The organism is Citrobacter sp. Ce006 (assembly GCF_030336535.1).
GTDB classification, from domain to species: Bacteria; Pseudomonadota; Gammaproteobacteria; order Enterobacterales; family Enterobacteriaceae; genus Citrobacter; species Citrobacter europaeus.
In genome coordinates this window covers 57,672-114,628 of record NZ_JAOWDO010000029.1, presented here as the reverse complement: position 1 = coordinate 114,628, position 56,957 = coordinate 57,672, and the positions used below count along the sequence as shown (strand labels likewise).

Sequence of the window (56,957 nt, the reverse complement as noted above, 5' to 3'; positions counted from 1 at the left end):
TAGGCGCATCCACGGTAATTTCTCCGCCCTGAGAAGTTTCCCCAGTCCAGACGTTTACCCAGCTATCCTCCGGCAGATACAGCGTCCAGTTTTGCTGACCTTGTTCGTGAACCGGCGCAACCAGCAAATCCTGCCCCAGCAGGTACTGATATTTCAGGGTATAGGTCCGCGCATCGTCTTCGTAATGCAGGAACAGCGGGCGCATCACCGGCAGACCAGTAGCGCTGTTTTGCGCGACCGCCTGTTTGAGATACGGTTTCAGGGTGGTAAAGACGGTGGTCATACGGGCAAAGTGGGCGATGGTTTCTGCATCACCATCAAACTGCCAGTTATCGCCAGGGCGGTTACCTTCGTGGGTGCGCATCATTGGCGTGAAGGCGCTAAAATCACACCAGCGCAGCAGTAGCTCTTTGCTGCGTTTCATGTCAAACAGGGTGGTGTAACCGCCGATATCGCTGTGGTGCAGACCGTGGCCGGTCATCGCCAGCGACAGCGCCGCAGGAACGACGGAAGCCAGACCATCGTCGAGGCTCCAGTCAACGTTCTGATCGCCTGCCCACATCATGGTGGAGAATTTCTGGCTGCCGGTGTAGCCCGCACGCATAAAGAACAGGATCTCGCCGAGTTTGCCGGTCTCCTGTAACGCTTCGTAGTTACATTTCGACCACAACGCGGGCCAGGCGTTATGCATAATTTCAGCGCTGACGCCGTTGTGCAGATACGTATCGGTCGGCAGGTATTCGCCAAAGTCGGCCATCCAACCGCCGCAGCCCAGTTCAATCATGTTCTTTTTGATGACTTCTTTGAACCAGGTGTAGGCTTCGGGGTTGGTCAGATCGACCACGCCGCCGTAAAATTCACCAAACTCAACCAGATAGTCAGCGCCAGAGGCGTCTTTCGCCAGATAGCCATGTGCAGCGGCTTCGGCACAGAGATCTTTATCGCTGGCGACGTACGGGTTGATGTAGGAGAGAAACTGCACGCCTTCTTCTTTCCACTGCTTAATACGGCTATCCAACTGCGGATAGTTGTCGCTGTTCCACTTCCAGTTCCACATCACGCGCTTGCCAAAAGAAGTCATGCGGATCCCGGACCAATCCTGCGCCCAGATGCCGTTTACTTTCACGCCTGCGTTACGCATAGTGTCCAGTTTGTTCTGGCAAATCTCAGTACCGCCCTGAATACCTAGCGTGACGCCATCGTAGATCCAGTCCGGTAGCTCTGGCTGGCGTCCTAGCAGTGCAGTCAGTTTTTCCAGCAAAGAGATATAGGTGTCTGCGCATTCAAAGCGAAGAGTGGTTTTATCCTCCCACAATGCCAGTTCGTGGTACTCCGGCGCGCTGAAGTCGAAATTCATATAGCAGCTGTTATCCACGTGGCAGTAGTATTTCTGCGTACTGACAAAGGTCGGCTGCGGGAAGAAGGTCCAGTAGTAGTCACCGCCGGCATTTTCTTTACAGTCTGCCTGCCAGGTGACATAGCTGTTTTTGTTACGGCCCACGCCCTGTTCGCTGGTCCACAGTGGAAATGGCTTTCCGCGCAAATCGAAGTAAGAGAATTGTTCGCCGCAGCCGTAAATATGATCGTCCGCCCTGGCGGCCAGGCGCAGCCAGATACGGTTATGGCTGAGATCCTCGTTGTGCAGATCCAGCTTCAGGCGTCCCTGTTCATCGGTGGAGATGTGCAGCGTGGCGTTGATGGTATTACCGCGGCTGAAATCTACCCGCCAGCCTTCAGGCGACTCGCTTACCGTGGCGTCGGTCAGAGCAATCTTCTCATTGAGCTTGTCTTTAATGCTGAAGTTGCCGCGAAACATGTCAATGTCGGCAACGCCAGCGCCGATCCACAGGCAGGGGAGTTCTGTGCTGTGACGCAAAATCAGGCGCTGGTGGTATGTCAGCGTAAAACCATCAATATTCTTTTCTATCAGGACTGAGGATAAATGCTTACTTTGCGTGCTCATAAAATATTCTCCATGAAATTGAGGAACGCGAGCATACTGATTGTTTATGATTTGCTATTATTCATTAGCCTTAAATAGTTATGCGCTACCCTTGAAGTAGCGCCTGAACAAGAAAAGCTTTTATTATTTGCTAGCATCCACTTTACGAATCTCAGCGATTTTTTTACCTAAAAGTATTTGTAATGCCGCCAACAGTGCAAATGGTGGTAGAAGAGCAGTGATTGCTGAAATACCCAATGCACCTTTTATTAACATTGCCCCCGAAGCGATTAATAACAAAAAGACTAAAACACGGAATACTTTTACCGAAATACGCTTATGTACATATTGCCCGACTAAGGAACCGAGTATCATGGTAGGAATACAGAAAATAACCAGTTTAAATGTTGATACTGTTAATATTCCACTGGTTGCTAGACCGCCGACAACTGCAATGTTGTTTGCCGTAAAGAACGCATTTAGCGTACCGCGAAAAGCGGCTGGGCCCAGGTTACGCAGCATTCCATACATTACAACTGGTGGTCCATTTGTGGAAAAGGCCGCTCCTAGTGCACCAGCTATTGCCCCTAACGGCGCAGCTATCCAACGTCTGTCATAGATGGGGAGGCGGGGAATAAACATACTGTAGAATGAGTAGAGAATAAGAAAACCACCCAATCCTATTTTCATGATGTGATCAGGCAGATATGACAGTGCATATAAACCTACCGGAATGCCAAGAAAAGAGAAACCGATAAGAACGGCAGCCGATCGCCAGTCCGTTTCTTTACGAGATAACCACGTGGCATAAATGGCGGTCGCTGTTCCGACAATAACAGAAAGTGGAGTTGCCATTTTTACAGGAAGCATCAGGGTGATGAGCGGCATGGTTGTCAATCCACCACCAAAGCCAGCACATATTCCTACAAATGTATAAAGAAACATTAAGGCGATAACAGTATATATAACATTTGGCTCCAACATCACGCCATCAGGTGTAAATAAATTAAAGAAATCCATTATAATTCCTTCATTATCAAATTCTAAAATATTACCTTGGCTGTTTTAAGTCATGGTAATGGGTATCCTGCACAAATAAACACTTGCACTATATGCATTCACCGCGAATATTAAAAAATAATGTATGCTGCTGTTTTGGTTTAAGTAATAGTAAGTCGATCCCAGAGTTAAAGGCATCCGGTGGACAACTCATCGGTTCGATAGCCAACCCCCGGCGATTCAACTTTTCGCCACTATAGACCTGAAGCCACGGTTGATCGGAACACAAACTAACAGCAAGCTGCTGTTGTTCGTTAATAATTTTCGTCTCCCACCGCTCGCCGCAAGTTTTGAAAGTATGATCAATCCGTTTATCACCGATTTTCTGTTGGATGGAATAATCCAAATTCAGCTCATCGACGTGAAGTAACGTTGTTGAGTTAGACTGTGTATCGGAAGCAAAAACCTCATTTGCAGGAAGTTGCAGCGTACAGTCATCAACAGGTGCTAAATCGCAAGTTAAGTAAGGGTGAACACCGACGCCATAAGGTGCTGGTTTATCGCCGATATTTTGGCTAATTATTTCAACGGACAGCCCCGTTGTAGCGTCCAGTGAGTAAATAACCTGCGAAATCAATGCGAATGGGTAGCCATAACTTGGCGGTAAAAATATGGAGAACGAAGCTTTTGCGGCTGTTAATTCACTAACTTGCCAGTCTCTCCATGCAAGTAAGCCGTGAATAGCGGCGTTAGAGCCATGTTCATTAATCGGCAGCAGATACTCATGCCCATCATGCTGATAGATGCCATTGGCAATACGATTTGGCCAAGGGATTAATACCTTACCCAGATGAGCAAGAGGCATCTCTTCTGGTTTATGAGGTATAACCAGATGCTTGCCCTGCCAGGTTAATTCGGCAAGACCGGCACCAACTGAAACTATTTGCGCCCGGTAATCACCTGCAGCGAGTAATATCGTATTCCCACCACTATGCATACATATCACCTTAATATTAGATATCCTTACTAAACAACGGCATATGCAACATTCATTTGCTGATATGCCGTCTTTACCAGGCTTATTTATTTTGCATTGATATCTAACAAACCTGCTGCTACGGCTGGTGCCAGCCCTGGAGCGAGCGGGATGCGTGGGATTACCAGACAGTGCAGAAGATGGTATATATCCTGCTTACCGTCCCAGACTTTAGTGGTCACCTTGTTGTCAGCATCCAATTCTTGCCACCATGAACCATTTTCATAGTCCATCAGGTATTTAATGCAGTAATCCCACCATGTCTGATACCAGGTTTCATATTGACGATCCCCTGTTACGGTATAGAGGGCATAGGCTGTCCCCATCGCTTCGACAATTGGCCAGCGTACACGCTCACGTACAACGGGTTTCCCTTCCCAGTCAACGGTATACACAATGCCGTCAGCTCCATCTGGAGCCCATGCATCACGTACTGTCGCGTGGAACAAACCTTTAGCGTCTTCCAGCAGCCATGCTGGGGGTTGTTCGCATCTGGCTTCCAGCGCTGCGTGGATATGCAGCATTAAACGACCCCATTCGATCCAATGACCTGGAGTACCGCCAAATGCACGGAAACGGTGTGCTGGATTTTCTTTGTTATAGTCGCGGATAGGATTCCATTGAGTATCAAAGTGTTCATTAACACGGTAATGATTGTTTCTGGCCACATCATGAATGATGACTGATGCGATTCTGATAGCGCGATCCAGCCATTTTTTGTCATGGGTAACATCATAAACGATCAGGAAAGCCTCAACAGCGTGCATGTTGGCGTTACCGCCACGGTAATCTTCCGTCTGGCTGAAGGCCTCGTCCCAGGACTCAAGGCACATCTGCTCTTCTTCACTCCAAAAATATTTCTCAATCACTTCTATGGTGTAATCCAGCAATTTCCTGGCTTCAGGATGCCCGGTTGTTACTGCGCTGGCTGCGCCCAGCAGTGCAAAAAAGTGTTGATACCCTTGCTTGGAGGCATCCATCACGCCTTCGTCATTTACGCATGCATACCAACCACCGTATTTTTTATCTAGCAATGCGCCATTCATAGCCTTGATGCCGTGATCGACCAGGTCATATGCCCCAGGTCTGCCCATGGCTGCAGCTACAGAGTAAACGTGTAACATACGGGCAGTAATCCACAGATGAGTCCCCATCTCTTCTTTAATTTGCCCCTTGTTACCCAGCCAGCCAAATCCAGTAGGAACAGCAGCATTTTTACCAAAATTAAAGATGCGGTCTGTTTCCTGCTCCAGCCAACGGTTGTGGCTCAATGTGTTAAACCATTTCATTCTTTGATCCTCGTATTAGCGGCGACGGGCCATCATTTCATCGACAATGTCACCTAAACGTTGCAATTTAGGCGCGGAAACATCACGCAGCATCAGTTCGGTATCTGGCAGGCCAACAACCGATGACCAGACCGCACGTCCGGCCAGGAAGCCAGATGCGCCTGCGGTCATTGCTACGCTGACTGCGCGCGGGAACAGTTTTTCATCCACACCAGAGGAGAGAATGACCCACGGCATGTTGATGTTTTCATTCAGGCGCTGAGAGGCGCTTAGTAGTTCTTGTTGAGTACCTTTGCCGTACAGCGGCATTTCGACCTTGTAGAGATCGGCACCGCTATCACCCAGTTCTTTTGCGGCATCGATAATGGCCTGTTCGCGATCGAACTTATCGCCACGACGCGGTGGGCGAACAACCGGCTCGATGATGCTAAGCAGGCCATTGGAATGGCATAGCTCATTGAATTCTTTCACCATATCAAGACGCTGCTGAGCATCTTCATCGCTACGCCACAGCACCAGCAGTTTGAGAGCCTTAGCACCATCTTGCTTCACGGCTTGCGGGTTGATTTTTTTATCAATCACCACGCTATCGACCGGAATACCGTTACCCGGAATGAACTCATCAGCGGCCACAATCATGGCGCAGCTTTTGGCGACCGCGTTTTGCTCTACAACCTGGCGGTAGCAGAACTGCTGGTCGACCAAAATGGCGGAGGCATAGGGGGACAGGATCTTTGCCGCATTGACCTTGAAATCGGTCAGCACGCTGTCATTGACCGGGGATTTTGCACCCGCTGCGGCAAACATTAAGCGCATGGCTTCGCGCTGATCGACCGCCAGCATGGCAAAACCGCCAGAAGCTCGGGTGATATCTTTCAGGGTGTACTTCGTCATTGTTCAGTCCTTACTTATCTGTGTGTTTATTTAGCCCGGCGGATGCGCGAACCTGTTCGAGAATTGCCGTCCAGTCTTCCCGGCCACGGCCAGCGGCGCGTGCCTGGTTATAGACTTCGCGGGAGGCGGCGCCGAGCGGCATCGGCACATGCAGTTGGTTGGCAACGTCCAGGGCGATGCCAAGATCCTTGTGAGCTAAATCGATCATAAAGGCCGGGGAAAGATCGCCTTTCAGCACTTTGTTTGGCCAGGAGGTGGTGAAGTGACCTTTTCCGGCAGGCGTTCCGCTCATCACTTTTAAGGCCACATCGAAGGAGAGGCCGAGCGCTTCGCACAGCACGGCGGCTTCAGCAGACAGGGCATTTAGCGCAATACTCATGTAGTTGTTGATGAGCTTCACGCGGATCCCCATGCCGGGACCCCCTGCATTGATCAATTCATTACCCATCGCCATCAGAACTGATGTGGCGTGTTCTACCTGCTGTGCCGTTCCACCTGCCAGCAGCAACAGCGTTCCCGCGATAGCGTGATCGGAGGTGCGTCCAACCGGGCAATCCATCATGTCGAAACCTTTGGCACGCATATCGGCGATCAACTTGTCGGTTTGCAGTGGGTGAATAGTCGACATATCAATCACTAACGCCTGCGGGGAGAGGCTTTCGCAGATACCCTGCTCCCCGAACAGTACGCTACGCACCAGATCGCCGTTTGGCAGCATGGTGATGACAAATTCTGCCCCCTTTGCCGCCTGGGCCGGGTTGTTGGCAGGCTGTGCTCCTTTTTCCACCAGGCGCTGAACGGCATCCGGGTTAACGTCAAAGACGCTGAGTTGATGACCCTGCTTCAGCAAGTTGCTCGCCATGGGTGAACCCATCTGACCTAATCCGATAAATGCTATAACTGCCATAACGTTCTCCTGAGACGTGGATGTCATTTTTTGTCATTTAAGGTCGTTTGTTTTTGTCTGTTTTTGATCGTATTTGTAATTTATGGTCAAAAAATTGACAGCCGTCACTTTTTAAACATTTTGTGAAATTAAAATGATCCCATCTTGAAACGCCTAAGGAATGACCATGATTCGTATTGCTTGTGTAGGTATTGCCGTGATGGATCGCATCTATTACGTGGAAGGTTTACCGACTGAAGGAGGTAAGTATGTGGCGAAGCGTTATACGGAAGTGGGCGGTGGGCCTGCTGCAACGGCTGCAGTGGCTGCAGCGAAGCTGGGCGCACAGGTGGACTTTATTGGCCGTGTGGGCGATGACGACACCGGAAATAGCCTGCTGGCGGAGCTGGAATCCCTGGGGGTAAACACCCGCTACACCCGGCGCTACGTGGGGGCAAAGTCTTCGCAATCGGCGATTATGGTTGATGCGCAAGGTGAACGGATTATCGTTAACTATCCCAGCCCGGATTTACTGCCGGAAGCTGATTGGCTCAATGAGATCGATTTTTCCCAGTGGGATGTGGTGTTGGCGGATGTTCGCTGGCACGAAGGGGCCAGGCAGGCGTTCACGCTGGCGCGTCAGGCGGGAGTGATGACGGTTTTGGATGGCGATGTAACGCCACAGGGTATTAGTGAACTGGTGGCGTTAAGCGATCATGCTGCATTCTCTGAACCTGGTCTGGCGCGTTTAACCGGAATAAGCGATCCTGTCGCTGGACTGAAACAAGCACAAACGCTCACAAATGGTCATGTCTATGTGACACGAGGGAGCGAAGGCTGTGACTGGATAAAAAATAATACGTTGCAGCATCAATCTGGATTTAAAGTCGACGTCGTTGACACAACGGGGGCGGGGGATGTTTTCCACGGTGCGCTCGCATTCAGCCTGGCTGACGGCGATGCTCCGGAAGGGGCTGTCAGGTTCGCCAGCGGGGTTGCTGCGCTAAAATGTACACGTCCGGGAGGAAGAGCCGGAATCCCTGACTGTGATCAAACCCGATCTTTTCTGTCACTTTTTGTATAAAATGCCAGGGCAATGGTTTTTCGAGGAAATTTCATGAGTCTTACCGAACTGACCGGTAACCCGCGACACGATCAACTGCTGATGCTGATTAGCGAGCGCGGTTATATGAACATCGACGAGCTCGCCAGCCTGCTGGACGTGTCCACGCAAACCGTGCGTCGTGATATTCGTAAACTCAGCGAGCAGGGATTAATTACCCGTCATCATGGTGGCGCGGGTAGAGCTTCCAGCGTGGTGAATACGGCGTTTGAGCAGCGTGAAGTCTCCTGGACGGAAGAGAAAAAAGCCATCGCGGAAGCGGTGGCTGATTACATTCCTGATGGGTCAACGGTGTTTATTACCATTGGCACCACCGTTGAGCAGGTGGCGCGCGCACTGTTAAACCATAATCATTTGCGTATTATCACCAACAGCCTGCGTGTGGCGCACATTCTGTATAACAACCCACGTTTTGAAGTCATGGTGCCGGGGGGAACGTTACGTCCGCATAACAGTGGCATCATTGGCCCTTCTGCCTCGGCATTTGTCGCTGATTTTCGGGCCGACTACCTGGTTACCAGCGTTGGCGCGATTGAAAGTGATGGCGCGCTACTGGAGTTTGATGTCAATGAAGCCAGCGTAGTGAAAACGATGATGTCCCATTCAAGACACATTCTGCTGGCTGCGGATCATACGAAATATACGGCTTCTGCCGCGGTAGAAATTGGTAACGTGTCTCAGGTGACCGCGTTGTTTACCGATGAATACCCAGGTCCCTCATTGCATAATTTACTCCAGTCACAGCAGGTGGAAATTGTGCAAGTGAGTCCTTCACAGGACGATGCTCTGGCCGTGTAATTCTCTCCAGTGATGGCTCGATAAGTTCGTAGTCATCACTCTCACATAGTCAAACTTCTCCTTTCCCGCTACAGTTATTCATCCACGGCGAATAAGGAGAAGGGCATGCTCTATATCTTTGATTTGGGTAATGTGATTGTCGATATCGACTTCAATCGCGTGTTAGGCACATGGAGCGATTTGAGCCGTGTACCGCTGGCCTCGTTAAAGCAAAGTTTCACCATGGGGGAGGCTTTTCACCAGCACGAGCGAGGTGAAATAACGGATGAAGCTTTTGCGGAGGCGCTATGCCATGACATGGCGTTGCCGCTCAGTTACGAGCAGTTCTCTCACGGTTGGCAGGCCGTTTTTGTCGCCTTGCGCCCTGAGGTTATCGACATCATGCATAAGCTGCGTGAGCAGGGGCATCGGGTGGTCGTCTTGTCGAATACTAACCGTTTGCACACGACGTTTTGGCCAGATGAATACCCTGAGATCCGTCAGGCTGCTGACCATATTTATCTTTCCCAGGACCTGGGCATGCGTAAACCGGAAGCGCGGATTTACCAGCACGTCCTGCAGTCTGAAGGTTTTTCTGCGCAAGATGCGATCTTTTTTGACGACAACGCCGATAATATTGAAGGGGCCAATCGGTTAGGGATTACCAGTATCCAGGTCGTCGATAAAACGACCATTCCTGACTATTTCGCGAAGTTGTTATGCTAAAAAATGTTCAGCAACAAGCCAGGCACCATACGCGTCCTGTACGGGCCTGGCTGAAGCTACTATGGCAGCGGATTGATGAAGACAACATGACGACGCTGGCAGGGAATCTTGCCTACGTTTCATTGCTCTCATTAGTGCCGCTTATTGCCGTTGTGTTTGCTCTTTTCGCCGCCTTTCCGATGTTTTCTGACGTTAGTGTCCAGCTGCGGCATTTTATTTTCGCAAACTTTATCCCAGCGACGGGTGACGTTATCCAGCGTTATATCGAACAGTTTGTCGCCAACTCGAACAAAATGACCGCCGTTGGAGCATGTGGGCTGATTGTTACGGCGTTATTATTGATGTATGCCATTGATAATGCGCTGAATACTATCTGGCGCAGTAAACGCACTCGCCCTAAAGTTTACTCTTTCGCCGTTTACTGGATGATTTTAACGCTGGGGCCGCTGCTGGCGGGGGCCAGTCTGGCGATCAGCTCTTATCTATTGTCATTGCGTTGGGCCAGCGATCTCAACACGGTGATTGATAACGTTCTGCGTATTTTCCCGCTGGTGCTTTCCTGGCTCTCGTTCTGGCTGCTTTACAGCATTGTACCGACAACCCGTGTACCCAATCGTGATGCGGTTATTGGCGCTTTTGTGGCCGCCGTGTTGTTCGAAGCCGGAAAGAAAGGATTTGCGCTCTACATCACGATGTTCCCGTCGTATCAGCTCATTTACGGTGTCCTGGCGGTGATCCCCATTTTATTTGTCTGGGTATACTGGACGTGGTGTATCGTCTTGCTAGGCGCGGAAATAACTGTCACTCTCGGGGAATACCGCAAACTTAAACAAGCCGCAGAACAAGAAGAAGCAGAGCAACCATGATTGCATTAATTCAGCGCGTAACCCGTGCCAGCGTCACCGTGGAGGGCGAGGTGACGGGTGAAATTGGCCCAGGACTTTTAGTCCTGTTAGGTGTCGAAAGGGATGATGACGAACAAAAAGCGAACCGCCTGTGCGAACGCGTACTCGGCTATCGAATCTTTAGCGATGCCGAAGGCAAAATGAACCTGAATGTGCAGCAGTCAGGCGGCAGCGTGCTGGTGGTCTCGCAATTTACGTTGGCGGCAGATACTGAGCGCGGCATGCGTCCGGGCTTTTCAAAAGGCGCAGCGCCCGAGCGGGCAGAAGCCCTGTATGAGTACTTTGTTGAGCGTTGCCGCCAACAGGAAATGAATACGCAAACCGGTCGTTTCGCTGCGGATATGCAGGTTTCACTGGTTAATGATGGTCCCGTGACGTTCTGGTTACAAGTATGAACCAGCTACCGGTGTGGCCGCGGGCAACAAGAGAGAATACGACTATGTATCACCTTCGAGTACCGCAAACAGAAGAAGAATTGGAGCGTTACTACCAGTTTCGCTGGGAGATGCTGCGTAAACCCTTGCACCAGCCCAAAGGCTCCGAACGGGATGCCTGGGATGCGATGGCGCATCACCAGATGGTGGTGGACGAAGAGGGGAATCTGGTCGCGGTTGGGCGTTTGTATATCAATGCGGATAACGAAGCCTCGATACGCTTTATGGCCGTAGACCCCTCCGTACAGGAGAAAGGGTTGGGCACGCTGATGGCGATGACCCTGGAGTCTGTGGCGCGTCAGGAAGGGGTAAAGCGCGTAACCTGTAGCGCCCGTGAAGATGCGGTCGAATTTTTCGCCAAACTTGGGTTTGTGAGCCAGGGAGAAATCACCACGCCGCAAACCACACCGGTGCGCCACTTTTTGATGATTAAGCCCATCGCGACGCTGGACGATATTCTCCATCGCGGCGACTGGTGCGGACAGTTACAGCAAGCCTGGTACGAACATATTCCCTTGAGTGAGAAAATGGGCGTGCGCATTCAGCAGTACACCGGGCAGAAATTTATTACCACGATGCCCGAGACCGGTAATCAGAACCCGCACCATACGCTGTTTGCCGGAAGCCTGTTTTCACTGGCGACGTTAACGGGCTGGGGGCTTATCTGGCTAATGTTGCGCGAGCGCCATCTGGGCGGGACCATAATCCTCGCGGACGCGCATATCCGATACAGCAGGCCGATCACCGGGAAGCCTACCGCCATCGCCGACCTGGGCTCGCTGAGCGGTGACCTGGACCGTCTGGCAAGAGGCCGCAAGGCGCGCGTTCAGATGCAGGTCGGGGTATTTGGCGATGACACGCCGGGCGTTGTGTTTGAAGGCACCTACATTGTGCTACCCGCAAAACCGTTTGGCGCATATGAAGAGGGCGGGAACGAGGAAGAGTAGGCCTTCTAGCTGAAATGCAATATTGGGTTCATTTGCTGATGTAAAATGCGGATTATGAAAATGCCATAATCCGCATTTTGATAAAAAATCGCATGCTGTCGATGATTGTATTGACGGGTACCTTCCTTAATCGCAGAACAGTTGTGTCCCATCAAAGCGTTTTTCTCTAACAGTAAAAAAAGCTGTTCCATCTCAGTCGTGTATTTATCCGCCTGCTGATAACCGAATTTTCTCCAGGTGTATTCATAGATAGATTCAAAGTCTTCGACTGCCTGATTAGAGAGTTTATACATTCAGACTGCGCTTTTTCCTGTGCGCGACCTCCTGTAGAGTCAGGTCGCTTGTGCCGCTGTGTATCCCATCCTCCAGCGCGTCGCGTAATGCGTTGTTTCGCAATTCTTGTTCTTCCAGTAAACGTAATGCTGAACGGACAACTTCGCTGGTGGAACCATAGCGCCCACTTTCAATCATTTCGTTAATAAAACGATCGAGATGCTCGCCAATCGTAATGCTGGTAGTTCTGGGCATAGGTTTGTCCTTTGTGTTATCTATTCACACAAGATAGCACCCGTGGACGAAAACATGAACAACCTTACTGACCTAGCCGCCAGGCCACATCCCGCATAATGCTTCGTGCTGCCTGACTCACCCCAGCCAACTGGAAAAATCCGTGGATAACGCCGAGATAGCGTTGGCAAGTGCACTCCACGCCCTGCTCCTGGAACCGTTGATACAGGGCCTCGCCTTCATCTCGCAGTGGGTCGAATTCAGCTGTAATGATGTGCGTGGGCGGCAAACCGTTGAAGTCTTCGCGCCAGAGTGGGCTGACTTCGGGATGCAGTGGATCGGTTTGCGGCATATACATCTCGTAGCCCGACAGCAGCGTGTCGCGGGTGATAATGTAATCCTGTCCATTATGGTCATAGCTCGCAAACCTGACGGTTGCGTCCAGCATCGGGTAGATCAACATAAGCTGCGCAGGTTGCCATTGTCCGCTAGCTTTCAGGCGTAGTGCGGTGACCAGCGCCAGATGCCCGCCCGCGCTGTCACCGGCAAGCGTAATGTTGCTGCGGTCGACTCCCAGTTTCTGGGCATACTTCCAGATAATATTAGCCCCCGATTCAGCATCGTTATGTGCTGCCGGGAAGGTGTGCTCTGGCGCGAGGCGATATTGCACCGCAATCACCCGACAGCCGCTGTACCAGGCGAGCTGCCTTAGCTGATTATCATGCGTGGCGAATCCACCGCTGACAAAGCAGCCGCCGTGATAATAGATAACGCAGGGGAGATTTCCTGTGCTGCCCCGCGGCGAAACAACGCGAAACGTCATGGCATCGAGTTCAATATCTTCAACCTGTACGCGTGTTTCAGTTTCTCCTGCCAGTGCAGTGCTGGCGATGTAGCCTGCTCTCCGGTCATCAATATTCTGCTCGCGTGAAGAAGGGCGTCCCGCCGCGATAAATGCCTCAACAAGCTGTGCAATCCCGTTTTCCAGTGCCATTTATTATTCTCCTTATCTGTATATATATACAGTTTTATAACCTGGATACTCACGAATGAAAATGGGAAAAAAGGGGGCGGGTATGATTCTGGAAAGCGGCTCGCAAAAATAAAAATCGTTCGCGTGAAGGCTACTTTCCCACTTTTCTCAGGTGTATGTTGTGTGGAAATTAATCGCTGATGATATACTGGAGGTATATGTGAGTATGATGGCTGGGATGGATATGGGCAGAATTTTACTCGATTTATCAGATGAGGTGATTAAACGTCTTGATGATCTCAAGGTTCAGCGCAACCTGCCGCGAGCAGAACTCTTGCGGGAGGCCGTTGAACAGTATCTTGAGAGGCAGGATCAGGCTGAAACAACAATTTCACGTGCTCTTGGGCTGTGGCAAGGCTGTGAGGAAGATGGTGTTGAATACCAGCGTAAACTCCGTGAGGAATGGTAATGGTCAAAGGATCAGCTCTTTTTGATACCAACATCCTCATCGATCTGTTTAGCGGGAGAAATGAAGCAAAACTGGCGATAGAAACATGGCCGCCGCAGAATGCAATCAGCCTCATTACATGGATGGAGGTGATGGTGGGCGCAAAAAAATACCATCAGGAAGCCCTTACTCGCGTTGCGCTAGGCGCTTTTAACGTGATCGACATTTCACAGGATATTGCTGAACGAAGCGTGAGTATCAGACAGGAGCATGGGATGAAATTGCCGGATGCCATTATTTTGGCCACTGCGCAGATTCATCGTCTTACATTGGTTACGCGTAATACCAAGGATTTTGCAGGCATATCAGGCGTGGTCACGCCGTATGCGTTATAACCCGGGCGACCTACGCCGCCCGGTGGTACGGAGAACTTACTCCCCTTCACCCGGGAATAAGAACGGGTTGATGGAGCTGCGGGCGAAGCCCTCTTGCTCCATGTGAGCGTCCAGCATCAGTGAAGCGAGATCGTCAGCTACTGCCTCAACTTTCGGGTCTTTTTCCTGATAGAGAATCTTCAGGTAAGTCCCGCAGTCGCCGCAGCTTTCAGCTTTAATCGCTGCCTGTTCGTTATCCAGCGACCAGTAGTTCAAATCACGGCTCTGTTCGCAGTTGCTGCACTTCACGCGCACCACGTGCCACTCGGTTTCACACAGGTTGCAGTGCAGATAGCGCAGCCCCTGAGTGGTACCGATTTGCACCATGCTGGAGACCGGCATTGAACCACACACCGGGCAGTACTGACGCTGTTCACCGTATTCCGCACGGGCTTTGCCGGGGATCAGGCTTGCCATCTGCGCCCAGTAGAGCGACAGGGCAGCCCAAATGAACGGCGCTTTGTCGCTGCTGACGGAGGCGAAATCAGAGGCAAACAGCGCGCTGGCCATCAGCTCCAGTTCCTGCTCTGAGGCTTTTTCCAGATTCTCGATCACGGCTAGTGCAGGGCCGCTCATCTCCGGCTTCAGCTCAGCAATTAACGATTGCAGCAGTTTTTGCCAGTGCTTGTCGCGTGGCAGGACGTGAATGTCCAGCGGCGGTTTGCCCTGATCGTTCGCTTCTTTGATGCGAGCGGTCAGATCTATCTGCAGCGGATGGTCGTACAACACCACTTCCTGCGCGTGTGCGATCAGCGCGGCAAAGCGCAGATAATCGCCAAGCGGGTTGTTCTCGGCCAGCTCGCGCAGACGCTCAGCGCGGCGGTTATACAAATTTTTGAGTCTGGGGAATAATAACGGCGGAATCATATCCGCCGTGCGTTTCTCGCTCTTCTCCAGCTCATCTTGCGGGATTATGCGAATACTCATTCAGATGACTTTTCCTGTTTCTGGCGGACTTCACGGTACCAGCGCGGGTGATGTTTCTTCGCCCATGAGCTGGTAACCCATCCTTCCACCATCGCGGTAATGGTGCCTTTCACCCAAAGGGCGGCGTAAATGTGCACCATGATAACCACAATTAACGCTACTGCGGCAAATGAATGCAGCATTAACGCGAATCGGATCACCGGGATTGAGAAAGCAGGCGCAAAATACGGACGCCAGATGACCACTCCGCTCACCAGCAACAGGACCAGGAAGATAATCGCCGCCCAGAATACGCATTTCTGGCCGAAGTTATAACGTCCCGTGTCACCTACTTCCTCGTTGACGACAATCTTACGAATATTCTTCGCCCAAAAGATATCATCCCGATTGATTAGATTGTGGTGCCAGTAACGGAAAAACATGATGATAAACGAGGCAAACATGATCACGCCGACAAACGGGTGCACAATTCGCGCCAGTTGCGGAGTGCCCATGATGTGCATCAGCCAGTTAAAAGATGGGAAGAGAAAGCCCATCCCGCTCACTGCCGCCAGAATGAAGCAGAAGGCGGTTACCCAGTGGTTGATGCGTTCCGGCGCCGTGTAGCGCACGATGGTGTCACGTCGTTTCATTTGCGCACCTCGTCTTTTTCTTCATGCAGATTGTCTTCTTCCTCTTCCGCACGGTTCGGGCCTACGCCGACGTAGTGGAAGATACTGGCCGCAAATGTCGCTGCAAAGCCGACGGCTGCGAGAGGTTTCCAGATGCCTTTCCAGAATTTCACGGTGGCGCTGATTTCCGGGTTCTCCGGCAGACCGTGGTACAGATTCGGCTTGTCGGCATGGTGCAATACGTACATTACGTGCGTACCGCCAACGCCTGCCGGATCGTACAGACCCGCGTTTTCGTAACCACGCGTTTTCAGCTCCGCTACGCGCTCGCCGGCCAGCGTTTTCATCGACTCTTTGGTGCCGAAATGAATGGCGCCGGTTGGGCAGGTTTTCACGCAGGCCGGTTCTTGCCCGACCACCACGCGGTCAACGCACAGCGTACATTTGTAGACGCGGTTGTCTTCCGGGTTGAGGCGCGGTACGTCGAACGGACAGCCCGCGATACAGTAGCCACAGCCGATGCACTGCTCGGACTGGAAGTCGACGATCCCGTTGGCATACTGAATGATTGCGCCTTCAGCCGGACACGCCTTCAGGCAGCCCGGATCGGCACAGTGCATACAGCCATCCTTGCGGATAAGCCATTCCAGTTTGTCGTTTTGTTCCACTTCTGAGAAGCGCATTACCGTCCAGGATTTAGCGGTCAAATCAGCCGGGTTGTCGTACACCCCAACGTTGTTACCCACTTCATCACGGATGTCGTTCCATTCAGAACACGCCACCTGACACGCTTTACAGCCGATACAGGTGGTGACGTCGATAAGCTTCGCCACCTCTTCCTGATGGTCCCGCGCCTGAGGCGCGGGGGTGAAACCGTTAGTGGCGGAACGACGAATGATGTCTTGCGATTGATAAGCCATAGGTCGTCTCCGTTACACCTTTTCCACGTTCACGAGGAAGGACTTAAATTCCGGCGTCTGCGTGTTCGCATCACCGACGAATGGCGTTAACGTGTTAGCGATAAAGCCTTTTTTCGCCACACCTTCGTAGCCCCAGTGAATCGGAATACCGATAGTGTCGATATCCTTACCGTTAGCCTTCAGCGTGCGAATACGTTTAGTCACCACCGCTTTGGCCTTAATGTAGCCGCGGTTAGAGGAGACTTTGACGGTATCGCCATGGGAGATACCGAGCTTATTCGCCAGCTTCTCGCCAATTTCCACAAACTGTTCCGGCTGTGCGATGGCGTTCAGCAGCGCGTGCTTGGTCCAGTAGTGGAAGTGCTCGGTCAGACGGTAGGTCGTACCGACGTACGGGAACTTATCTGCTTTACCCAGTGCTTCCGCGTCACCTTTAAAGATACGTGCGGCAGGGTTAGAGATAACGTTCGGGTGCAGCGGGTTAGTGCCCAGCGGCGTTTCAAACGGCTCGTAGTGTTCCGGGAACGGACCTTCCGCCATCTTATCGATAGCAAACAGGCGTCCCATCCCTTCCGGCTGCATGATGAACGGCCCAACGTTGCTGCCCGGTGCGGCGGCGCTGTAGTCCGGAATATCCATCCCGCTCCATTTTGCCCCGTCCCATTTCAGGATCTGACGTTTTGGATCCCACGGATTCCCCTGCGGGTCAGCAGAGGCGCGGTTGTACAGAATACGTCGGTTGAGCGGCCACGCCCATGCCCAGCCCAGCGTATTGCCAAGGCCTGACGGGTCGGCATTATCGCGACGCGCCATCTGGTTGCCTTCCGGCGTCCAGCTACCGGCAAATATCCAGCAGCCGCTGGAGGTAGTGCCGTCATCACGTAGTTGGGCGAACGAGCTAAGCTGTTGGCCTTTCTTGACGATAACCGCGCCGGTTGCCGGGTCGGTAATGTCGGCCAGCGCTTTACCGTTACTCTCCATCGCCACTTCTTCCGAAGCCGGTTCGTGTGGGGTGGAGTAGTTCCAGGTCATGCTCAGCACCTGTTCCGGGTTCGCACCACCCTGCTCGGCATACATTTTACGCAGGCGTAAGAAGATACCAGCGAGGATTTCGCCATCGGTAACGGCAATCCCTGGGGCATCAGCGCCTTTCCAGTGCCACTGCAGCCAGCGACCGGAGTTGACGATAGAACCATTCTCTTCGGCGAAGCAGGTGGATGGCAGACGGAATACTTCGGTCTGGATTTTCGACGGGTCAACATCGTTCGACTCACCGTGGTTCTGCCAGAAGGTGGAAGTCTCTGTGTTGAGTGGGTCGATAGTGACCAGGAACTTCAGTTTGGACAGTGAAGCCACAACTTTGTTTTTATTCGGGAATGACGCGACCGGGTTAAAGCCCTGGCAGATATAGCCATTCACTTTGCCCTGGTTCATCATCTCGAAGTACTGCAGGACGTCGTACCCTTTATCCCACTTCGGCAGCCAGTCGAAGCCCCAGCTGTTTTCTGCTGTCGCTTTATCGCCAAAGAAGGCTTTCATCATCGAAACGAAGAATTTCGGATAGTTGCCCCAGTAGTTCACCTGACCTTCCAGCAACGGTTTTGGTGTGTTGGCGGCAAGATAGGTTTGCAGGTCAGTCTGTTTTTCGCTCGGCAGCGTCATATAGCCTGGCAGGCTTTGTGACAGCAGGCCTAAGTCGGTCAAACCCTGAATGTTGGAGTGACCGCGCAGGGCGTTAACGCCGCCGCCTGCCATCCCCATATTGCCAAGCAGCAACTGGATCATCGCCATGGTACGGATGTTCTGCGCACCCACGGAGTGTTGAGTCCAGCCCAGGGCGTACAGGAACGACGCGGTTTTATCTTTGGCGCTTGTTTCTGCGATGTACTCACAGACCTTCAGGAAGTCGGCCTTTGGCGTCCCGCAGATGTTTTCTACGACGTCCGGCGTGTAGCGGGAGACGTGCTGTTTCAGCAGGTTCCACACGCAGCGCGGATGTTGCAGGGTGACGTCGCGTTTGGCGAAGCCTTTTTCATCCAGTTCGTAGTTCCAGCTGGTTTTGTCATACTTGCGTTTATCCGCGTCGTAGCCGGTGAACAGGCCATCTTCGAAACCGTAATCCTCACGCACGATCAGGCTGGCGTTGGTATAGGCCTCAGTGTATTCGCGGTTGAATTTTTCGTTGTTCAGCAGGTACAGCAAGACGCCTGACAGGAAAGCAATGTCAGTACCGGAACGAATCGGAGCATAGAAATCAGCTACCGCGGCGGTTCGCGTAAAGCGCGGATCGATAACAATCAGCTTCGCGCCGTTGTGAATTTTGGCTTCCATCGCCCAGCGGAATCCGACCGGGTGAGCTTCAGCGGCGTTACCGCCCATCACCACAACGAGGTTGGCGTTTTTAATGTCGACCCAGTGGTTGGTCATCGCACCGCGACCAAATGTTGGAGCAAGACTTGCTACCGTTGGTCCGTGTCAGACGCGTGCCTGGTTGTCGACCGCGAGCATACCGAGCGCGCGGGAGAATTTTTGCGTTAAATAGCCGGTTTCGTTACTGGAAGCGGAAGCACACAGCATCCCGGTGGAAAGCCAGCGGTTAACGGTTACGCCTTCGGCGTTTTGCGCAACGTAGTTAGCGTCGCGGTCTTCTTTCATCAGCTTAGCGATGCGATCAAATGCCTCATCCCAGCTAATCTGTTGCCATTTATCAGAGCCTGGTGCGCGGTATTCCGGGAATTTCAGGCGGCTTTCGGAGTGGATGAAGTCCACAAGTCCTGCCCCTTTCGGGCACAGCGCGCCACGGTTCACCGGGTGATCCGGGTCCCCTTCGATATGGAAGATGGATGCTTTGGCGTTTTTAGCTCCGTCACCGAGGCTGTACATTAACAGTCCACAGCCAACGGAACAGTAAGTGCAGGTGTTACGGGTTTCACGGGTGCGCAGCAGTTTATATTGCCGTGTTTCCGCGAGCGCTACGCCGGGTGCAAAGCCCAGTGCCGCTGCCGTGGTGCCTGCCATACCGCCAGCGCAGATCTTAAAGAACTGCCTTCTGCTGACCTGCATGGTTCGCTCCTTGTTTCGACATTGTCACGTTCCCTTCGCTTTTCTATAACGCGAACGCGAGGGAAGTGGTTGTTATTTTTCTTTGCGGACGGGACCGCAAAGGTCCAGAATTGGGTGAATTTCCCTCCGTCCAGGAGGGGTTTGTAAAGAATACCACAATGTTGGTATGTGTGTTCCAATATGGTTAAAAGAAAGTGAATAAGATTATTCAAGAAAACATCAAGAATGTGACATCTCCGACAGGATCTCGTCAGTTGACCCTCTGGAAACGCGAGGATTTGCAACATCCTCAGCCTGATGAGGTAGCTGAAGAAGTGCCTGTGGCGCTGGTATACAACGGGATTTCACACGTGGTGATGATGGCATCACCGAAAGATCTTGAGCATTTCGCGATAGGTTTTTCACTTTCTGAGGGCATCATTGAGTCCCCACAAGATATTTACGCGATGGACGTAGTGCCTTCCTGCAACGGATTGGAAGTGCAGGTTGAGTTGTCCAGCCGTCGCTTTATGGGGCTGAAAGAACGTCGTCGCGCTCTGGCCGGTCGCACCGGCTGCGGTGTTTGTGGTGTGGAACAGCTCAATGATATTGGCAAGCCGGTCCAGCCGCTGCCGTTTACCCAGACATTCGATCTGGCGAATCTCGATAACGCTTTACGGCATCTCCCTGATTTCCAACCTGTTGGGCAACTGACAGGCTGCACGCACGCGGCTGCCTGGGTTCAGCCGTCAGGTCATCTGGCGGGTGGGCATGAAGATGTCGGGCGTCATGTTGCGCTGGATAAACTGCTGGGGCGACGCGCTATCGAAGGGGAGGTCTGGCAGCAAGGCGCAGTATTAGTCTCCAGCCGCGCCAGCTACGAGATGGTGCAGAAGTCGGCAATGTGCGGCGTGGAAATTCTGTTTGCCGTCTCTGCGGCGACCACGCTTGCCGTGGAAGTTGCCGAACGCTGTAACCTGACGCTGGTGGGTTTTTGCAAACCGGGCAGGGCGACGGTCTACACGCATCCGCAACGTCTGATCGCGCTGTGACGCCACCAGGCGGCCAGAATGCTGCCTGAAAATGCCAGTTCCATGATTACGGCAACTGGCGAGCCGACAATCACATTGTTCAGTAGCCAACACAGGCTACCGCACAATGTGTAACCCCGTAGTTTTCCGCTGCGTTTTTGAAACGACGCAAAGGTCATTAGCAGGCTTCCCATCAGCGGCAAAATACTCGACAGATTTTGCCAAAGATAAACGCTACACAGCAGCGATCCCAGCATAAATCCCCACATCGCCCAGCGGTGAAACGTGACGATGGCCGTCGCGTAGCGGCATGCGGCAATGATCATTAACCCAGCTGCAGCGTGTTGATCCAAAAGATAGAAATGGATAGCCAACAGGGAAGTGGAACTGGTGAGCAGAGATAAGGTGATAGCCCGGCGCTGAAAATGAAAAGCGGAAATATCCAACAAAAAGCTGATGCCAGCCAGAATCTGAGAGAGGAGAAATGCGTTCATAATGTGCGCCAACAATTGAAGAGTGACGGGACAATAATCGACGCATCAACGTAAGGCGTTAACCTTTGTTAAGACGCTGGCGAATACGAGACAGGCTAACGGGAGTAATGCCGATATAGTTGGCGAGATCGCGCTGAGTGAGCTGCGACTCCCAGTCCGGGAAGTGTGTTTGTACGTACTGGTAGCGTTGCTCTGGGGTATTGAGCAGCAGCATTTGTTCTTTTTTCTCTTTATAGATCAACTGCTGGACCAGTAGCTGGGTCCTAATATCCTGATTTTCCGGCGCATCCAGCAACGCCAGCGGTATTTCACTGGTTTCGCCAGCGGCGATCATTTGCAGACTGTAATCAGCAGGCGTGTTGGTTAGCCAGTTCAGGTACAAAAAGCAGTATTCCCCGGCAAAGTAGAACTCTTTAACCCTTTCAACGCCACTGTCTGCGTGATACACCGCACGTGCAACGCCATGATGTAAAAGATGAATTTTACTTTGCGGTTCACCCTGACGCAGTAACCAACTTCCCGCCGGTTGCGTTTTTCTTCGGTTGCCTGCAAGCCATTGTGATTCCCGATTATGTGACATCTTATCTCTCAAATAATTTGAATAAGACTGGCAAATCATTCCGCTTTTAGTTGTTCGAGTATCAGCCTATTATTTATCACATCAAGGCACGGTGCCTTACTCAAACAACTTAGTTAAAGGGTTTATATCATGAAAAGCATCAAAACTTTTGTCGCAGTTATCGCTCTGGCTACTTCTTTCGGTTCTTTCGCTGCTCAGACCGTTACCGCAACCGGTTCTACGCTGGAAAGCGCTGAAGCAAAAATTGCCGCTCAGGCTGAACGTGCAGGCGCCAGCGATTATAAAATCACTCAGGCTTACACCGGCAACCGCGTGCACATGACCGCAGAACTGCTGAAATAAGATACCTTAGTACTGTCGAAAGAGCGCCCTTGAGGCGCTTTTTTCATTTCTGATATTTACTGCCTGAGCAATGCAATAAACGCTTCATATCCGGTCAATCCCGCAATAGTATCAGCCTGATGGCTGCTCAGTACGCTGGATAAATAACTGAAGATTTTTAGTTCATGCCGCGCCTCAGCGGCGGCACAGGCGATCAGGACATGACTGACCGGTTCGTTATTCACCAAAATGGGCTGCGCGAGGGTGATAAAGAAACCGCGGAAACGACGCTCCTGTTCGCTCCAGCAATGAGGAATCGCCAGGCGATTCACTATCAGGTTTTCACCTTCATGCTCCCGGGCGCAAATGCGTAGCGCTTCGTCCTCAGTGATATGGCCCTGAGCCACAAGCTGGCCGCAGATCCGACCGATGATACTCTGCCAGCTTTCGGCCTTCATATTGGCGTAATGGAAGCAGCCCTGCTGTAAAAAGAAACGTTCGGGCTGCTGGCGGATAAAGGCCGTCGCAAGAAAGTGTTTGATCTGCTCGGTACCCGCTGCGGTGATAATATTCTTGATAGTTAATGTATTTTTTAGAGATTCATCAAGCAGATAGTGACTATTGTTGACGATTAACAGCGGGGTGATTTCTTCGCTGATGGCGCTGACTTCACTTGTATTTCGCGCAATGATCACCCGACAATTCAGGACATCCCGCTCAATAGCCTGTTGGTTGATGGTGGCGATAGCATTCTGGTCGGATAATAAAATGACCGGCTGACGCGCGTTTTGATGCCGCTCCAGCGCACAGGCGAAGTAAAGCCCGATGAGATCGCTATCGAACAGCGGGATATCCAGTTTTTCGCGCAACAGGGCGATAAAACGCAAACTCAAATCGAAAGCGGCAGGCCAGGTAGACTTCAGGTTATGCATACTGCTCTGGCGATGCTCCGGTACCCAAACCGGGGCAGAGACGCATCTCAGCAGGTGGCCGGTAATATTTTCAACCAGTTGGGCATCGATAACGTTCAACGCGGCAATGCCGGGAACGCTTTTTAACAAGCAGGTCACCGCATCGGCCGAGATGGTCATTGCCTGACGTTGCCTGATTTCCAGAAGACCGATCAGGGTTCTGAAAGCGTTTTCGCCCAGGTAGACTCCTCCTTGTTCCACCGCATTTTTCAGCGATATATACCGACACTCCGGCCACGATCCGGTGAGCTGATTACGCAGGGCGTAGACTGCCAGCACCAGACTTGCCAGGTACTCTCCCGAGATGAACGGGAATTCATCAAGTTTTTCACATGCAGTGTTGAGCCTGTCGATGTTGTCTCGGGTAATACCTGGCAGTGGAATTAAGAGTGGATCTTTTTTAAGCAGATTTGCCAGCAGGATTATGCGCTTTTCTTCTGGTTCATCAATGAAATGACCGACTCCCGGGCGGCTGGCAAGACAAAAAGCGCGCTCATAGCGCTGTTTCAAACGCGGGAGACGATCGGCCACCCAGGTTTCAGGTAAATTGAGTGCTGAAGCCAGCTGTACGCGGGGTGTAAAGGTATTAAGCAGAAGAAAGGCCAGCAACCGGTCATCATTATCATGGCGTTGCAGAAGCTGAAAATAACCGCGTCTGTCGACAATTTCCAACTGATATCCTGCACCACCACCGGGCTGAATGCGGGCCTTACCGCTGAGGGTAAAGTTGAGGTAATCAATATCACGCAGGATGGTTCTGCCCGACACGCCAGTTTGCCGCGCCAGCTCGCCCAGCGAACACGGCTGCTGTTCGAGGAGATCGACAATCTTTAACTGGCGTTCTGATAGCATTAACTCTCCTGGCGAAAATCAGTGAACGCGCAGATCTTTTCGGCCGTCAGCGAGGTGAGCAGTTCGCGCACCAGGGTAAACAGCGCGTTGTAATCCGATGCGGAAATCATGCCGCTGTTGGCGTGGAGATAACGTGTCGGCAGGCAGAGTGCCGCCACCGGACGACCCCCTCCCATAACGTTATAGCGTCCGCCGTCCGTCGCCCCGGTTTTCATACTACAGAGCTGCAATGACGCACCGCTGCTTTCTGCACACTCTTTTAATGTGGCGACCAGTTGTTGATTCGGGAAATAGCGCTTATCGAACAGCATCAGACCAGGACCCTCGCCAAGCTTGAGCGGGTATTTGATGGCGTCGATTCCGGGCACATCGCCCGCAACTGCGGTATCCAGCACGATCACCACGTCGGGCTTGATATGCTCGGCCGAGGTTTGCGCTCCGCGCAGCCCCACCTCTTCTTCCACGCTGCCCACGCCGTACAGGGTAATGTCGGGGTTATCGACGGTTTGTAAAAGCTCAGCCATCAGGGCGCAGCCGACGCGGTTATCCAGCGCTTTACCGACGATCTTATCTTCGCCCCAGCGAGCGAAATTGGCTTCCGGGCTAATGAAGTCACCGATCGCAATCCCGTTTTTTTCTACTTCTTCGTGGCTGTTAGCACCAATATCGATAAACATCTCGTCAAAGGTCAGCGGCTGCTGTTTCTGCTTTTCCGTCAAAGCATGCGGCGCCACGGAGCCGATGATGCCAGGGATTTTAACGCCTTTACGGGTACGGATAGAGACCCGATGATTGAGCATCGACTGGCTCCACCAACCACCAATGGTGGTGAAGCGCAAAAATCCGCTCTCGTCGATATGCGTGACCATAAAGCCGACTTCATCCATATGGCCGACAACCGCCACCTTCGGCCCGCGGTTGCCTTTGCGGGCGACAAAGCTACCAAGGCCGTCGAAGGTGATTTCATCGACGCTGGATTCCAGCGCGTTAATGAGAAGAGTACGAACTTCCTGTTCATCGCCGCTGACGGCGCTGGCTTCGCATAGCTGCTGAAGTAACTCAATGTTCATGGGCAAGCTCCTGCTGCGCGGCTTTACGTTTCAGCCACAACCCTTTCAGGATGATAATTAACGAAATGTTCAGTGCCAGACCGATAGCCAGCACCAGGTAAAATGATCCCACCGGAGACATCAGGCCAATCAGCGGATCAAAGATACCTAAACCCGGCGCGAGGCGTTTGATTCCAAAGGCGATAACCAGCATGCCGGTAATGCCACCGGAGAGCGTATTGGCGGTAATCATCGGCAGCGGCGCGGCCAGTGCGTAGGGGATGGCCGGCTCGGTGGCGACGGTGGCGCCGACGACAATCGCACTGCTGGCGGCGGCCTTCTCCTGTTGGGTAAACAGTTTGGGCGCTAAATAGGTAGCTATTCCCGCCGCGACGGGCGGCATCAGCGCCACCACGCCGACGATGGCGTACCAGTCATAGATATGTTTTTCCAGCAGCGAGAAGCAGAAGAACCAGGCCGTTTTATTGATTGGCCTGCCCATATCAAACGCCAGCATCGCACCAACGAGGAAGGCCGCGCCCATTTTCATGGATGGCGGAATGGTGTTCAGGAAGTGCAGCAGACCGCCCATGATGTCGGACATCACCGGGCCGATGACGTAGTAAGTCAGTACGCCGAACACCAGTAAAGTGACAAACGGGATCAGCATAGAACCAAGCAGTGGCTGTAGCGCTTTGCCGAGGCGAACCTTGCGAAACCACAGGACAAAGTAGCCAATTGCCAGCCCGAGTACGACCGCGCCGAGAAATCCTGCGCCGGACTGCGTACCCAGCAGGCCTTTATCGTTCGCCAGATAACACACCAGAAATGCTGGGGCAAAAGCGGGTTTATCGGCAATCGACCAGGCAATATATGCCCCCATAATCGGGATCATAAAGGTAAAGCCCAGATAGCCGATCGATTCAACAATCCAGGTGAACGACGGCGCGCCTTTCGACATATCGGTATAGGGCAAACCGAACTGCACCAGCATATTGGCGATGGCGACCAGAATACCGCCGCCGATAACAAACGGCAGCGCGGCGGAAACGCCCGCCATCAGGTGGCTCATTACGCTACCGTGCTGGACCTCCTGTTTTCCCAGCTTCACGCTGCTATCGGCGGTGAAAAGTTGTGAATGCGTCGGTAACTGCGTAAAAATCAGGTCGATATTTTTTAGCGCCTGGGAAATGGCGATTTCATAGACTTTTTTCCCGGCAAAACGCGCCCGGTCTTCGCCGCTCAGGCCGCGACCGGTGGCCAGAATGACATAATCGGCTGCGGCAATCTCTTCATTGCTCAGGCGGTTTTCGACGCCGCTTGAGCCCTGGGTTTCGACTTTAATCGTGTGGCCGAGCGAGCGCGCTTTTTGCTCCAGCGCCTCTGCCACCATATAAGTGTGGGCGATCCCCGCCGGACAGTTGGTGATCGCCACTAAACGTAAGGATGACTCCATAGCCGTTTCCTTATGAGGTTAAGGTCTGATTAAGCAGGGCGAGCACCTGGCTGGTGTCACCTTGCTTCAGTTGATCGATGAAATCCTGATGAATGATTTTGCGGCACAGGGTGCCGATGATTTTGACCTGATCGTCCTCGCCGGTTTGCGGTACACCGAGGCAGATCCAGCAGTTGACGTCCTCGCCGTCGCTGGCTTTCCAGTCCACGTTTTCTGATTTGCGCGCGAACAACACAAAGGGCTGCCTGATGCAGGCGCTCTTACCGTGCGGGACGGCAATACCCGAGCCAAAGCCGGTGGAATGCAGCTTTTCGCGCAGCAATAGCGTTTGCAGGAAAGTGCTGCGATCGGAGACATAGCCATTCTGAAACGCCATATCTGCCAATTGCTTGAGGATGGCATACACGCTATTCCCCTGAATATTCAGGTCAATGCAGTTAGCTGTAAGGGTTGTCATGTGGAGGGCTCCGTTAAAACTATTTGATTTGATTCTAACGGCGAGATGGCGAAGAGATGAGCGGCAATATGTCAGCGTGGAGTGACAATTTGAGGCCGAGTTAGCGCGTGGTTTTGTGGGGTAAAACACACAACGCTACAGGCGATTACCCTGATGAATATTTCGCCAGGGTAATTATTTTTTTAGTGTATTCCCGCCATCCTTAACAACGCGGTCACCACCGCGGCGGCAACAATCACCACGATTAGCGGCAGCTTGCGCCAGGCGAGAAATACCGCGAAGCCAACCCCAAGAACCCGCGCCATACCGGCAAAATGTTCGCCTTCGTAAAAGGTGGTCGCCAGCGCCACGGAGAACAGTAATACCGTTGCGGCGTCGGAAAGCAGCGCCTGCGAGCGTTCTGAGAACGCTAAACGGCTCCCAAGCTTCGCTCCTCCTAAACGCATTAAATAGGTTCCCAGAGATAAGATGGCGATACCGACGATAAACAGCGTCATGTTACCCATTATTTTTTCCTCGTCAGTAAGCCGAACAGTGAAAGCAGAACTGGCAAACCGACCGGCGCAAAGGGAATGGCGGCAAGCGACAGCCCGGCGCCGCTACAGGCGCGAATCAGCGTGGTGCGGTTTTTGAATGCCGGGACGACCAAAGCCAGCAGAATGGCAGGGAAGACGGCATCCAGGCCGATGGTTTCCGGTGCGGGGAGCAGTTTGCCGACGCCCGCGCCGATCAGTGTACCAACAGGCCAGAAAATCGCGACGCCCAGACCGCACAGCCAGTAGGCGGCTTTACGTTGTTCGGGCGTTTTTTGCGACAGGCCAAAAACCACGCTTTCGTCGTTCATGATATGGCAGCCGAGGAAACTGGCGGCCCGGTTTCCCACCAGATCGCGCACCGTGACGCCAAACGGCACGTGTCGGGCGTTGACCAGTAAACCGGCAGCCGCAGCCGCCAGTGGGTTACCACCGCTGGCGACGATGCCGATAAACATAAACTCGGACGCCCCCGCCAGTACCGTAATAGAGAGTACAAACGGTACCCACAGCGGGAAGCCGTAAGCCATCGCCAGCGAGCCGTACGACATGCCGACAACGCCGACAGCCAGACAGACGAGAAATATTGCTTTCAGCGTGTCGCCTTTGAGACTGGAAAAATAATGTTTCATACCGTTTTAGCCATATCGAACGAATTTCCATTATAATGAACGGGAGCAGTTAACTTTACAAGTCGAACGATTCGTTCGATATAAAAAACATGGAGTCGTGAATGACCCAGCCCATCAGTATGATCGCGAAAAGCCTGGTGCGTGAACGTCAGCGCACCGGTTTGTCGCTGGCGGAGATTGCCCGTCGTGCGGGGATTGCAAAATCGACGCTCTCACAGTTGGAAGCGGGCAATGGCAATCCTAGCCTGGAAACGCTCTGGTCGCTGTGTGTGGCGTTGGATATCCCTTTTGCGCGCCTGCTGGAGCCGCAGGAGCAAAAAACGCAGGTGATTCGCCGCGGCGAAGGGACAAAAGTCGTGGCGGAACAGGCCCACTATCAGGCCATTTTACTGGCCGCCTGCCCACCGGGCGCGCGGCGGGATATTTATCTGTTGCTGACGCAGCCGGGCGCGGATCGTATTTCACAGCCGCATCCGCCGGGATCGGTTGAACATATCATCGTGACGCAGGGCAAGGCGATGGTGGGGTTGACGGAAGCGCCGGAAGAGTTAGGTGAGGGCGACTACATTTGTTACCCCGCCGATCGGGCGCATATCTTTAAAGCACTGGAGCCTGACACCCAGGCGATTCTGGTTTCTGAGCAGAATTGAAATTGCCGGATGGCGCTATCGCTTATCCGGCCTACAAAAAATAAAACCGTGTGCCCGGTAAGCTTGCACCACCGGGCACACGACTTACTGCAGATAGAACACCTCTTTTAGCTCTGCGCTGAGCGGGCTGTTGTCCGGGTTGGCTGGCATTACGTCACGCATATGCTTCCACCAACGCTGGCAAACGTCGGTGCTGGCGACAGCGTCCCAGCGCGCTTCGGACTCAATCTCGACGGTGGCGAACAGCAGATTGCGCTCCCGATCGAGATAAATCGCGTAGTGATGGGCGCCGTGTTCTTTCAGCACCGCTTCCAGTTCTGGCCAGATGGGATTGTGCCGACGTTGATATTCAACGTGCGCGTCGGCATTTACCTGCATCACAAAGGCCTTGCGGATCATAACGCCTCCAGATACAGCTCGCGGACCTCGTCGCGGCTGGCGGTACGCGGGTTGCACGGCGCACACGGATCGGCCAATGCTTTGTCCAGCCAGCCTTCAATATCTTCTTTCGTCACGCCAAGGGAGCTAAAGCCCGCAGGAATACCGACACGCTTGCTGAGTGCTCGAATCGCCTTGATGGCCTCCATGCTTGCCGCTTCATCGCTCATGCCACGGGTATCGACGCCCATTGCCTGCGCCACGCGGGCAAAGCGCGCCACCGCGTTTGGGCGGTTAAAGTTTTCGATTACCGGCAGCAGGATGGCGTTGCAGACGCCGTGCGGCAGATTGTGGGTTGCGCCCGGCTGATGAGCCAGCGCATGCACCAGACCCAGACCGGCGCTGTTAAATGCCATACCCGCCAGATACTGACCAAACGCCATTTGCTCGCGGGCTTCGAGGTTATGGCCCTCGTCGACCGCTTTTGGTAGCCACAGATTGATCAGGCGAATCGCTTCCAGCGCGTTGGCATCGGTAAGCGGATGCGCACCAACGGAAACATAGGCTTCCACCGCGTGGGTCAGGGCGTCCATGCCGGTTGCAGCGGTGACGGAGGCCGGGATTTCCAGCATGACGCTGGCATCATCCACGGCGATATCCGGGATGATATTCGGGTCGATGATCACCTCTTTGACCTTGCGCGCAGAGTCGATAATAACCGCGTTGCTGGTCATTTCTGCTGCCGTACCGGCAGTGGTGTTGATGGCGACCAGCGGTACGCCCGCATTTTTCACTTTGCCCACGCCGGAGTAAGCGGTAGAAGGGCCTGGGTTGGCGGTCAGGATCTTCACTGCTTTAGCGGTATCGATCGGGCTGCCGCCGCCGAAAGCGATAATGTAGTCACATTCTGCGCCCTGATATGCTGCAAAACCCTGCTGCACCAGCTCCTCTGTCGGGTTCGGGAACACCTCATCAAACAGGTGGTAAGACATTTGATGTTCATCCAGCGCGGCAAACAGGCTGTCCAGCAGGCCCAGCTTCACCAGTTGACCATCGGTAACGATCAGCGCTTTGCCCCATTGCTTATTCGCCACGAGGTTCACCATATCGGCAATCGCTCCAGCGCCATGCAGGCTAATTTTGGGTAGTGCCAACATAAAGCTCATCACTATTCTCCTTATAATGCTAGTGCGCTTGCCAGCGGCGTCACGCCAAAACGTTTGCCAAGGGCTATCAGTTCTTCGCGCGTGATGGTCTGCTTCATACCGCCCATCGAATAGATTTTGACCAGAACCTCGGCGGATTTCTCTGCGGTATCGATCAAACCGAACGCCTCGTCGAGGGTAGGTCCGCTGCCGAACACGCCGTGGAACGGCCACAGTACCAGCGAGTGTTTCTGCATTTCCTCGGCTGTCGCCTGGCCGATTTCATCCGTACCCGGCACCATCCACGGCAGAATGCCGACGCCATCCGGGAATACCACCAGGCACTCGGTGCTGCCTTCCCACAGTTTGCGGGTAATCAGCGCGGTGTTGTTTTCCAGCACGTAGGTCAGGGCGATCAGGTTGGTGGCGTGGCAGTGCATGATCACGCGGTCTTTGCCGTTCGTCGCTTTAATACGTTCGCAGTGGGAGAGGAAGTGAGCTGGCAGTTCAGAGGTTGGTACGGCCTCGTGGGTCAGGCCCCACAGGATATGGTAGCCCGCGCCGTCGCTGTCTACTTTCACCACGCCCAAATTTGCCGCGGGATCGAGCTGAACGTTACGGAAAAATTTGCCGGAACCGGTGACGATAAACGGCGTGTTCGCCAGCAATGGCATTGGCTGACTTAGCGCGATATAGCGTGGTTCTTCATGGAAATCGGCGCTAAACGGTGCAATGTCTGCCTCATCCAGACGCAGCGTCAGGTTGCCGCCGTTACGCTCGTCCCAGCCTTTCAGCCACGCATCAGAAGTGGCTTTGATCATCCCCTGGACGAACCAGGAAGTAGTAATGTTTTGCATCTTCGGTGTTCCTGTTTATTGCCCGAACGTTATCGGGTCTTACGATTGCCGGATAAGCGAAGCGCCATCCGGCAATCGTGTTTCATTCATTGCCGGATGGCGACGCGGGGCGTCTTCTCCGGCCTACAAGTCTGGCGTCACGGTTAGCTACGTTTGCTCAAAATCTCTTTTTCATAGGCGCGCACGCTTTCCAGCCACTGGCTACCCGCTGGCGTGTCGTGGCGCTGGCAATACATCTCCCAGACGGCCTGCCACGGCAGTGATTTTTGCTCTTCCAGCAGGGCCAGGCGTGCGGTGTAGTCGCCGCTGGCTTCAAGCTGACGCAGTTGTTCGGTCGGTTCTAACAGCGCGCGCAGCAGCGCTTTTTTCATATTGCGAGTGCCAATCACCCACGCGGCGATGCGGTTAATGGAAGCGTCGAAGAAGTCGAGGCCAATGTGTACGCGGTCGAACAGGTTGTGGCGGACGATCTCGCTGGCAATTGCCTGAGTTTCATCATCCAGCAGCACAACATGATCGCTGTCCCAACGCACCGGACGGCTGACGTGTAGCAGCAGGCGCGGTACGTACAGCATGGCGGCGGAGATTTTGTCGGAAATTACTTCGGTCGGATGGAAGTGACCCGCATCCAGGCATAGCGCGGTTTGACGGCTGGTGGCGTAACCCATATAGAACTCGTTGGAGCCCACGGTGTAGCTTTCAGCGCCGATGCCAAACAGTTTGCTCTCAACGGCATCGATATGGTGCGTCGGGTTGAGTTTCTCGCTGATCACCTCGTCCAGTGCTTCCAGCAGGCGCTGGCGCGGCGCTAAACGGTCAACGGTGATGTCTTTCATGCCATCCGGGATCCAGATGTTCATCACCGACGGTGTACCCAACTGCTCGCCAAAATACGCCGAGACGCGACGGCTGGCTTTGCAGTGATCAATCCAGAACTGGCGAATGGTGTCATCGGCGTGGGCCAGCGTGAAGCCGTCAGCGCTCAGCGGGTGAGAGAAGCAGGACGGATTGAAATCCAGCCCTAACTGGTTCGCTTTCGCCCACTCAACCCAGTTTTTGAAGTGTTCGGGTTTGATTTGGTCGCGGGCGACCGGCGTATCCGATTCCAGATAGATCGCGTGCAAATTCAGGCGTTTTGGTCCCGGAATCAGGCTTAGCGCTTGCTCCAGATCGGCCCGCAGTTCGGTGGCGTTACGCGCTTTGCCCGGATAGTTGCCGGTAGCCTGAATACCGCCGGTGAGCGAGCCTTCCGGATTCTCGAAACCGGCGACATCATCGCCCTGCCAGCAGTGCATGGAGACCGGCAGACGATCGAGCTGGCGCAATGCCGCCTCGACATCAATGCCTACCGCGGCGAAACGCAGTTTTGCCAGTTCCCAGGCTTGTTCAAGTTGAGTGGTCATGCGCAAAGCTCCTTTGTCTGTCGTAGTGATTGAAACTGCGCCTGGTAGCGGGCAATTTCACTTTCAGGATTTGGAATAAAGGTGGTCAGGTCGTAGTTGGCGCGTACTACCTGACGGAAATCATCGACGTTGTTAAGCTCGTCCAGCGTCATCAACTGGATGCCGATATTGCCGAGCGTGGAGGCCTCAATCGGGCCGGACATAACGCGAATCCCGCAGGCATCCGCGCACAGCTGGTTCAGTAAGACGTTCTGGCAGCCGCCACCGACGATGTGCAGTTGGCTAAACGCTGCGCCTCGCAGCTGCGCCAGTTCTTGCAGAATATCGGCGTATAGCAACGCCAGACTGTCGAAGATACAGCGCGCCAGTTCGGCGTTTTGCAGGGGAACAGGTTGGCCCGATTCACGACAGGCTGCCTGAATTTCGGCACTCATATCGTCGGGATTGATAAAGCGATCGTCGTTCGGGTTTATCAGGAACTGGCAGGCCGGCAGCGCTTGCGTTTCGGCGATAAGCGTTGGCAGATCGGTAATCTTGCGCTCTTTTAAAACGCGCTGGAGCAGCCATAACCCCATAATATTTTTCAGTACGCGGTAGCGCCCTTCCGCGCCCCCTTCGTTGGTGATGTTCGCCGCCAGCGCCGCATCGTTGGTATACGGTGTTCTGCTCTCAAAACCCATCAGCGACCAGGTACCGGAAGAAAGATACGCGCTGTTTTTGTCGGCCAACGGCGAAGCAATTACCGCACTGGCGGTGTCGTGACTGGCGACGGCCACGACCGGAATGCGATTTTTCTGTGGGCAAATCCAGTGGCCAATTACGTTCCCCGGGTGCGTCGGGCGACCAAACCAGGCTTTGTCTGCCCCGGTCCACGCCAGCAGCGTGTCATCCCAGTCGTCGGTGTTGATATTGACGAGCTGCGTAGTGGTGGCGTTGGTGTATTCCCAGTTCATTTCACCGGTCAGGCGAAAGCTGAAGTAATCGGGGATCAGCAGGGCATGAGCCACCTGCGGGAGCAGTTCTGGCTGCTGTTCAACCAGTGCACGCAGCTGATACAACGTGTTAAAGGGCAGAAACTGAATGCCGCTGCGGCGATAAATTTCACCTTTACCCGGCTGCGTCATCGCCTGCGCCATAATGCCGGCTGTACGGCTGTCGCGGTAAGAGACCGGCAGACCAACACGCTGACCAGCGTTATCGATCAGGACGTAATCTACGCCCCAGGTATCAATGCCGATGCTGTCTATCCGAATGCCTTCATCACAGACTTTTTTCAGGCCAAGACGAATGTCATTTTCCAGGCTGTCGATGTCCCAGGTATCAAAACCGTCAGTTTTTTGCAGACAGTTAATGAAGCGGTGGATTTCACGCAGCGTCAGGGTGCGGTGTTCACTGTCGTAACGCGCCAGCATTACGCGCCCACTGGATGCGCCGAGATCGACAGCGACACAATGGCGAAAAGTCATAGCGAGGTCCTTCTGAGTTTTATTGCACTCAGTCTAAGAACCCCTGATAAAGCGTACCTTCTTGACAGTGACAGCCCCAATTAGCGGCTGGCAACACGGCAAAGGTGAACGTGATGTTGTTCACAGTTTCCGCTAATAGCGCGGATTTTGGCGGATGTGACGCCTTCCGCATTTCCCGATCTTTCCCGCCATTTCTTGAAGAATTAACCGTGTTTACGCACTTTGGCGTCAAAAATTTAAGGTGAGGGTAGTAACCCTTAATTACTATTCAGCCATATTCGTTAATCAGGGGGAGCCGTCATGACCGTACTGCATTGCGTGGATTTTTTTCCGACGGGTAAAGCGCCAGTGGCTATTGAACCACGCCTTCCTCAACCCGCATTTCCTGAGCATCATCATGATTTTCATGAAATTGTAGTGGTCGAGCATGGCACGGGGATCCATGTGTTTAACGGACAGCCTTACACCATTAGCGGCGGGACGGTGTGTTTCGTCCGCGATCATGACAGGCATTTATATGAACATACTGACAATCTGTGCCTGACCAACGTTCTGTATCGCTCTCCGGATGCGTTTCAATTTCTGGCTGGGCTGAATCAGCTTTTGCCTCAGGAACAAAATGGGCAGTATCCCTCCCACTGGCGCGTAAACCAGGGCGTACTGCAGCAGGTTCGTCACCTGGTGGGGCAGATGGAGGCGCTCGGCGAGGGGATGGATACGCCGACGGCGGCAAATCGCGAGATCCTGTTTATGCAATTACTGGTGCTGCTGCGTAAAAGCAGCCTGATGGAAGCGGCCACTGATAACGATGCGCGGCTTAATCTTCTGATGGCGTGGCTGGAAGATAACTTTGCCGACGAGGTGTGTTGGGAGGCGCTGGCCGAGAAGTTTTCGCTCTCTTTACGCACTTTGCACCGCCAGCTTAAACAGCAGACAGGACTAACGCCGCAGCGCTACCTTAACCGTCTGCGGCTTATTAAAGCCAGGCATCTGCTTCGTCACAGTGATGACAGCGTGACAGATATCGCTTATCTCTGCGGTTTTGGCGACAGTAACCACTTTTCGACGCTTTTCCGCCGTGAGTTCGAGTGGTCACCACGCGATATTCGTCAGGGGCGCGACCTTATTGCGGGAAGCAGCCTTCAGTAACGCGAAAGCTATCAACGTTTTTTATCGCCGAATCTCAGATAATCATGTCCCTCAACGCCGGATGGCGGCTACGCCTTATCCGGCCTACGTGTCACGTAATCTGTAGGTCGGATAAGGCGTAGCCGCCATCCGACAGGGAATATTGTGATGGCGAACCATCTGGTCCTTCTGAAATCAGACTTTTTTGCGCATGAAAAGCAGGCGGTCGCTGTGGCCGATCGTTATCCGCAGGATGTCTTTGCTGAACATACTCATGAGTTTTGCGAACTGGTACTGGTCTGGCGCGGCAATGGGTTACATGTTCTCAACGAACGTCCGTACCGGATAACCCGTGGCGATCTGTTTTACATTCGCGCCGAAGATAAACACTCCTACACTTCCGTTAACGACCTGGTGTTACAAAATATCATCTACTGCCCGGAACGATTGACGCTGAATGTTGACTGGCAAGGGGCGATCCCCGGCTTTAACGGTACGCCGCGGCAGCCGCACTGGCGTCTCGGTAGCGTTGGTATGACCCAGGCCCGGCAGGTGATAAGCCAGCTTGAGCATGAAAGTAATCAGCGTGATGTGCAGGCTTTTACCATGGCGGAACTGCTGTTCGGGCAACTGGTGACGCTCCTTAAACGCCATCGTTACGCCACAGATACGCTCCCGGTGACATCGAGTGAAACGCTGCTGGATAAACTGATCACCGCGTTAGCCGGTAGCCATGAGCATGCGTTCGAACTGGATAAGTTTTGCGAGCGTGAACGGTGCAGCGAGCGCGTTTTGCGCCAGCAGTTTCGCAGTCAGACCGGGATGACCATCAACCAGTATCTGCGCCAGGTGCGGGTCTGCCATGCTCAGTATCTGCTCAAGCATAGCCGGTTGATGATTAGTGAGATTTCTATGCGCTGCGGCTTTGAGGATAGTAACTACTTTTCGGTGGTGTTCACGCGCGAAACCGGGATGACGCCGAGCCAGTGGCGTCATCTCAGCACTCAACATAATTAGCTGGCCATTCCCAGACCCACAATGTTTGCCGCGACAATGATCACCACGCAGCCAAGGCTTAGCACGCTGACCGGACGGCGTCCTGCATTGCTCCACTCTTTCATGATCAGGCCCACGATGCCACCGCACAGGACGTAGAAGCTCATGTGCAGCATCCAGCTCATGTAGTCATATTGCGCCGGAATTTTGGCATGGCCCCAGGCGTAAAAGAAGAACTGGAGATACCACATCAGACCAGCAAGCGCCGAGAACAGGATGTTGCTGATAATCAGCGGTTTGGCTAACGAGAAGTCGGCTTTTACTGACAGGTTTTTCATTTTTGCCAGACGAATGAAGCAGTATCCCAGATTGATCACCGCACCGCCGCCCATGATGACGACGTAGCTGGGCAGGGCGACATACAGCGGATCGATACCGAGCGCAGCAGCGGCTTCGTGCATGGGTTTAGCCGCATCCATCGCAAAGGACATCCCTGCGGAGAAAAAGCCGCACATCACCGCCAGTATCAGACCTTTTTTCAAATTGAACTCTTCGGCTTTGATGCCCATCTTGCGCTCTTTTAACTGTCCGGCGCGGGTAACAATCGCCACACCGATCAGGGCGACCAGCACACCGAGCAGGGTCATACGCCCACCAGGTGTGCCGATGAGCACGTCAAATTTACCGGCAATGATTGGCGTCATTAAGGTGCCAACAATCAGCGTAATACCGATAGCGATCCCGATCCCCATCGACATCCCGAGGTAACGCATGGTCAGACCATAGTTGATGTTACCAATCCCCCACATGGCACCGAACAAAAATACCGGCAGCAGTGTGGACGCGCTGAATGAACTGTAATAGGTCCAGAAGTCCGGCAGCAGGATCGCGCTGACGAGCCAGGGAAGGATCAGCCATGAAACAAAACCACCGATGGACCACATGGTTTCCCAGGACCAGTGTTGTACCTTTTTAAAGGGGGCATAGAAACAAGCGGCACTAGCGGCACCGATAAGATGCCATATTATCCCCATCGTAATTGCGTTACCCATTCTGTTTCCTTTTGAATTATCGATTTGGCAGGATGAAAATCACCCGTTTTGATGTTCAAAAGTCTAAAGAGTGAGCAATGAATTAACCTTCAGCATGCTGCCGCGTGATGAGTAATGCTGGCAAAATTCAGGGGATGAAAGGGATGTTGATCACAAATGCGGCTCCGCCCCTCTTTTTTTGAGAAGGGCGGAAATATCGAGGATTAGCAGATTCTTACTGCCTGAATACCCAGTAGCCAGGTGAGTTTTTCCAGCACCTCACCATGATGCCCCAGGCCAATGCTGCAATGATGAGCGGGGCCACCCATGCACCATTGCGTGGTGAACTCACGAGCCGATAATGGGAAGCGATAGCGGCTGTTGGTGTTGCCGATATCCAGGACTTCACCTGCCACCGCTTCACCTTCGGCATACTGTAAACGCACCCCATTTTCAGCATCTTCAATTACCGAAAGAAAGGTTACCGGGCCAGCTTTCACGGTCATCTGAATAGACACACCTTTACCGGGTTTGCCATGATAAACCGGCAACGGCACCAGATTTACCGGACCATCCGCCATCAACGGGTGTGCCGGACCATCATGTCCCCATAAAACAACATCATCGGTAAATTCAATACCATAGGGTTCTGAAAATGATCCGCCAGCGCCCAGAAGTTGCTGAATTTTCATCGCCAGCACATTTTTGATTTCATATTCTCCCGCTACGGGAATACCACGGTGGGTGAGCAGCGTGTTGCCGAGAATAATTGAGGTGATGATGTTCTCGTAAGCGTTACCGTTACGACCTTCATAGTAATAAGCGAGTGCACCGAGTTTATTCTGGGCAATCAGTTTATCCATGGCGCAGGCAGTGGTGATTGCCCGGCCAAGCTCTGCAGGTTCGCATGCCGCATCCAACTGAAGCACACGATGCATTTCCTGTTGTTTGGTGTTGAAGTCTGCCTCGCTGACCTGTTCGCGATATTCCGCCAGCTCACACATCTCCAGTGGCTTAAAGCGGACGCCCATTTTGGCGGACAAATTCGTCATATTGCTGTAAACGTCCACCATGCCGTCATAATAGTGTCCGAGGACGCCGACCTGGCAACTTGCCAGCATTTGACGAGCGTTGAGGGCTTGTAGCCACTGCGAAGTTTGTTGCCAGACGTACTCATCGCCCTGTAATGCACCAACGATCAATTGAAAGCGGATATTCGCACGGTTAAACACGTTTGCCAGTTCGGGGGCGCTGCAGGCCTGACAGTGCGCCAGCCACTCTCCAGTTCGCCCGCCCCGATCGGGGATTTGACGGATAGTTGAATAGGGCAGCCCTGGCTCTGGCTGTAGGGCCAGAATAATGACCGGTTTATTGATACTCTGCACAAGGGGTAGCACCGTTGAGCTGAGCGCGTAGGTGCTGATGTAAAGGCAGACTGCATCGACTGGTTGTTGCTGCAACCGTTTGATAAGGGCATCGGCTTTATTGACGTTATCAATCAGGCCGCCATTAATGACGGTGGCTTGTTGCGCCGTCAGACGCTCATCAATTGTTTGCAGGTAGCCCTGAAGACGTGATTCCAGGCCTGTAAACTGGGGCCAGTATGTGTCGAGACCGATACCGAAAAGGGCGATATTGACAGACATAGCAAGATTTCCTTGTGAGATAATTCGCAAACTATCTCGTGCTTTATCTCCCATGTCCTTCATGTCGCTGCCTGTTTTCTACCCAGGTTGGCAAAATTCGCCTGATTTTCCTAATGATGCTCACACTTTTACCGCATAATAACCCTGTAAAGAGTACGGCATTGATAATCATTTTCAATATCATTTAATTAACTATAATGACCCAACTGCTTACGCGGCGTTAACACTGGCCGCCCGACAATACTGGAGATGATTATGAGTTATACACTGCCATCCCTGCCGTACGCTTATGATGCCCTTGAACCGCACTTCGATAAGCAGACGATGGAAATCCACCATACCAAACACCACCAGGCTTACGTAAACAACGCGAACGCTGCGCTGGAGAGCCTGCCTGAATTCGCTAGCCTGTCTGCTGAAGAACTGATCGCTAAACTGGATCAACTGCCAGCAGACAAGAAAACTGTTCTGCGCAATAACGCGGGCGGCCACGCTAACCACAGCCTGTTCTGGAAAGGTCTGAAAACCGGTACTACGCTGCAGGGCGATCTGAAAGCGGCTATCGAACGTGACTTCGGTTCCGTCGACAACTTCAAAGCTGAATTTGAAAAAGCTGCGGCAACCCGTTTTGGCTCCGGCTGGGCGTGGCTGGTTCTGAAAGGTGACAAGCTGGCTGTTGTTTCCACCGCTAACCAGGATTCCCCGCTGATGGGTGAAGCTATCTCTGGCGCTTCCGGCTTCCCGATCGTGGGCCTGGACGTTTGGGAACACGCTTACTACCTGAAATTCCAGAACCGTCGCCCGGACTACATCAAAGAGTTCTGGAACGTGGTGAACTGGGACGAAGCTGCCGCGCGTTTCGCAGCGAAAAAATAAGTTCTACGCATTAACGAAACCCCTACAGGCGATGCTTGTGGGGGTTTTTTTGTGATTAAACTCAATATAAAAACGATGATCCACTTAAATTGAAACAAGGTTTTATTATGCGAGTGGGATCACTTTTATAGTCTCTATGAATGTCTATCTTCTTTCCATCAAGACGGGCGCATCTCAAAAGCAAGATGCAATCGCCCATAAAAATTGCCCCATTTTTATGTCTACAGGTGATGGAAATGCAGATCAAACGAACGATAGAGAAAATCCCAGGCGGTATGATGCTGGTGCCGCTTTTCCTGGGCGCGTTGTGTCACACCTTTTCCCCCGGCGCCGGGAAATATTTCGGCTCCTTTACCAACGGTATGATCACCGGTACGGTACCTATCCTGGCAGTCTGGTTCTTTTGCATGGGGGCGTCGATTAAGCTAAGCGCTACCGGCACCGTGCTACGTAAATCAGGCACGTTGGTCATCACCAAGATTCTGGTGGCATGGGTGGTCGCGGCGATTGCTTCACGTATTCTGCCGGAACATGGTGTGGAGGTCGGATTCTTCGCCGGGCTGTCTACGCTGGCGCTGGTGGCCGCTATGGATATGACCAACGGCGGGCTGTATGCCTCGATTATGCAGCAGTACGGCACCAAAGAAGAGGCCGGAGCGTTTGTCCTGATGTCGCTGGAGTCTGGCCCGCTGATGACGATGGTGATTTTGGGAACCGCCGGGATCGCGTCGTTTGAACCGCACGTGTTTGTGGGGGCTGTATTACCGTTTCTGATTGGCTTTGCGTTGGGGAATCTGGACCCCGAGTTGCGCGAGTTCTTCAGCAAAGCGGTGCAGACGCTGATCCCTTTCTTTGCTTTCGCATTGGGTAACACCATTGATTTAAGCGTGATTGCGCAAACCGGAGTACTGGGTATTCTGCTGGGTGTCGCGGTGATTATCATCACCGGTATTCCCTTGATTATCGCCGATAAACTGATTGGTGGCGGTGATGGTACGGCGGGGATTGCGGCCTCCAGCTCAGCGGGTGCGGCGGTCGCCACGCCGGTGCTGATTGCGGAAATGGTTCCGGCATTTAAACCGATGGCGCCAGCAGCGACTTCCCTCGTTGCCACGTCAGTGATTGTGACCTCCATTCTGGTGCCGATTATCACGTCTATCTGGTCGAAAAGAGTTAAAGCCAGGGCGGCGGAAATTGATATTCGTGGTACCGTGAAATAAATCTCTTAAGCCGGATGGTCTGCGCCATCCGGCTTAACGAGTTAACCTTCTACGATAAATACTTCATCGATTGTCCGACATTCGCTCTCGTTCAACTCTCCGCCAGCATTACGTGACACGCCGGTGCAATAGCCAAACTTACGCGATACCACGGTTTTGATGGTGGTGACAAAATCTTCGCCAATGGCGTAGATGGACATGTAGGTGCCAATTTGGTCCTGAATATCGCGAAGCGCTGCCAGGTCGCCCTGCTTAAACGCTTCCCGCGCGCTGACAAACAGTTCCGGCATGACGTTGTTTAATCCTGAAATAATCCCCGCACCGCCTGCCAGCAGGTTAGGAATGTAGTATTCGTCATAGCCGGACAGCACGGCAAAATCCTCACGCACGGCGCGGGTAGTCTGAATCATACTGCGGGTATGGGACTGACAGTCGACGGTATCTTTAATGCCTGCGAAGTTGGGAAATTCATCGACGAGGGTGGCAACCAGTTCGGGGGTTAAATCGCAGCCGGTACGTGCCGGAAAGTTATAGGCAAACCATTTACCGCTGAGTTTCTGTCCCAACTGACGGAAGTAGCTCAGCAGCTGTTTTGCCGTTTGCCCATAGTAGTAAGGTGGGAGGATCATCACAGCGTCGTAACCGGCGCGATACGCTTCCTGCGCCATCAACAGCACATCATTCTGGCAGGTGGATGAGACGTTGGCGACCATCTTCAGCGAGCTCATGGCGCGGGCTTCGCGGATCAGCACTAGCCTTTCTTCGAGCGTAAAGGAGGCAAATTCCCCGATGCTGCCCATCAGCAAAATCACGTCGATTTTGGCCTCGGTTAGGCGTTTGAGATGCTGGCTCAGACCGTTAAGATCGATCTTGCCGTCATTGTCCATTGGCGTAATGGAAGGACACCAGACGCCAGCAAATTGCGATTGACCAGTCACGTTGTCGACTCCTTATTTGAAATGATGTTTCAAAACCAGCTTACATTGATAGCATGTGTCCCTAACTTTCATGTGAACCGTGCTCTCATTTTGAGCGACTGGGGTAAAATAAATGTGGTGTAATGGGGGAAATTTATCGGGAGAGGGAACAGATGCGATATCCGGTCGATGTTTTTACTGGCAAGGTTCGGGACTACACGGGAAGCCGTCCCAGCGCGATTGCTAAAGTCCAGGTTGACGGTGAGTTGATGCTGACCGAACTGGGGTTGACGGGTGATGAGCAGGCGGAAACAAAAATTCACGGCGGGCCGGATCGCGCGCTGTGCCATTATCCGCGTGAACACTATCAGCACTGGAGACAAGAGTTTCCGGAGCAGGCGGAGCTATTTGTCGCCCCCGCGTTTGGCGAGAATCTTTCTACTGAGGGGCTAACGGAAGAGAATGTCTTTATTGGCGACATTTTCCAGTGGGGAGATGCGCTGATTCAGGTCACGCAGCCGCGCTCGCCGTGCTTTAAGCTGAATTTCCATTTCGGCATCAGCGACATGGCCAGCCAGATGCAGGATGCAGGCAAGACAGGCTGGCTGTGCAGCGTCATCGCTCCCGGTCAGGTGTCGGCAGACGCGCCGTTGATCCTGGCATCACGCGTCAGCGACGTCAGCGTACGGGAGGCGATTGCCATTGCCTGGCATATGCCGTTTGATGACTCGCAATATCATCGTTTACTGTCGGCTGCCGGGTTATCCAAAAGTTGGACCAGAACGATGCAAAAACGTCGTTTAAGCGGCAAGATCGAAGACAATTCCCGCCGTTTGTGGGGAAAAAAAACCCACCTCTATCTTGCAATTAAATCAGGTGGCAACACCTGATTTACCTCTCTCATGCTCGTTATCTCTGCGTACTGAAGCGGGTAAAAACCTGCCTGTCACAACACGCTTTCTGACCATTCTTGATACCTGGTCCACAAAAAGAAACTCTGCGTTGAAAAAAAACTTGAGTATTTCCGGCACTCAAATATCTTAGCTTTAAATTGGTTTAAACCAGATGAGCGAGATGAAAAAGAAAAACAATGTTGATGTGCTCAGAGAGCGCTTTGAAAGCTGGTTAAACGAAAATAATTTGCCAGCAGGATCCAAATTGCCCTCGGAAAGAGAGTTATGCGAGCTGCTGGATGCGAAGCGCATGACCTTACGTCAGGTTCTGATTGAGCTTGAGATCGATGCGCGTATTTTCCGCAAGAACCGCAGTGGTTGGTTTATTTCATCGAAACGATTTATTTATAACCCCAAATCACTTTCCAGTTTCAATGCCGAAGCCTGTGCTCAGGGGCGTAAACCTTTTTGGGATTATTTAACCAAAGAAACCATTGAGACGGTCCCGCATCATGTTGATGATGTTTTTCTCTCCACCGGTGAGCGCTATTTAGTTACCGGCTGGTGTGGTCTTGATTCACATAAAGTGTTTTACCATGAGTCCTACATTGATGCTGATGTTGCACCAGGATTCATAAACAAACTGGGCAATCAATCTTTTTCCAGCGTCTGGGAAGATGCGTTTGGTCATATTTTAAATATCAAAGAAATGATTTTTAAACCGGTCAATATGCCAGAAGTGGCGTGCAAAGAACTGGGCGTTGCGCCTAATACGTATGGAATTCTAGTAGAAAAACATCGGGCTACCCGAGATAAAAAAGTGGTTCAGGTTGATTTTGAATACTGGCGACTTGAATCAGTGGAACTTGTTATTCGTGATGAATGAGAAAACTATGGGAAAATGTAACCAGAAACTTCTTGCTGAACGTGCGAGAAATATACCACTGTACCTACATGCTTATGCCTTTCATCTGAATATGCGCTATGAGAGAGTCCTCCCTGGCGATCTTCTGGATATTGCGCATCAGCAGCAATTAAAGGGTGTGAAAATACATGTTGAGGATGGTGAATCCCAGTCACTGCAGAAAATAAACGATCGGCAGTTACACAATTTTAAAGAAAAGGCTAAAAAATATAACCTGGATGTGCATATCGAAACCAGCGCATCGGACCAGGCGACATTAACGGATGCAATTCGTATTGCTGTGGCAACTGGCGCAACGTCAGTTCGTTTCTACCCGCGCTATGAAGGGCATCTCAACGACGTTATGGCGAAGATTGCCAATGATCTTGCGTGGTTGTCTCAGTATGATGATTGTGGCCTGAGCTTTACCATTGAACAGCATGAAGATCTACAGGGTCATGAGCTGGTGACGCTGGTTAATAATAGTGGAATGAAGAATCTCTCTATTCTTTTTGATTTTGGCAACATGATTAATGCCAATGAGCAGCCGCTTTCTGCGTTAGAGGTCATGTCTCCTTTGATCACTCAGGTACATATTAAAGACGCAAAGATTCTTAAAGAAGGTAAAGGCTGGGGGCATGAGGCTTGTCGTTCAGGATACGGTGATTTACCCATGGAAGAGATGCTCAAAGCATTATTATTCCTGGGAGAAGATAAACCACAAGTACATGCTTTTGGTCTGGAAGAAGAAGTTGAATATTATGCACCCGCATTTCGTTTTGATGATGAAGGTGATAATCCCTGGATCCCATGGCGCGATGCAAGTTATACGCCGCTACCCGACGCTGACATGACTGATGCGCGATTGGCGCAGGAAAAAGAACACGCTCTGGCTCAAATAAAATACATTCGTGACTTGTGTAATAAATTTATAGGTAATCAATAACTTTCATAATTTTACTAAATGCGAAAAGAGTTATGAAAATAACTCTACAGTTTTATTAATTATATAAATTAATCTAAATATTTCTCTCAACAAGCAATGAGGGTTTTCTCATGTTCATGAATAAATGGGCAAGGCTCTGTTTTTTGATTTTAGGCGGCGGCACAATATTTAAACTTTCAAGTATGAAGGATGTTTTCTATGTGCCAATGCAAAGCGACTGGGGTTTAACTAATACGCAAATTGGCCTGAGTTTTACGGTTTATACTATTGTTCAGACAACCGGGCTTTTTCTTTCGCTTTATATCGCTGACCGTTATTCCAAGAAAATATTATTACCATTCGGTCTGATCGGCGTAGGACTTTGCGGCTTATATCTGGCAACGCTGCCGTCATTTACTGGTTATCTCATTTGCTTTGCCGCAATGGCATTCTTTGCCGATGTGGTTTACTGGCCGGTATTGCTGAAAGCCGTGCGTCTGCTGGGCACAAAAGAAGAACAAGGACGCATGTTTGGCTTTTTAGAAGCCGGACGCGGCGTGGTGGATGTCATCGTCGCATCTGGTGCTCTGTTTGTCTTCGTCCAGTTTGGTGAAGGTAAGGCGGGGATGCAGGCGGGTCTGTTGTTTTATACGGTCATTACGCTGGCGGCGGGCATTGTGACGTACTTTATTGTCGATGATGACAAAGTGAAAGGCGGCGAGAAAACCAGCGCCAATATGGAAGTGTTAAAGGGAATCAAACATGTGTTGTCCTGCCCTAACGTCTGGCTGGCTTCTTTAGGGATTTTCTTTGTTTACGCCGCATACTGCGGGCTGACTTACTTCATCCCGTTCTTAAAAGATATCTACATGCTGCCGGTAGCGCTCGTCGGGGCGTACGGCATCATCAACCAGTATGCGTTGAAAATGGTGGGAGGACCGATTGGTGGGCTACTGGCGGATAAGGTTGCCAAATCGCCGACGGTATACCTGAAGTGGACGTTTTTGATCTCCGCCGTTGCGATGCTTGTTTTCATGCAGTTACCGCATCAAACAATGAACGTATACATCGGTATGGTAGCAACATTAGGATTTGGGGCGATTATCTTCTCCCAACGCGCCATTTTCTTCGCGCCGATGGATGAAATTGGTACCCCACGCGAGTATGCCGGTTCGGCAATGGCATTTGGCTGTATCATCGGTTATATGCCCGCCATGTTTGCATACACGTTATACGGCTACTTACTGGATACCAATAGCGGTATCACGGGCTACAACTACGTCTTTAGCGTGATGATTGCGTTCAGCTTAATGGGCTTTATCTGTTCGACAATTCTGGTGAAGCGGATTAAAAAGCAAAAGCTAGCAGCTGCAGCGGCAACAGCATAAAGTGAGAGCTTCCCCGGCACGAGGTTACCGGGGAAGCCTGTTAAGCGCGTTTGTACAGCGGCAACCAAATCACCAGCCGTAAACCACCCAGTGGGCTGTCTTCGGCCTTCACCCAGCCTCGATGCTGCTGGATTGCGGTTTCAACAATCGCCAGACCCAGACCTGTTCCGCCAGACTCGCGATCGCGCGCCTCATCGGTACGATAGAACGGACGGAAAATCTGTTCCCGGTCTTCAGGGCTAACGCCCGGGCCATCGTCATCCACAGTGATGGTAATCCCGTCGATATCCACCGCGAAGCCAACTTCAATCTTCGTGTGTGAATAACGCAGGGCATTGCGCACAATGTTTTCCAGCGCGCTTTCCAGCGCATTTGGGTTGCCGTACAGCGGCCAGGGACCCGGCGGGAAATTCACCGTGAGCGATTTACCCATCTGCTCGGCTTCAAAGGCGGCGTTATCCAGCACTTCGCCCCACAGCTGATTGGCTTTCACCGTTTCACTGACCAGCGCGTTTTTCTGCTGATTACGTGACATCACCAGCAGGTCGTTGATCATGCTGTCCAGCCGATGCGCTTCTGTTTCAATACGCTCCAGCTCTTTACTCTCACCGCTGCGACGGCGCAGCAGCGCGGTACCCAGCTGCAGACGCGTCAGCGGCGTTCTCAACTCGTGAGAGATGTCCGACAGAAGGCGCTGCTGCGTGGTCATCATTCGCTCCAGCGCCGTCACCATCTGGTTAAAGCTGGCGCCTGCCGCCAGAAACTCCTGCGGACCGGCTTCCAGCTCCGGATGCTGACGCAGGTTGCCCTGGGCCACTTCATCCGCCGCGTTTTTCAACTTACGCGCTGGTTTCGCCAGACTCCAGGCAAGCCAGAGCAATAGCGGAGAGCTGACTAACATGGTGACGATCAGCAACAACAGCGGTCGGTCAAACAGCAGGTTGATAAAGTCAGATTGTGAGCTGCTGGCTGGTCGAATGAGATACAACTGGTAGTTATCTTCACCGTCTCTGACGGAGAAAGGCCCGACCATCTCAACGCGACCGTATTTTTTCTTTTGCGGATGGTCGGCGTTATCGGCCTGACCAATAAAGTTACGAATGATCTGCATTTCGTTGCGTTCTGCGCCGATCACGCGTCCTTCCGTCGTAACAAGCAATAACCGCTGTCCTGGCGGCGCCCACTTGTCTATCGCCCGAAACAAGCGACGCCACCACATCAAATCGTTGGGTGGGTCGTTCGCCAGTTCAGCTTCAACGTGTTGCTCAATCATCAACCCCTGGCGCTGCTCGCTGTCCAGTAGCTCGGTCATCTGGCGTGAATCGAGCTTGGGTAACATCAGTACCAACATCAACACCAGTGCCAGCGTCAACCAGAAGATGGCAAAGATGCGTGCGGTTAAGCTCCCTATCATGAAGCGGAGACCATCAGGTAGCCGCGACCGCGCAGGGTTTTAAACCACGGGTGTCCGTCTTTACGCTCTGGCAGCTTACGACGCAGGTTCGAGATATGCATGTCGATCGCGCGATCGAAAGGCGTCAGGCGTTTGCCCAGCACTTCCTGGCTCAGGTGTTCACGCGAAACCACCTGACCGAGATGCTGTGCCAGCAAATAGAGCAGGGTGAATTCGGTGCCGGTTAACTCCAGGGTTTGCCCGTCAAAGCTGGCTTCCTGGCGACCCGGATTAAGGCTTAACGCATCCACTTCCAGCGTCGGCGAACCGTTGTCGCTGTTCTGCTGTTGTTCGCTCCAGTGTGAGCGACGCAGAATAGCGCGGATGCGCGCGACCAGTTCACGGTCGTTAAACGGTTTGGGTAAATAGTCGTCCGCGCCCAGCTCAAGGCCAAGTACGCGATCCAATTCGCTGCCGCGAGCGGTCAGCATGATTACGGGTGTCTGGTGTGTCTGACGAAGTGCTTTCAGCGTATCGATGCCGTTTTTCTTTGGCATCATGACGTCGAGCAAAAGTAAATCGATGCTGTCATCCAGAAGCTCAAGCGCCTGTTCCCCATCATGGGCAACCAGCACATCGAAACCTTCCATTTCGAGCAACTCCTTTAACAGGGAAGTCAGCTCTCGGTCATCATCAACTAACAGGATTTTATTCATTGTTTACGTACCTCCGAGGCAGAAATTACGTCATCAGGCGTCGCTAATCTATGACTTTACGTTGTTTTACACCCCCTGACGCATGTTTGCAGCCCGAATCGTAAACTGTCTCTCGTTGAATCGCGACAGAAAAGATTTTGGGAGCAAGTGATGGGCAAAGTTACCGCTGCCGTCATGGCCTCAACGCTGGCATTCAGTACTTTAAGCCATGCAGCTGAAGTCGTCACAGGCGATCACTGGCACCTGGGTGAAGGCTCCGCGCAACGTAGCGTTCAGAGCCACATGTTTGACGGTATCAGTTTAACCGAACATCAACGTCAACAGATGCGAGATTTAATGCAGCAGGCAAGACACGAACAGCCTCCTGTTAATGTTAGCGAAATGGAGACAATGCATCGCCTTGTCACCGCAGAGAAATTTGATGAAAGCGCTGTGCGCGCTCAGGCAGAAAGAATGGCGCAAGAACAGGTTGCCCGCCAGGTTGAAATAGCCAAGGTCCGCAACCAGATGTATCGCCTGTTAACGCCCGAGCAGCAAGCGGTTTTAAATGAGAAACATGAACAACGAATGGAGCAACTGCGCGACGTAGCGCACTGGAAAAAAAGCTCATCGTTGAATTTATTGAGTAGTAGCAACTCACGTTCCCAGTAGTAACCCTGTTTTCCTTGCCATAGACACCATCCCTGTCTTCCCCCACATGATGTGGGGGTTTTTTTTGCCCAAAATTTGTCACTCGGTTATTGCCTGACTGTTTTACTTCATCCGTTATACTAGCGGCATATCCTGGCAGGAGTGTTTATGAATCAAACCTATGGGCGGCTGGTTAGCCGGGCGGCAATCGCGGCGACCGTGATGGCATCGCTGTTACTTTTGATCAAAATTTTTGCGTGGTGGTACACCGGATCGGTCAGTATTCTGGCAGCGCTGGTGGATTCTCTGGTGGACATCGCGGCCTCGTTAACCAACCTGTTGGTGGTGCGCTATTCGCTGCAGCCCGCAGATGATGAGCATACGTTCGGACACGGAAAAGCGGAATCGCTGGCGGCGCTGGCGCAAAGCATGTTTATTTCCGGTTCGGCGCTGTTTTTATTCCTGACCGGGATTCAGCATCTCATCCAACCTACGCCGATGAAAGATCCTGGCGTCGGGGTGATTGTCACCATCATTGCGTTGGTGTGTACAATCATTCTGGTCTCGTTTCAGCGCTGGGTAGTAAAACGCACGCAAAGTCAGGCCGTCAGGGCGGATATGCTTCATTATCAGTCTGATGTTATGATGAACGGTGCGATTCTCGTGGCGCTTGGGCTGGCATGGTACGGCTGGCATCGCGCAGATGCCTTGTTTGCGCTCGGGATTGGCATCTATATTTTATATAGCGCATTACGCATGGGGTATGAGGCGGTACAGTCTTTATTGGATCGTGCTTTACCCGATGAAGAACGTCAGGAAATTATTGATATTGTGACGTCATGGCCCGGAGTCAGCGGCGCTCACGATCTTCGCACGCGGCAGTCAGGGCCGACCCGCTTTATTCAGATTCATTTGGAAATGGAAGATAATCTGCCGCTCGTTCAGGCGCATTTAGTGGCTGAACAGGTTGAGCAGGCAATTTTACGGCGTTTCCCGGGATCGGATGTCATCATTCATCAGGATCCTTGTTCGGTCGTACCCAAGGAAGGCAAGATGTTTGATCTTTCATAATTCGTTGTAAAAAAAGTGAACCAGGCCAGCATTTTGTGTATAAATTACCACCATTTGGCCTGACCTGAATCAATTCAGCAGGAAGTGATTGTTATACTATCTGCATATTCGTTGGATCGTTTCGATATGCGGAATCGACTTCCGGCAGCAGATTTCATTTTGCATTCCAAAGTTCAGAGGTAGTCATGATTAAGAAAATCGGTGTGTTGACAAGCGGCGGTGATGCGCCGGGCATGAACGCAGCAATCCGTGGTGTTGTACGTGCAGCGTTGACGGAAGGGCTGGAAGTCATGGGGATCCATGATGGCTACCTGGGTTTGTATGAAGACCGTATGGTTCAACTTGACCGCTACAGCGTGTCCGACATGATCAACCGTGGCGGTACGTTCCTTGGTTCTGCTCGCTTCCCGGAATTCCGCGACGAAAACGTGCGTGCGGTGGCTATCGAAAACCTGAAAAAACGTGGCATTGACGCGCTGGTTGTTATCGGTGGTGACGGTTCATACATGGGGGCAAAACGCCTGACTGAAATGGGCTTCCCATGTATCGGTCTGCCGGGCACTATCGACAACGATATCAAAGGTACCGACTACACCATCGGTTACTTCACCGCTCTGGGTACCGTAGTTGAAGCGATTGACCGTCTGCGCGATACCTCTTCTTCTCACCAGCGTATTTCCATCGTTGAAGTGATGGGCCGCTATTGTGGCGATCTGACCCTGGCAGCTGCAATTGCCGGTGGCTGTGAGTTCGTGGTGGTTCCTGAAGTGGAATTCAGCCGCGACGATCTGGTTGCTGAAATCAAAGCAGGTATCGCGAAGGGTAAAAAACACGCAATCGTTGCGATCACTGAGCACATGTGCGACGTTGACGAACTGGCGCATTACATCGAGAAAGAAACCGGCCGTGAAACGCGTTCAACCGTACTGGGTCACATCCAGCGTGGCGGTTCTCCGGTACCTTACGACCGTATCCTGGCATCGCGTATGGGCTCCTATGCCATTGAACTGCTGCTGGAAGGCCACGGCGGTCGCTGTGTAGGTATTCAGAACGAGAAACTGGTTCACCACGACATTATTGACGCTATTGAAAACATGAAGCGTCCGTTCAAAGGTGACTGGCTGGACTGCGCGAAAAAACTGTACTGATTGTATTTTTTGCGCGCCTGATGGCGCTTCGCTTATCAGGCCTACAGGTTGCAGAGACTTGTAGGCCTGATTAGACGTTAGCTGCCATCCGGCAAATCCTCAGATTTATTCCTCGAAGTTATAGCAAATCTTTTTTTATTCTTTAATGTTTGGATGCCTTTCTGGCACGCTTTGCTCATCACAACATCACATAAGAGAGCTGGGCGATGAACAAATGGGGCGTAGGGTTAACATTATTGCTGGCATCGACCAGCGTTCTGGCAAAGGATATTCAGTTACTTAACGTATCGTACGATCCAACGCGTGAACTGTACGAGCAGTACAATAAGGCCTTCAGCGCGCACTGGAAGCAGGAGACGGGTGACAACGTCGTGATCCGCCAGTCACACGGTGGTTCGGGCAAACAGGCGACCTCCGTCATCAACGGCATTGAAGCCGATGTCGTGACGCTGGCACTGGCTTACGACGTAGATGCCATTGCTGAACGTGGTCGAATTGATAAAAACTGGATCAAGCGCCTGCCGGATAACTCCGCGCCGTATACCTCCACCATCGTGTTCCTGGTCCGCAAAGGCAATCCTAAACAAATTCATGACTGGAACGATTTGATCAAACCTGGCGTGTCGGTCATTACGCCGAATCCGAAAAGCTCCGGTGGCGCACGCTGGAACTATCTGGCGGCATGGGGCTATGCCTTGCACCACAACAACAACGATCAGGCCAAGGCACAAGACTTCGTGAAAGCCCTGTATAAGAACGTTGAAGTACTGGATTCCGGTGCGCGTGGCTCAACCAATACCTTCGTTGAACGCGGTATCGGTGATGTACTGATCGCCTGGGAAAACGAAGCGCTACTGGCAACGAACGAGCTGGGTAAAGACAAATTCGAGATAGTGACGCCGAGTGAATCCATCCTCGCGGAGCCGACCGTTTCCGTGGTCGACAAAGTCGTGGAAAAGAAAGACACCAAAGCGGTGGCAGAGGCTTACCTGAAGTATCTCTACTCCCCGGAAGGCCAGGAAATTGCAGCGAAAAACTACTATCGTCCACGTGATGCTAACGTTGCGAAGAAATACGAAAACGCATTTCCGAAGCTGAAGCTGTTCACCATCGACGAAGAGTTTGGCGGCTGGACGAAAGCGCAGAAAGAGCACTTCTCTAACGGCGGTACGTTCGACCAGATCAGCAAACGATAAATAAATCTGTGATTTACCGACCCGGTGGCTTAATGCGACCGGGTTTTTTATTTGTCATGGTTTTGCGTTACTCTTGCCCTTCAATGGGATACAGGAAACGCGTAATGAAAAAAGCAGGCTATCTTTTACTGGCGGTGATTGTGGTCGCCGCCGCTGCAGGTATCGGGTACTGGAAATTCACCGGCAACCCGGACGCATTACGCCAGATTGTTCTTCAGCAATGCCTGCCGCACCAGTTGCAGCAGCAGGATCCCGCGCCGTGCGCAGAAGTGAAGCCGGATGCCGGATATGTGGTATTCAAAGACCGTAACGGTCCACTGCAATATTTGTTGATGCCCACTTACCGCATCAACGGTACGGAAAGCCCACTGCTGTTGAAATCAGGCACGCCGAACTTTTTCTGGTTGGCCTGGCAGGCGCGCAGCTTTATGAGCCAGAAATACGGCCACGAAATCCCTGACAAAGCGGTATCGCTGACCATTAACTCGCGTAGCGGGCGTACGCAAAATCACCTGCACATTCATATCTCCTGCCTGCGAACTGATGTCAGACAACAGCTGGATGACAATCTGGCGAAAATCAGCACCCGCTGGCTGCCTTTACCTGGCGGGCTGCGCGGTCATGAATATCTGGCGCGCCGCGTCACGGAAAATGAACTGGCGCAACGCAGCCCATTTATGATGCTGGCAGAAGAGGTGCCGGATGCGCGTGAGCATATGGGCAGCTATGCGTTGGCGATGGTGCGTCAGAGCGATGAGTCTTTTGTCCTGCTGGCGACCCAGCGTAACTTGTTGTCGCTGAATCTCGCCTCCGCTGAGGAAATTCAGGATCATCAGTGTGATATTCTGCGTTAACCCCACCTAATCTGGCGTTTACTCCGCATGCTTGTCCCCGTATTCTTGTTGAAAAAAACAACAGGAGACAGGCATGTCGCTCTGGCTTACACACCCTCTGTTTATCCCCTCTCTGGTGGTTGGCATCACCATCCTGCTCTGGGCCACGTCGCTGCTGCCGGAGTTTATAACGGCGCTGCTGTTCTTTGCCGTAGCGATGGTTGCCAAAATCGCGCCTGCGGATGTGATTTTTGGCGGCTTCGCGTCGTCGGCGTTCTGGCTGGTCTTCAGTGGATTTGTGCTGGGTATCGCGATTCGTAAAACGGGGCTGGCGGACAGGGCGGCGAGGGCGCTGTCATCGCGGTTGACCGACTCCTGGCCGTTAATGGTGGCGAGTGTGGTGCTGCTGAGTTACGCGCTGGCGTTTGTGATGCCATCCAACATGGGCCGCATTGCACTGCTGATGCCGATTGTCGCGGCGATGGCGAAGCGGGCCGGAATTAACGACGGTACGCGCGCCTGGTATGGTCTGGCGCTGGCCGTTGGTTTTGGCACGTTCCAGCTTTCCGCGACGATTTTACCCGCTAACGTACCGAATCTGGTGATGAGCGGCGCGGCGGAAGGCTCTTACGGCATCCACCTCAATTATCTTCCCTATTTGCTGCTGCATACGCCAGTTCTGGGCTGGCTTAAGGGGGCGGTGCTTATCGTGCTTATTTGCTGGCTGTTCCCTGGTAAGCCCCATGCGCCGCGCGATCTCACACCGCTGGAGCCAATGAGTCGGGATGAAAAACGCCTGGCCTGGATGCTGGCCGTGGTGCTGCTGCTGTGGGTTAGCGAAAGCTGGCATGGTATTGGTCCTGCGTGGACCGGGCTGGCGGCGGCGGTTATCACACTGCTACCACGGGTTGGTTTTATCAATGGCGATGAGTTTTCCACTGGGGTAAATATTCGCACCTGTATTTACGTAGCGGGTATTTTGGGTCTGGCGATCACCGTCACCCAGACCGGCATTGGCAGCGCTGTGGGCGAGGCGCTGTTACAGGTGATGCCGCTGGATGCGGAAAAACCGTTTACCAGCTTTCTCGCGCTGACAGGCATTACCACCGCGCTCAATTTTATTATGACAGCGAACGGTGTTCCGGCGTTGTATACCACGCTGGCACAAAGTTTTGCCGATGCGACGGGGTTTCCGCTGCTGTCGGTGATTATGATTCAGGTATTGGGATATTCCACACCGCTGCTGCCGTATCAGGCTTCGCCGATTGTGGTGGCGATGGCGCTTGGGAAAGTGCCTGCGAGGGCGGGGATGTTGCTGTGCATTTCGCTGGCGGCGGCAACGTATCTGTTGCTTCTGCCGTTGGATTATCTCTGGTTCAGTATGCTGGATAAATTATAACTGTATATAAATGTTAATTTTTTGTTTTGTGAGATGATGAATTGTTTTATTTGGGCTGATGGCGGTTAATACCGGGGCGCAGATTTGTGCACTGGAAACTCAAGGATTGATTCATGGACAGTTTGACCCCTATCCGCTGTTGGCCTGCCATCATTTCGCTCGCGATCACGCTTACCATCTGGTTTGTTATCCCGTGTCCGCCTGATGTCACTCCGCAAGCGTGGCATCTGCTGGCGTTGTTCATTGGTACGATCGCAGCGATTATCGGTAAAGCCATGCCCATTGGCGCCATTGCGGTAGTGGCGATTATGCTGGTGGCGATGACCGGCGTCACTAACCCCGGTAAACCCTCGGCCGCGCTGAACGATGCCTTGAGTGGCTTCTCTAATCAACTGATTTGGCTGATTGGTTTATCCATCATGTTGTCGCAAAGCCTGTTAAAGACCGGGTTGGGCGCGCGTATTGGCTACGGGTTTATTGCGCTGTTTGGTAAAAGAACGCTGGGTATTGCGTGGGCATTAACCCTTGCGGAAACGCTGATCGCACCCGTAACGCCAAGCAATACCGCGCGTGGCGGCGGCATTATCCATCCGGTAATGCGGGCGATTGCGGAAAGCCTCGGATCGCAACCGGGCAACAACGAGAATGGCTCAACGGGCCGCTATCTGGCGCTGGTGAATTACAACATTAACCCCATCAGCTCGGCAATGTTCATCACCGCGACCGCGCCTAACCCCTTAATCGTTAGCTTTTTAACGAAGGGAACGGATGGGGTGCTGAATATGACATGGGGAATGTGGGCTATCGCCGCGCTGCTTCCCGCGGTGGTCTCACTGGTCGTCATGCCGATTGTTATCTGGTGGCTCTACCCGCCAGCCATCACACGCACGCCAAATGCGCCTCAGTTCGCACGACAAAAACTGGAGGCGCTAGGTCCGCTTTCACTGGCAGAGAAAATTACCCTGGCCGTCTTCATTTTGCTGCTTTGCCTGTGGGCGGGCGTTCCCGCAATGTTGATGGGCAGTAGCTGGAGTGTAAATCCTACCAGCGCCGCGTTAATTGGTTTGTCGATTCTGTTGATGACGGGCGTATTAAGCTGGGATGACATTCTTAAGTGCCGTGGAGCATGGGATACCATAGTCTGGTTCGCCGCGCTGGTGATGATGGCGGATTTTCTCAGCAAGTTGGGGTTGGTGGGGTGGCTGGCAACCAGCGTGGGTAGCGCAATCGACCATCTGGGTGTGCACTGGAGTATTGCGACGCTACTGCTGATCCTGCTTTACGTCTACTCGCACTACTTTTTCGCCAGTACAACTGCACATATTACGGCGATGTTCGCTGCGTTCTTCGCCGCAGGATTAGGCCTCGGCGCGCCGCCGGCGCTACTTGGGTTGATGCTCGGCTTCTCCTCCTCGCTGATGATGTCGCTCACGCACTATGGCACGGGTACTGCGCCTATCATCTTTGGTTCAGGCTATGTCACGCTGGCGGAGTGGTGGAAAACGGGGCTGGTAATGAGTGTGGTCAACCTGACCATTTGGGGTGTGACCGGCGCCTTCTGGTGGCACTGGTTGGGATACTGGTAGTTAATACAGCGGGAGGAGTGCTCCTCCCGCCTTAACAACTTAAGCCTGTTTAGCGGCTTCTGCTGCTTTAACGATGACTGCGAAGGCGTCTGCTTTCAGAGAAGCACCGCCAACCAGCGCGCCGTCGATGTCCGGCTGAGCGAACAGCTCAGCAGCGTTAGCTGCGTTCACGGAACCGCCGTACTGGATGATAACTTGTTCAGCGATTTTCGCGTCAGCTTTAGCAATGTGATCACGAATGAATTTGTGAACAGCCTGAGCCTGAGCAGGAGTTGCAGATTTACCGGTACCGATAGCCCATACTGGTTCGTAAGCGATGACGACGCCTTCGAATGCTGCCGCGCCCTGAGTTTTCAGAACGGCGTCGATCTGACGTGCGCAGACTTCTTCAGTTTTGCCCGCTTCGTTTTCTGCTTCGGTTTCACCGATGCACAGAACCGGAGTCAGACCCTGTTCTTTCAGAATGGCGAATTTTTTAGCGATCAGCTCGTCAGACTCTTTGTGGTAAGTACGACGTTCAGAGTGACCGATGATGATGTACTGCGCGCCGATATCTTTCAGCATTTCCGCGCTTGTTTCACCGGTGAATGCGCCAGACAGGTTCAGGTCAACGTTCTGCGCGCCCAGAATGATGTGGCTACCGGCAGCGGCGTGTTTAGCCAGGTCGATATACATTTCCGGCGGAGCAATCGCTACTGCACAGCCAGCAACGCCAGCCAGTTCTTTACGCAGATTAGCAACCAGTTCGTTTACCATGTGGCGGCTGCCGTTCAGTTTCCAGTTACCCATCACTAAAGGATGTCGCATTTCATTTCTCCACGCTTGTCAGCGAATTAAGGAATATGGCCGCCCGTCAGGGCAGCATGGTCTGTGAAACAGTATAGAGATTCATCCCTTGAAAGGCTTTGCTTTTTATCATTTCCCCGTCATTCTGCACGTTGCAGGTGCGTTGGCTGTACTCTCTCA

General features: G+C 52.6%; 58 protein-coding genes (1 of these 58 only partly in view). 26 read left to right on the top strand and 32 right to left on the bottom strand.

Annotated elements, in window-relative coordinates; genetic code table 11:
• From OGV94_RS00660 to yihU, 6 genes are all read right to left on the bottom strand, one after another.
• Positions 1–1,963 carry the 5' portion of an alpha-glucosidase gene (locus tag OGV94_RS00660; protein ID WP_286517641.1) on the bottom strand. Its footprint begins 74 nt before the window's first position, so 1,963 of the gene's 2,037 nt are visible here — the first part of the coding sequence; it begins with the start codon at positions 1,961–1,963; the stop codon falls past the left edge of the window.
• A 123-nt stretch (positions 1,964–2,086) separates the two neighbouring features.
• On the bottom strand, positions 2,087–2,962 hold the full coding sequence (locus OGV94_RS00655; protein WP_047407506.1) for a sulfite exporter TauE/SafE family protein: 876 nt from the start codon (positions 2,960–2,962) through the stop codon (positions 2,087–2,089).
• Positions 2,963–3,050: 88 nt separating this feature from the next.
• Positions 3,051–3,938 carry an aldose-1-epimerase gene (locus OGV94_RS00650; protein WP_072033902.1) on the bottom strand — a complete coding sequence of 296 codons (888 nt, stop codon included), beginning with the start codon at positions 3,936–3,938 and terminating at the stop codon, positions 3,051–3,053.
• An 86-nt stretch (positions 3,939–4,024) separates the two neighbouring features.
• On the bottom strand, positions 4,025–5,266 hold the full coding sequence (gene yihS, locus OGV94_RS00645; protein WP_047407502.1) for a sulfoquinovose isomerase: 1,242 nt from the start codon (positions 5,264–5,266) through the stop codon (positions 4,025–4,027).
• 15 nt (positions 5,267–5,281) lie between these two features.
• The gene (gene yihT / locus OGV94_RS00640) at positions 5,282–6,160 is read right to left on the bottom strand and encodes a sulfofructosephosphate aldolase (RefSeq protein ID WP_023217875.1); all 879 of its coding nucleotides are present in this window, start codon (positions 6,158–6,160) and stop codon (positions 5,282–5,284) included.
• A gap of 10 nt (positions 6,161–6,170) precedes the next feature.
• Positions 6,171–7,067, bottom strand: a complete 897-nt coding sequence (gene yihU, locus OGV94_RS00635) for a sulfolactaldehyde 3-reductase (RefSeq protein ID WP_075145418.1) — start codon at positions 7,065–7,067, stop codon at positions 6,171–6,173.
• 166 nt (positions 7,068–7,233) lie between these two features.
• On the opposite strand from yihU, the gene OGV94_RS00630 reads away from it, so the two are divergent.
• From OGV94_RS00630 to fabY, 6 genes are all read left to right on the top strand, one after another.
• Entirely contained in the window at positions 7,234–8,130 is an 897-nt protein-coding gene (locus OGV94_RS00630; protein WP_181634182.1) for a sugar kinase, read from the top strand.
• Between the two features lie 33 nt (positions 8,131–8,163).
• Positions 8,164–8,967, top strand: a complete 804-nt coding sequence (locus OGV94_RS00625) for a DeoR/GlpR family DNA-binding transcription regulator (protein WP_075145417.1) — start codon at positions 8,164–8,166, stop codon at positions 8,965–8,967.
• Between the two features lie 105 nt (positions 8,968–9,072).
• Positions 9,073–9,672: a glucose-1-phosphatase gene (gene yihX, locus OGV94_RS00620; protein ID WP_043018883.1), complete on the top strand. Its 600-nt coding sequence runs from the start codon at positions 9,073–9,075 to the stop codon at positions 9,670–9,672.
• Entirely contained in the window at positions 9,666–10,538 is an 873-nt protein-coding gene (locus OGV94_RS00615; RefSeq protein ID WP_043018884.1) for a virulence factor BrkB family protein, read from the top strand. The genes yihX and OGV94_RS00615 overlap by 7 nt, the downstream gene beginning before the upstream one ends.
• Complete coding sequence (gene dtd, locus OGV94_RS00610; protein ID WP_003028671.1) at positions 10,535–10,972, top strand: D-aminoacyl-tRNA deacylase; 438 nt, start codon at positions 10,535–10,537, stop codon at positions 10,970–10,972. The genes OGV94_RS00615 and dtd overlap by 4 nt, the downstream gene beginning before the upstream one ends.
• A 44-nt stretch (positions 10,973–11,016) precedes the next feature.
• The gene (gene fabY / locus OGV94_RS00605) at positions 11,017–11,958 is read left to right on the top strand and encodes a fatty acid biosynthesis protein FabY (protein WP_003825286.1); all 942 of its coding nucleotides are present in this window, start codon (positions 11,017–11,019) and stop codon (positions 11,956–11,958) included.
• Between the two features lie 5 nt (positions 11,959–11,963).
• Here fabY and OGV94_RS00600 read toward each other — a convergent pair whose 3' ends face one another.
• The 3 genes from OGV94_RS00600 to OGV94_RS00590 form a co-directional block, all read right to left on the bottom strand.
• Positions 11,964–12,251: a type II toxin-antitoxin system RelE/ParE family toxin gene (locus tag OGV94_RS00600; RefSeq protein ID WP_003825284.1), complete on the bottom strand. Its 288-nt coding sequence runs from the start codon at positions 12,249–12,251 to the stop codon at positions 11,964–11,966.
• The gene (locus tag OGV94_RS00595) at positions 12,244–12,486 is read right to left on the bottom strand and encodes a type II toxin-antitoxin system ParD family antitoxin (protein ID WP_003825282.1); all 243 of its coding nucleotides are present in this window, start codon (positions 12,484–12,486) and stop codon (positions 12,244–12,246) included. Before OGV94_RS00595 ends, OGV94_RS00600 begins: the two co-directional genes overlap by 8 nt.
• A 64-nt stretch (positions 12,487–12,550) precedes the next feature.
• Entirely contained in the window at positions 12,551–13,459 is a 909-nt protein-coding gene (locus OGV94_RS00590) for an alpha/beta hydrolase (protein ID WP_080625903.1), read from the bottom strand.
• 205 nt (positions 13,460–13,664) lie between these two features.
• Between OGV94_RS00590 and OGV94_RS00585 the strand changes: the two genes are divergently transcribed.
• Positions 13,665–13,907, top strand: a complete 243-nt coding sequence (locus tag OGV94_RS00585) for a ribbon-helix-helix domain-containing protein (RefSeq protein WP_043018956.1) — start codon at positions 13,665–13,667, stop codon at positions 13,905–13,907.
• Positions 13,907–14,281 (top strand): type II toxin-antitoxin system VapC family toxin, encoded by a 375-nt coding sequence (locus OGV94_RS00580; RefSeq protein WP_213733664.1) that lies wholly within the window; start codon positions 13,907–13,909, stop codon positions 14,279–14,281. Before OGV94_RS00585 ends, OGV94_RS00580 begins: the two co-directional genes overlap by 1 nt.
• Positions 14,282–14,317: 36 nt before the next feature.
• Here the strand turns inward: OGV94_RS00580 and fdhE are convergent, their stop codons facing one another.
• The 4 genes from fdhE to fdnG are packed head-to-tail and all read right to left on the bottom strand — an operon-like array spanning position 14,318 to position 19,841.
• A complete protein-coding gene (gene fdhE / locus OGV94_RS00575; RefSeq protein ID WP_043018887.1) occupies positions 14,318–15,247 on the bottom strand; it encodes a formate dehydrogenase accessory protein FdhE in 930 nt (309 codons plus the stop codon).
• The gene (fdoI, locus tag OGV94_RS00570) at positions 15,244–15,879 is read right to left on the bottom strand and encodes a formate dehydrogenase cytochrome b556 subunit (RefSeq protein WP_061066955.1); all 636 of its coding nucleotides are present in this window, start codon (positions 15,877–15,879) and stop codon (positions 15,244–15,246) included. Before fdoI ends, fdhE begins: the two co-directional genes overlap by 4 nt.
• Positions 15,876–16,778, bottom strand: coding sequence for a formate dehydrogenase O subunit beta (fdoH, locus tag OGV94_RS00565; protein WP_003028691.1), 903 nt, complete (start codon positions 16,776–16,778; stop codon positions 15,876–15,878). Before fdoH ends, fdoI begins: the two co-directional genes overlap by 4 nt.
• A gap of 12 nt (positions 16,779–16,790) precedes the next feature.
• Positions 16,791–19,841, bottom strand: coding sequence for a formate dehydrogenase-N subunit alpha (fdnG, locus tag OGV94_RS00560; RefSeq protein WP_100193805.1), 3,051 nt, complete (start codon positions 19,839–19,841; stop codon positions 16,791–16,793).
• A gap of 194 nt (positions 19,842–20,035) precedes the next feature.
• Between fdnG and fdhD the strand changes: the two genes are divergently transcribed.
• A complete protein-coding gene (gene fdhD, locus OGV94_RS00555) occupies positions 20,036–20,872 on the top strand; it encodes a formate dehydrogenase accessory sulfurtransferase FdhD (protein WP_286522147.1) in 837 nt (278 codons plus the stop codon).
• Here fdhD and OGV94_RS00550 read toward each other — a convergent pair.
• Complete coding sequence (locus OGV94_RS00550; RefSeq protein WP_043018890.1) at positions 20,839–21,345, bottom strand: YgjV family protein; 507 nt, start codon at positions 21,343–21,345, stop codon at positions 20,839–20,841. The genes fdhD and OGV94_RS00550 overlap by 34 nt on opposite strands.
• Before the next feature lie 58 nt (positions 21,346–21,403).
• Complete coding sequence (locus OGV94_RS00545) at positions 21,404–21,925, bottom strand: Crp/Fnr family transcriptional regulator (RefSeq protein WP_286522145.1); 522 nt, start codon at positions 21,923–21,925, stop codon at positions 21,404–21,406.
• A 129-nt stretch (positions 21,926–22,054) separates the two neighbouring features.
• On the opposite strand from OGV94_RS00545, the gene OGV94_RS00540 reads away from it, so the two are divergent.
• Positions 22,055–22,267, top strand: coding sequence for a YdgH/BhsA/McbA family protein (locus OGV94_RS00540; RefSeq protein ID WP_003825262.1), 213 nt, complete (start codon positions 22,055–22,057; stop codon positions 22,265–22,267).
• A 56-nt stretch (positions 22,268–22,323) separates the two neighbouring features.
• Here OGV94_RS00540 and OGV94_RS00535 read toward each other — a convergent pair whose 3' ends face one another.
• The 6 genes from OGV94_RS00535 to OGV94_RS00510 form a co-directional block, all read right to left on the bottom strand.
• A complete protein-coding gene (locus tag OGV94_RS00535) occupies positions 22,324–24,069 on the bottom strand; it encodes a putative frv operon regulatory protein (protein ID WP_286522143.1) in 1,746 nt (581 codons plus the stop codon).
• On the bottom strand, positions 24,069–25,139 hold the full coding sequence (locus tag OGV94_RS00530) for an aminopeptidase (protein WP_286522141.1): 1,071 nt from the start codon (positions 25,137–25,139) through the stop codon (positions 24,069–24,071). Before OGV94_RS00530 ends, OGV94_RS00535 begins: the two co-directional genes overlap by 1 nt.
• On the bottom strand, positions 25,129–26,574 hold the full coding sequence (locus OGV94_RS00525; protein ID WP_286522140.1) for a PTS fructose-like transporter subunit IIBC: 1,446 nt from the start codon (positions 26,572–26,574) through the stop codon (positions 25,129–25,131). The genes OGV94_RS00530 and OGV94_RS00525 overlap by 11 nt, the downstream gene beginning before the upstream one ends.
• 10 nt (positions 26,575–26,584) lie before the next feature.
• Positions 26,585–27,031 (bottom strand): PTS fructose transporter subunit IIA, encoded by a 447-nt coding sequence (locus OGV94_RS00520; protein ID WP_043018895.1) that lies wholly within the window; start codon positions 27,029–27,031, stop codon positions 26,585–26,587.
• A gap of 182 nt (positions 27,032–27,213) precedes the next feature.
• Entirely contained in the window at positions 27,214–27,537 is a 324-nt protein-coding gene (locus tag OGV94_RS00515; protein ID WP_003847885.1) for an AzlD domain-containing protein, read from the bottom strand.
• Entirely contained in the window at positions 27,537–28,196 is a 660-nt protein-coding gene (locus tag OGV94_RS00510) for an AzlC family ABC transporter permease (protein WP_043018896.1), read from the bottom strand. The genes OGV94_RS00515 and OGV94_RS00510 overlap by 1 nt, the downstream gene beginning before the upstream one ends.
• Positions 28,197–28,297: 101 nt before the next feature.
• Here OGV94_RS00510 and OGV94_RS00505 point away from each other — a divergent pair, with 101 nt between their 5' ends.
• Positions 28,298–28,846, top strand: coding sequence for a helix-turn-helix domain-containing protein (locus OGV94_RS00505; protein WP_003825255.1), 549 nt, complete (start codon positions 28,298–28,300; stop codon positions 28,844–28,846).
• An 84-nt stretch (positions 28,847–28,930) separates the two neighbouring features.
• Here OGV94_RS00505 and rhaM read toward each other — a convergent pair whose 3' ends face one another.
• The 5 genes from rhaM to rhaB form a co-directional block, all read right to left on the bottom strand.
• The gene (rhaM, locus tag OGV94_RS00500) at positions 28,931–29,245 is read right to left on the bottom strand and encodes an L-rhamnose mutarotase (protein WP_087050714.1); all 315 of its coding nucleotides are present in this window, start codon (positions 29,243–29,245) and stop codon (positions 28,931–28,933) included.
• Positions 29,242–30,390 carry a lactaldehyde reductase gene (gene fucO / locus OGV94_RS00495; protein ID WP_286522138.1) on the bottom strand — a complete coding sequence of 383 codons (1,149 nt, stop codon included), beginning with the start codon at positions 30,388–30,390 and terminating at the stop codon, positions 29,242–29,244. Before fucO ends, rhaM begins: the two co-directional genes overlap by 4 nt.
• A gap of 11 nt (positions 30,391–30,401) precedes the next feature.
• Positions 30,402–31,226, bottom strand: a complete 825-nt coding sequence (gene rhaD / locus OGV94_RS00490) for a rhamnulose-1-phosphate aldolase (RefSeq protein ID WP_286522136.1) — start codon at positions 31,224–31,226, stop codon at positions 30,402–30,404.
• 143 nt (positions 31,227–31,369) lie between these two features.
• Entirely contained in the window at positions 31,370–32,629 is a 1,260-nt protein-coding gene (gene rhaA / locus OGV94_RS00485; RefSeq protein ID WP_075145404.1) for an L-rhamnose isomerase, read from the bottom strand.
• Entirely contained in the window at positions 32,626–34,095 is a 1,470-nt protein-coding gene (gene rhaB / locus OGV94_RS00480; protein WP_087050710.1) for a rhamnulokinase, read from the bottom strand. The genes rhaA and rhaB overlap by 4 nt, the downstream gene beginning before the upstream one ends.
• A 300-nt stretch (positions 34,096–34,395) precedes the next feature.
• Between rhaB and rhaS the strand changes: the two genes are divergently transcribed.
• Both rhaS and rhaR read left to right on the top strand, forming a co-directional pair.
• Complete coding sequence (rhaS, locus tag OGV94_RS00475) at positions 34,396–35,244, top strand: HTH-type transcriptional activator RhaS (protein ID WP_043018902.1); 849 nt, start codon at positions 34,396–34,398, stop codon at positions 35,242–35,244.
• Between the two features lie 147 nt (positions 35,245–35,391).
• The gene (rhaR, locus tag OGV94_RS00470) at positions 35,392–36,240 is read left to right on the top strand and encodes an HTH-type transcriptional activator RhaR (RefSeq protein WP_100193813.1); all 849 of its coding nucleotides are present in this window, start codon (positions 35,392–35,394) and stop codon (positions 36,238–36,240) included.
• Here the strand turns inward: rhaR and rhaT are convergent.
• Together rhaT and OGV94_RS00460 are read right to left on the bottom strand one after the other, a co-directional pair.
• Complete coding sequence (gene rhaT, locus OGV94_RS00465) at positions 36,237–37,271, bottom strand: L-rhamnose/proton symporter RhaT (protein ID WP_003028737.1); 1,035 nt, start codon at positions 37,269–37,271, stop codon at positions 36,237–36,239. The genes rhaR and rhaT overlap by 4 nt on opposite strands.
• A gap of 203 nt (positions 37,272–37,474) precedes the next feature.
• On the bottom strand, positions 37,475–38,896 hold the full coding sequence (locus tag OGV94_RS00460; protein WP_286522133.1) for an L-fucose/L-arabinose isomerase family protein: 1,422 nt from the start codon (positions 38,894–38,896) through the stop codon (positions 37,475–37,477).
• Between the two features lie 255 nt (positions 38,897–39,151).
• On the opposite strand from OGV94_RS00460, the gene sodA reads away from it, so the two are divergent.
• Both sodA and kdgT read left to right on the top strand, forming a co-directional pair.
• Complete coding sequence (sodA, locus tag OGV94_RS00455) at positions 39,152–39,772, top strand: superoxide dismutase [Mn] (RefSeq protein WP_043018905.1); 621 nt, start codon at positions 39,152–39,154, stop codon at positions 39,770–39,772.
• A 236-nt stretch (positions 39,773–40,008) separates the two neighbouring features.
• Positions 40,009–40,992, top strand: a complete 984-nt coding sequence (kdgT, locus tag OGV94_RS00450) for a 2-keto-3-deoxygluconate transporter (protein ID WP_043018906.1) — start codon at positions 40,009–40,011, stop codon at positions 40,990–40,992.
• 41 nt (positions 40,993–41,033) lie between these two features.
• On the opposite strand, the gene OGV94_RS00445 is transcribed toward kdgT, so the two are convergent.
• Positions 41,034–41,930, bottom strand: a complete 897-nt coding sequence (locus tag OGV94_RS00445) for a dihydrodipicolinate synthase family protein (protein ID WP_043018907.1) — start codon at positions 41,928–41,930, stop codon at positions 41,034–41,036.
• 152 nt (positions 41,931–42,082) lie between these two features.
• Here OGV94_RS00445 and yiiM point away from each other — a divergent pair, with 152 nt between their 5' ends.
• The 4 genes from yiiM (at position 42,083) to OGV94_RS00425 (ending at position 46,019) form a co-directional block, all read left to right on the top strand.
• A complete protein-coding gene (gene yiiM, locus OGV94_RS00440) occupies positions 42,083–42,799 on the top strand; it encodes a 6-hydroxyaminopurine reductase (RefSeq protein ID WP_286522131.1) in 717 nt (238 codons plus the stop codon).
• A 184-nt stretch (positions 42,800–42,983) separates the two neighbouring features.
• Complete coding sequence (locus OGV94_RS00435; protein ID WP_047407429.1) at positions 42,984–43,688, top strand: GntR family transcriptional regulator; 705 nt, start codon at positions 42,984–42,986, stop codon at positions 43,686–43,688.
• Positions 43,689–43,695: 7 nt separating this feature from the next.
• Positions 43,696–44,652 carry a sugar phosphate isomerase/epimerase family protein gene (locus OGV94_RS00430; RefSeq protein WP_199995160.1) on the top strand — a complete coding sequence of 319 codons (957 nt, stop codon included), beginning with the start codon at positions 43,696–43,698 and terminating at the stop codon, positions 44,650–44,652.
• A 116-nt stretch (positions 44,653–44,768) separates the two neighbouring features.
• The gene (locus OGV94_RS00425; protein WP_087050728.1) at positions 44,769–46,019 is read left to right on the top strand and encodes an MFS transporter; all 1,251 of its coding nucleotides are present in this window, start codon (positions 44,769–44,771) and stop codon (positions 46,017–46,019) included.
• Positions 46,020–46,059: 40 nt separating this feature from the next.
• Here the strand turns inward: OGV94_RS00425 and cpxA are convergent, their stop codons facing one another.
• Both cpxA and cpxR read right to left on the bottom strand, forming a co-directional pair.
• A complete protein-coding gene (gene cpxA / locus OGV94_RS00420) occupies positions 46,060–47,433 on the bottom strand; it encodes an envelope stress sensor histidine kinase CpxA (RefSeq protein ID WP_003028758.1) in 1,374 nt (457 codons plus the stop codon).
• Positions 47,430–48,128 (bottom strand): envelope stress response regulator transcription factor CpxR, encoded by a 699-nt coding sequence (gene cpxR / locus OGV94_RS00415; protein WP_005121756.1) that lies wholly within the window; start codon positions 48,126–48,128, stop codon positions 47,430–47,432. The genes cpxA and cpxR overlap by 4 nt, the downstream gene beginning before the upstream one ends.
• Before the next feature lie 150 nt (positions 48,129–48,278).
• On the opposite strand from cpxR, the gene cpxP reads away from it, so the two are divergent.
• The 7 genes from cpxP to OGV94_RS00380 all read left to right on the top strand — a co-directional run bounded on the left by cpxP (position 48,279) and on the right by OGV94_RS00380 (position 55,991).
• Positions 48,279–48,779, top strand: a complete 501-nt coding sequence (gene cpxP, locus OGV94_RS00410; protein WP_043018911.1) for a cell-envelope stress modulator CpxP — start codon at positions 48,279–48,281, stop codon at positions 48,777–48,779.
• A 147-nt stretch (positions 48,780–48,926) separates the two neighbouring features.
• Positions 48,927–49,829, top strand: a complete 903-nt coding sequence (fieF, locus tag OGV94_RS00405) for a CDF family cation-efflux transporter FieF (RefSeq protein ID WP_043018912.1) — start codon at positions 48,927–48,929, stop codon at positions 49,827–49,829.
• A gap of 185 nt (positions 49,830–50,014) precedes the next feature.
• Positions 50,015–50,977, top strand: a complete 963-nt coding sequence (gene pfkA / locus OGV94_RS00400; protein ID WP_043018913.1) for a 6-phosphofructokinase — start codon at positions 50,015–50,017, stop codon at positions 50,975–50,977.
• 206 nt (positions 50,978–51,183) lie between these two features.
• The gene (gene sbp, locus OGV94_RS00395; RefSeq protein ID WP_075145398.1) at positions 51,184–52,173 is read left to right on the top strand and encodes a sulfate/thiosulfate ABC transporter substrate-binding protein Sbp; all 990 of its coding nucleotides are present in this window, start codon (positions 51,184–51,186) and stop codon (positions 52,171–52,173) included.
• Between the two features lie 104 nt (positions 52,174–52,277).
• Entirely contained in the window at positions 52,278–53,027 is a 750-nt protein-coding gene (locus OGV94_RS00390) for a CDP-diacylglycerol diphosphatase (protein ID WP_193145783.1), read from the top strand.
• Between the two features lie 73 nt (positions 53,028–53,100).
• Entirely contained in the window at positions 53,101–54,405 is a 1,305-nt protein-coding gene (locus OGV94_RS00385; RefSeq protein WP_043018916.1) for an SLC13 family permease, read from the top strand.
• 113 nt (positions 54,406–54,518) lie between these two features.
• The gene (locus OGV94_RS00380; protein ID WP_043018917.1) at positions 54,519–55,991 is read left to right on the top strand and encodes a DASS family sodium-coupled anion symporter; all 1,473 of its coding nucleotides are present in this window, start codon (positions 54,519–54,521) and stop codon (positions 55,989–55,991) included.
• Positions 55,992–56,030: 39 nt separating this feature from the next.
• On the opposite strand, the gene tpiA is transcribed toward OGV94_RS00380, so the two are convergent.
• Positions 56,031–56,798 (bottom strand): triose-phosphate isomerase, encoded by a 768-nt coding sequence (gene tpiA / locus OGV94_RS00375; protein WP_043018918.1) that lies wholly within the window; start codon positions 56,796–56,798, stop codon positions 56,031–56,033.
• Between the last annotated feature and the right edge of the window lie 159 nt (positions 56,799–56,957).

Coding starts and splice junctions, on each gene's coding strand:
- OGV94_RS00540 (WP_003825262.1), top strand. CDS start 22,055: ATGAAAAGCATCAAAACTTTTGTCGCAGTTATCGCTCTGGCTACTTCT.
- OGV94_RS00425 (WP_087050728.1), top strand. CDS start 44,769: ATGAATAAATGGGCAAGGCTCTGTTTTTTGATTTTAGGCGGCGGCACA.
- yihT (WP_023217875.1), bottom strand. CDS start 6,160: ATGACGAAGTACACCCTGAAAGATATCACCCGAGCTTCTGGCGGTTTT.
- pfkA (WP_043018913.1), top strand. CDS start 50,015: ATGATTAAGAAAATCGGTGTGTTGACAAGCGGCGGTGATGCGCCGGGC.
- rhaM (WP_087050714.1), bottom strand. CDS start 29,245: ATGATCCGCAAGGCCTTTGTGATGCAGGTAAATGCCGACGCGCACGTT.
- yiiM (WP_286522131.1), top strand. CDS start 42,083: ATGCGATATCCGGTCGATGTTTTTACTGGCAAGGTTCGGGACTACACG.
- rhaT (WP_003028737.1), bottom strand. CDS start 37,271: ATGGGTAACGCAATTACGATGGGGATAATATGGCATCTTATCGGTGCC.
- OGV94_RS00630 (WP_181634182.1), top strand. CDS start 7,234: ATGATTCGTATTGCTTGTGTAGGTATTGCCGTGATGGATCGCATCTAT.
- OGV94_RS00525 (WP_286522140.1), bottom strand. CDS start 26,574: ATGGAGTCATCCTTACGTTTAGTGGCGATCACCAACTGTCCGGCGGGG.
- sodA (WP_043018905.1), top strand. CDS start 39,152: ATGAGTTATACACTGCCATCCCTGCCGTACGCTTATGATGCCCTTGAA.
- dtd (WP_003028671.1), top strand. CDS start 10,535: ATGATTGCATTAATTCAGCGCGTAACCCGTGCCAGCGTCACCGTGGAG.
- cpxP (WP_043018911.1), top strand. CDS start 48,279: ATGGGCAAAGTTACCGCTGCCGTCATGGCCTCAACGCTGGCATTCAGT.
- OGV94_RS00530 (WP_286522141.1), bottom strand. CDS start 25,139: ATGAACATTGAGTTACTTCAGCAGCTATGCGAAGCCAGCGCCGTCAGC.
- OGV94_RS00580 (WP_213733664.1), top strand. CDS start 13,907: ATGGTCAAAGGATCAGCTCTTTTTGATACCAACATCCTCATCGATCTG.
- OGV94_RS00655 (WP_047407506.1), bottom strand. CDS start 2,962: ATGGATTTCTTTAATTTATTTACACCTGATGGCGTGATGTTGGAGCCA.
- OGV94_RS00435 (WP_047407429.1), top strand. CDS start 42,984: ATGAAAAAGAAAAACAATGTTGATGTGCTCAGAGAGCGCTTTGAAAGC.
- fdoH (WP_003028691.1), bottom strand. CDS start 16,778: ATGGCTTATCAATCGCAAGACATCATTCGTCGTTCCGCCACTAACGGT.
- rhaB (WP_087050710.1), bottom strand. CDS start 34,095: ATGACTTTTCGCCATTGTGTCGCTGTCGATCTCGGCGCATCCAGTGGG.
- OGV94_RS00515 (WP_003847885.1), bottom strand. CDS start 27,537: ATGGGTAACATGACGCTGTTTATCGTCGGTATCGCCATCTTATCTCTG.
- OGV94_RS00550 (WP_043018890.1), bottom strand. CDS start 21,345: ATGAACGCATTTCTCCTCTCTCAGATTCTGGCTGGCATCAGCTTTTTG.
- OGV94_RS00380 (WP_043018917.1), top strand. CDS start 54,519: ATGGACAGTTTGACCCCTATCCGCTGTTGGCCTGCCATCATTTCGCTC.
- tpiA (WP_043018918.1), bottom strand. CDS start 56,798: ATGCGACATCCTTTAGTGATGGGTAACTGGAAACTGAACGGCAGCCGC.
- rhaA (WP_075145404.1), bottom strand. CDS start 32,629: ATGACCACTCAACTTGAACAAGCCTGGGAACTGGCAAAACTGCGTTTC.
- OGV94_RS00595 (WP_003825282.1), bottom strand. CDS start 12,486: ATGCCCAGAACTACCAGCATTACGATTGGCGAGCATCTCGATCGTTTT.
- fdhE (WP_043018887.1), bottom strand. CDS start 15,247: ATGAGTATTCGCATAATCCCGCAAGATGAGCTGGAGAAGAGCGAGAAA.
- rhaS (WP_043018902.1), top strand. CDS start 34,396: ATGACCGTACTGCATTGCGTGGATTTTTTTCCGACGGGTAAAGCGCCA.
- OGV94_RS00430 (WP_199995160.1), top strand. CDS start 43,696: ATGGGAAAATGTAACCAGAAACTTCTTGCTGAACGTGCGAGAAATATA.
- OGV94_RS00625 (WP_075145417.1), top strand. CDS start 8,164: ATGAGTCTTACCGAACTGACCGGTAACCCGCGACACGATCAACTGCTG.
- OGV94_RS00460 (WP_286522133.1), bottom strand. CDS start 38,896: ATGTCTGTCAATATCGCCCTTTTCGGTATCGGTCTCGACACATACTGG.
- OGV94_RS00535 (WP_286522143.1), bottom strand. CDS start 24,069: ATGCTATCAGAACGCCAGTTAAAGATTGTCGATCTCCTCGAACAGCAG.
- yihX (WP_043018883.1), top strand. CDS start 9,073: ATGCTCTATATCTTTGATTTGGGTAATGTGATTGTCGATATCGACTTC.
- OGV94_RS00615 (WP_043018884.1), top strand. CDS start 9,666: ATGCTAAAAAATGTTCAGCAACAAGCCAGGCACCATACGCGTCCTGTA.
- OGV94_RS00385 (WP_043018916.1), top strand. CDS start 53,101: ATGTCGCTCTGGCTTACACACCCTCTGTTTATCCCCTCTCTGGTGGTT.
- rhaD (WP_286522136.1), bottom strand. CDS start 31,226: ATGCAAAACATTACTACTTCCTGGTTCGTCCAGGGGATGATCAAAGCC.
- fieF (WP_043018912.1), top strand. CDS start 48,927: ATGAATCAAACCTATGGGCGGCTGGTTAGCCGGGCGGCAATCGCGGCG.
- fabY (WP_003825286.1), top strand. CDS start 11,017: ATGTATCACCTTCGAGTACCGCAAACAGAAGAAGAATTGGAGCGTTAC.
- OGV94_RS00390 (WP_193145783.1), top strand. CDS start 52,278: ATGAAAAAAGCAGGCTATCTTTTACTGGCGGTGATTGTGGTCGCCGCC.
- OGV94_RS00520 (WP_043018895.1), bottom strand. CDS start 27,031: ATGACAACCCTTACAGCTAACTGCATTGACCTGAATATTCAGGGGAAT.
- OGV94_RS00590 (WP_080625903.1), bottom strand. CDS start 13,459: ATGGCACTGGAAAACGGGATTGCACAGCTTGTTGAGGCATTTATCGCG.
- rhaR (WP_100193813.1), top strand. CDS start 35,392: ATGGCGAACCATCTGGTCCTTCTGAAATCAGACTTTTTTGCGCATGAA.
- yihS (WP_047407502.1), bottom strand. CDS start 5,266: ATGAAATGGTTTAACACATTGAGCCACAACCGTTGGCTGGAGCAGGAA.
- kdgT (WP_043018906.1), top strand. CDS start 40,009: ATGCAGATCAAACGAACGATAGAGAAAATCCCAGGCGGTATGATGCTG.
- OGV94_RS00510 (WP_043018896.1), bottom strand. CDS start 28,196: ATGAAACATTATTTTTCCAGTCTCAAAGGCGACACGCTGAAAGCAATA.
- OGV94_RS00545 (WP_286522145.1), bottom strand. CDS start 21,925: ATGTCACATAATCGGGAATCACAATGGCTTGCAGGCAACCGAAGAAAA.
- sbp (WP_075145398.1), top strand. CDS start 51,184: ATGAACAAATGGGGCGTAGGGTTAACATTATTGCTGGCATCGACCAGC.
- OGV94_RS00505 (WP_003825255.1), top strand. CDS start 28,298: ATGACCCAGCCCATCAGTATGATCGCGAAAAGCCTGGTGCGTGAACGT.
- OGV94_RS00600 (WP_003825284.1), bottom strand. CDS start 12,251: ATGTATAAACTCTCTAATCAGGCAGTCGAAGACTTTGAATCTATCTAT.
- cpxR (WP_005121756.1), bottom strand. CDS start 48,128: ATGAATAAAATCCTGTTAGTTGATGATGACCGAGAGCTGACTTCCCTG.
- cpxA (WP_003028758.1), bottom strand. CDS start 47,433: ATGATAGGGAGCTTAACCGCACGCATCTTTGCCATCTTCTGGTTGACG.
- yihU (WP_075145418.1), bottom strand. CDS start 7,067: ATGGCAGTTATAGCATTTATCGGATTAGGTCAGATGGGTTCACCCATG.
- OGV94_RS00650 (WP_072033902.1), bottom strand. CDS start 3,938: ATGCATAGTGGTGGGAATACGATATTACTCGCTGCAGGTGATTACCGG.
- fucO (WP_286522138.1), bottom strand. CDS start 30,390: ATGAGCTTTATGTTGGCACTACCCAAAATTAGCCTGCATGGCGCTGGA.
- fdoI (WP_061066955.1), bottom strand. CDS start 15,879: ATGAAACGACGTGACACCATCGTGCGCTACACGGCGCCGGAACGCATC.
- OGV94_RS00585 (WP_043018956.1), top strand. CDS start 13,665: ATGATGGCTGGGATGGATATGGGCAGAATTTTACTCGATTTATCAGAT.